Source organism: Enterobacter asburiae (assembly GCF_007035645.1).
GTDB classification, from domain to species: Bacteria; Pseudomonadota; Gammaproteobacteria; order Enterobacterales; family Enterobacteriaceae; genus Enterobacter; species Enterobacter asburiae_B.
In genome coordinates this window covers 1,206,629-1,264,299 of sequence record NZ_AP019632.1, presented here as the reverse complement: position 1 = coordinate 1,264,299, position 57,671 = coordinate 1,206,629, and the positions used below count along the sequence as shown (strand labels likewise).

The following is a 57,671-nucleotide window of genomic DNA, read 5'->3' as shown; positions in this document are numbered from 1 at the left end:
CGGACGAACCACATACGGGTCCAGTACGTTGTAGTTGAAGCTATACATTGAGCGGTTAAATCCTTCGAGAGGATCGGAGCGTCCCGTTTGCTCACCGGAGCTGGCGCAGCCCACAAGCATCGTCGCGCCAAGCGCAAGCGCCGACAGCCGAAGTTTCATAAATATCTCCCTGTTCAGTATGGCTATCGTTGATTGCCATCCGTAACGGAGCCGTTGACGCTCCGTCTGTAAACGTGCAAGCGATTGTAACAGCACGTTTACCGATGTCTATGAGCACAATTACGGGCAGTAACCACCGTGACTCTGATCTCAGCATAGCCTGGCTTTTGGAATTCGTTTCGCTGGCAATTTTATAATGACTTTGAAAGAGATGTATCACCTTTGTTGTCATTGCCGCCAATTTAAGAGCATCCCCACAGGCATCCCGATAAAAGCCGCTACGCTTAACAGAAAGATCAACCTCCGGGAGCAGATATGAAAGATGTAGGCGAAGAAAAAATTGGCGAGAGCACTGAGGAGCTTGAAATTGAAAGCGAGGAGAAAGCGCGCGGCGAGAAGATAGAAATTGATGAAGATCGCCTCCCCTCCCGCGCAATGGCCATCCACGAGCATATACGCCAGGATGGTGAAAAAGAGATGGAGCGCGACGCGATGGCCCTCTTCTGGTCAGCCATTGCTGCCGGACTCTCAATGGGCGCATCTCTGCTTGCGAAAGGGATATTTCATGTGCAGCTGGAAGGCGTACCCGGTGGATTTTTACTGGAAAACCTCGGCTATACCTTCGGCTTTATTATTGTCATCATGGCCCGCCAGCAGCTGTTTACCGAGAACACGGTGACCGCCGTTCTGCCGGTGATGCAAAACCCCACACTCGGTAATTTCGGTTTATTGATGCGGCTCTGGAGCGTGGTTCTGCTGGGTAATATCATCGGCACGGGCATCGCGGCATGGGCGTTTGAATATATGCCGATCTTTGATGAACCCACCCGGGATGCGTTTGTGAAAATCGGCATGGACGTAATGAAAAACACGCCGGTCGAGATGTTCTCAAACGCCATCATCTCTGGCTGGATTATCGCCACAATGGTCTGGATGTTTCCTTCAGCGGGAAGCGCCAAAATTGTGGTGATCATATTGATGACCTGGCTGATTGCGCTGGCGGACACCACGCATATTGTGGTCGGTACCGTTGAAATCCTCTATCTGGTCTTTAACGGTACGCTTCACTGGAGCGATTTCTTCTGGCCGTTTGCCCTTCCGACGCTGGCAGGAAACATTTGCGGCGGAACGTTTATCTTCGCGCTTTTAAGCCATGCCCAAATTCGTAACGACATGTCGAACAAACGCAAAGCTGAGCTTAAGGCACGGGAAAATGATGATAAATCGACAAAAAAATCGACCTGAATGGTGACTCTTTGAGCAGTCAGGCGGCGATGCGCTTAACGCAAAGTGTAAATAAGGCTATACTCGTGCCGCCTCGTCCCCTTAGTTAAATGGATATAACGAGCCCCTCCTAAGGGCTAGTTGCAGGTTCGATTCCTGCAGGGGACACTTTACCCTCCCGCTTTTTCCAGCACATTCGTCTGTCTACCGCCAGAATTCACTGAGCAGAAGAATCCTGTTTTATTTGAGCGTAACGCGTTGCCAGCTGTTTAAGACGCAACTCCAGTTGAGTCTTTTCTGCTTCAGGAAGCGCATCTCCTGCTGGATGCTGTGACAGGCGCCTGAGTTGTTCTTCAGCCGGTATCGTCTGGTTAAATGACTGTATAGTCGAAAAAACTACCGATTTAAGCTCGCTTACCGTGATGTATTTTCCTTTTTGCTCGTCCAGACTACTCAGCCGATGACTCAGTTGCTGAAGCGTCATCATTCCCTGATACCAGCTGTTCATTGCGTCGACAGGTAACGCTGCCGCGTTAAATTTTTGCTGCCACTGCATTGTGAGCGGTTTCGCCTCCTCCGGCCATAATGTCTGGAGCTGCTTTAACAGCTGAAGGCTGTAGGAAAGATTCCAGTCAGGAGGCAGTTTATCCAGGCGGGCAAGCTGCTGCTGCGTGTCTGTGATAAACGTGGACGGTAAAGTACCTCGCAGTGTTAACGCGTCTTGCTGCACAGGCGTGAGCACTTCAGGTAACGGAGCCAGAGAGGCAAAAGCCTGAGTCGCCAGGGGGTCGGGTCTGGACAAAGAAGCCCATCCCCACGCCACAGCGAAGCACACCACCAGTGTGGAACACATCCCGGTAATAAAGGGCTTCCACTGTCTGACAGGCACGGGGGCTGTCGTACGATCCTCCCCATTCGGCTGATTTTCCTGATGCACAACATATACCCATTTCACTTCTTCGATCGGTTCGGCTTTCTCCAGAGTCGATTCGCTATCGGGCTTCATGTTCACATTCAAATCGGACGTGTCATTACTGCTTTCCAGCCGTTCAGCACTTGAACGTATCAACGTTCGTAACGTATCGAACTGGCTAAGGTGTTTAAGCTCAAGGCGCTGGAGCACCGCGCTCAGGCTGGTAAGTAACGCTTCAGCACGATAAAGCTCACTAAGATGGCTGCTGTTGAATGGCAGCATACGCATGCGCTGCTGCAGGCGCTGGCTAAGGCCGCTAAGGATTTCCATACGAGCGTGTTGCGTCTTCGGCCATAAGATGTCCCACTGGTGGCTAATCAGGGCCTCCAGAATCGCCAGCCCTTCATTCAGGCCAGCTAATCCAGACAGGTGAGTACGAGCAAGGGTGTACCAGGCTGCTGTCTGCAACTCCACACCGTTCTGTTCAAACATTGAGAGACAGAGTCTTTGGACATATTGCCAGTTCACATCAGGGCGAGCAGGATGTGTTAGCTTACTGAGTTCGTCGCGGAGGGCGGCATAATCTGGCAGCGTACGCGGGTCGCCGCCGGTTTTTAACGTTATATGTGTGGTCATTCTGCAGGGCCTGCATATCCGTGTCGGTTAATTTCGTCAGTTGATGTGTAAGGCAGTTTTGCGTGTAGAAACGCAATGACGAATAAAGGAATGAATGTTATTGCTAGGACAGCAGCGCTAAAATCAGATCGAAAAAAACACCTTCATCAAATAGTTTTCCTGACTGAGGTAATGTATCAGGGGGAGTAAACATCCAGTCATTTACGCTCCCCACCCGCATGAACAGGCGTCCTTGAGAAATCGCGCTGTACCCGGAAAAAAAAGTCACCTCGACACAGCCTGCAACTCCCTGTCCATACAGAAATATCGGCATAAACTTAACCGCCCGATTACCATAACGCAGGACGATACCGGAAATATCAAAAGCCCCGCCCTCCACCAGCAGGTCAGGAACGTATACCGTCAGTGGCTCTGCATTCAGTCCGGTATCTGACAGCCAGGCGTCCATTTGCTCCTGAAGCTGAGCCATTCGCATGCGAAACTCTGCAATATCGGCCTGACTCTTGCTAACTGCGGGAACGGGTGAAGGTTGTCGCGCCTGCAACTTCTTCAGGAACTGTGATTTTACTGACATGGTGTTAACTGACCTTATATACGAGGTGTTGTATCGAGATACTGCTGTTGCCTGAGATGCCGCAACAGGACCCGTCCTTCGGGCATAAACTCAGTCCCGTAGCGCACCAGGCCAATCCCTTTAAGTTCAGCGTCAATGGCATAGCGCAGCTCGCCGGGAATGTTCTGCTCCAGCAGAACAACGTCTATCTTTTTCAGACGCGGTTCATACTTGAGCAGGACGGCAGACAATGTGCCCATGAGCTCATGGGCCGTTCCGGGCATCCCCTGCAGGATTTTCGTCATATCGGGCAGCCCGTAATCAGGCAGGTGCGCCAGCGTGCCGGCGCGACAGTTTAGAACGCGCTGCATGTTATCCAGAACCGAAAGGATGACCTGGTTTTCTTCGCTGACCTGATGCAGATCGAACCCACCGGTAAAATTGCCAAATAGCGTCTCGTAAAGCGAGGAACGGGGCGTCTCATTCATCTTTCAGCGCCTTCAGGGTCAGGCGGTTGTTCCCCGCCTCAATGACGCGTGCCTTATCCGGATCGAGGTCATCGCGGCTCATTACCACACGCCAGGTATTGTTCTCCTGGTCCGGTGACATAAACATTCCTGCCACCGCCACGTACTGCGCATTTTCCTCCATTGGTATATCTACCGTGACCGCCCCGCCCGGCTGCAGGAGGATATCTTTCTCCACCAGCAGGTCTGCTTTGATGACCTGACTGTCCTCTTTAAACAGTGACGGATAGTCAGTACTGTCGAACGTTTTGCGATCCTTAAGCTGGTAGATGCGCACCACCGTCGACAGTGCCACGCCGCCAGCATTGCTGTTAACGGCCTCACGGGCACGAATATCCAGATGCAGGGTCTTTATTTGCTTATAAAAAATCGATTTGGTCACAGCAACGGTGCCATCTGTGACTTTTTGAGTCAGCCCACAGCCAGCAAGTATCAGTGTGATACCTACGGCCAGAGCTGCCAGAGGAAATTTACCAGCGATAATCGCCATCTTCATCGGTCTCCCTGCGGTGAATATTTTCCTGTACCCGCTCATAGCGGCCAAGATTGATGGTTATGGTTTTGGAGTGCGTGACGGTGTTCGCTGCATTCAGCGGCCGCATCACGGCGGTGCGGCCCAGCTGCCCGGCTCCGGCATCGGGCTTAATGTTCATCGTCACGTCCGGCAGCAGGCTACGGTCGACGGATAGCTGCAGGCGGACATCCAGGCGAGTTCCAAGATACACATACAGCAGCGTCATCAGGTCCGAGTGGAGCTCCCCGCCCGGTAACCAGCCCAGCACTTCAGTTGAGTCAGTGGTTGTCAGGCGCATCAGCACCTGGCTGTTTACGTCGGTGGCATAGTTACCCATCACCGGACGGTTTGTCAGGGTGACTGGCTGGCTGACGCTCATAACCAAAGGTTTCTTCACAGGCACGCGGCGTTTGTCATGGTGCCAGATTTTCGCCCGTGTATTGGGTGCCAGCAGGCGCACCAGTGAGGTCATACCCTCTGCGGTACGTCCGGGCAGCAACATGACCGGCAGCAGCGCCAGAAAGCGTGAGGCCGGGGTGGCAATGTTTTGTGCACAGCCGTCAATGCCGAGTCCCGCCAGCCCCAACAGGTACTGCGAGATTTTATCCTTCCCACCCTCTTCAAAGGTCGCCGGGTACGAGTATTTACGCCATATGCGATAGTACTGAGCAATCAACCGGTGGTTGAAAATATCGAGGAAATCCGCGGTGGCCTCATACCCTTCCCGCCGCTGGGTAATGTCATCGATATAGTGCGTCGGCAGAGGGGACTCCACGCCGTAGAGCCCCATAAAAGTGATGCGCACATTCGGCGGCAGATGGGAATGTTCAGACTGCTCAATTCCTTTGATTTCAGATGCCGGAAATCCCATGCCAGGATGGGGCCGGAAGCGTACCGGTTCATGTCGTACCTGCCAGGTGCTGCCAGTGACCGGTTTATCCGGCTGGCTTTGCTCCAGCAGCTGGCAGAAGCGGTAAAAGTTGATATATGGTAGCCGGTCCCCCAGTTGCGCTATCAGCCGGGCAGACGCGGACTGTGATTCTCTTTCCACCGGATGCATTTTCCTTCTGGCTGAACAATGAGGGTGAGCTGGTTAAACAGGTTCATATCGGCATACAGCGCAAAGAACCGGTTGAGCATTTCACCGAACAGGTGAATATCGCCCTCACCGGTGAAGCCGTTGCTGTCGATGGTCACTTCGATATCCAGCCCCCGCAACAGGTAGCCCTGCTCAAAACGCTGCAGGCGGTGGTGCTCCACATGCTGAATCGCCTCCAGACGGCGGGTGTTCAGTTCATCCTCCTGCCAGTTATAGAGTGCCAGCGTGCCGCGCAGCACTTCGGCGGTGCTCATCATGTTCAGGAACCCAGAGCCGAGGTGGCTCAGTACCCGCCAGTGAAAACGGTCTTCTGCTGGCGGGTAAACCGGCAGCGTGGGTTTGCAGAGGTTTTTCACCGTCAGTGGCGTCTGCACCACCTGCTCACAGCGGTCAAGCAGCGTGCTCTGCAGCGCCCGGCGCGGTAACTGACCGTTGGTGCCGGTAATTTGCAGCGAAACGGCTTCACGCTCAAACAGCCTGTCATCCTCCCACTGGTGACCACCGAGAATCAGCCAGGTGTCATACAGCCCGGTAACGCCCCGCTTAACGCGGGTGTGGTAATAGCGTGGCGGGGCGTGACGACGCATCATACCGCCCTTGTGACGGAAGCTGCTGAACGGTACATACTCCGCGTCACCAGTCCGGTTTGAGCCTATGACTGAATCCACAGCATAAATCTCGGTATGTCCGTCCTGCAGCCGTTTAGGGCGCAGCAGGTACTCACTTTCAAGCCCCGTAATGGTGAGCGGATCAGCTTCCAGCGTGAACAGGTTTATCACCGGCACGCAGTGCAAACGAACCGCATCATTAGTAACCGGCAGGTCTGATGGCCACAGCGTACTGAACACGACTTCGATGTCGAAGTACTCTGCTCCCACAGGCGGCGTAATCCCGTCCAGACCGTTGAGGTGGACGAACATAAACTTGTCGCGAAAGGTGAAGTACTCCAGCAGCAGCTGGTAGCCGCTGAAGGCAGTATCCCCCTTCGGCCACAGCCCATCTTCCTCCGCAAATCCTCCCGGCGAAAAGTACCCGTCCAGGCGAATACGGTCAGTCTGCCCGGGCAGACGCATATACAAGGCGGCTTGCCGCCTTGTCAGCATCAGGTGTAGCTGGCTGCTGACTGGCGCATCTGCGCCGAGATAGAGGCTCAGGTGGCTGAGGTCCGCATGGGACCAGTCCGCCTGTGTGCTACAGGCAAAACGCATCCGCAGCAGCGAACGCCCGTCAGGCTCAGTGGTCATGGTTACCCCTGAGATGTTCAGCGGATTGAGCATCACATCGCGGGTGGTGCGGTAGCGGCAGACCGTGTTCTTCGGCCCTACCGGGCGGGAGTACACTTCCAGACCCGCGGGCATGACTTCCGCCATCTTCACGGCCTGAAGCACAGGCGTGAACGCCACCACCGAGAGTGACGGAATGGTACGCAGGTAGTGAGGCCAGAGCATACTGACCAGACCTTCGGTAAGTTCCGGCAGATCGTCGTCAATCTTTTCACGCAGCCGCCCCATCGAGAAAGCAAAGCCTTCAAACAGGCGTTCAACATACGGATCGGGTGTGCCGGCCTTATCCAGGTCAAGCATCGCGGCCCGGTCCGGGTGGGTTCGGGCAAATTCTTTGGCCGCTTCACGGAGGTAGCGCATTTCCGCATCGAAATAGCGCAGGGTCAAATCTTCCATTTATTTCTGTTCCTGTGGATTTAACCGCAAAGCACGGCGGCACGAGCAGGATCGACGGCGATCAGTCCGGCAAGTAACTGGTCCATTACCGGCGTAAGGCGGGCCTTATCAGCCTCACTGCGACCGGCTTTCAGGCGCAGGAGTTTCAGATGGCGGGCCTGTACCTCGAACAACAGCTCAGGTTCCCAGTTGCTGAGGGTCACTTCTCTGGCACGATCACCCAGCTCTGCAAACAGGTGCACCGCCAGGTCATTTTTGCCGTACTGTTCAGCAATGCGCCCCATCAGCAGACGCAACAGCCACTTCTGACGATCGGTGGTCATACCCGGCCGGGTCTGTAACCAGCCCAGCGCGACATCCGGGCCTTCGCTGTCGGCCAGTGCCACGGCTTCCGGCTCCAGCGCCAGAATGTCATCGTTACCGGCGGTGCTCGGAGCGGCTGGGGTCTCATTGCCCCACCCGCCGACGGTGTCCAGCACGCTCTGCTGGATCCAGTTCAGAGTCACTTCGTCCGCAAACGGCGTGCCGTCACTGAAAGCCAGCGTCTCCAGCCCGGACAGGCGTGACAACAGCCCTTTCAGATCGGCAGCAATAATGTCAGCCAGGGTGTCCTGCCCTGATTTCGTCAGCGCCTGGTGGATATACCACTGCAAATCAAGCCACAGGTGATTGGCACCGCGGGAAAATGTGCTATCGGCCGTTTCCAGCATTTCAGCCCAGTTCTGTTGCAAGTAGAGGCGTTTGAGTAACGCGCGCTGATCCGCCCTTGGCGGCTCGATGCGTGTACGCCCCTGCGCATCCGGAGCCGGGATGGCCCGCAGGGTGTCATGGCGCAGGCTTTTCATCAGATGATGCGCTGACAACCAGCCGTCAGGCTGCTCGCGCAAGTATTCGGTGAGTATGCGGGCTTGGGACAGCAAATCCTGGCCTGAAGTGATTCGCCCGATGGCCGGGGCATCGCTATGGCTGACAGATGAAGGGGTTTCGCTGGTTCTGGCGTTCTGCGGTACCACCGCATCCATCCCCCCGGCTTTCTGCAAACGACTTTCCAGGGCACCGTACAGCGCATTGAGTTCCGGACGGATTACATCTGGTTCGTTTTCAGTAAGCCCGGCTATCAGCAGCAGCGCTCCGGTGGTACGCATCGCTTCTTCCCTAACAACTTCCGGGTACAGGGAAAGAGAGTCAGTCATGCGCGATCCTGCCAGCCATTCCAGCGCCGCCTTACGGCTGCGATCACGTTGCGGGTGCAGTTGTGTACCAAAGCGCTCCAGCAGACCGGCCAGCAGTTCAAGTCCTTCACCCAGCCCCTGCTCACCTTCGCGGTGCAGCTTCGCCCAGCAGTACCAGGTTGCGACACGGATATCTTTCGCAACGGTGGTTAAAATCTTTTCTGCATGCAGGCAAATAAGCTCGATGTTGGCGCCAGAGAGCTTATTAATTTCCTCGCGAATCTGCTGGAAATCGTCGTCATAACCTGGGTCTTCGCCAGCGGGTGACGCCCCAGACAGCGGCTGCAGCCAGCTGTCCCACTGCGCCACACGCTCACGGGTGGCGGCAAGCAGTGGCCCCTGATCAGCCTGGCAGGCATTAAGTAAGGCATAGAGCGTGCTCATCAATATACGTCCTCTGTAGCATTTCCTGCACTGATAACCTGGTCTGATAGTGTTGCACCGGTGGTGCTGAAGATGGTTTCCGGTAGACGGAAATTGCGCAGCTTCAGCAGTGCCAGCGGCCCCTCTCCAGCTTCGGTACGAAGGGTATAATTGAGGGTGCGACCATCCTGTGCTTTCCAGCTCAGGCTGTAGCTGCTGCCGACGCCCGGGTAAGCACTGACGACGGCTTTATCGAGCAGGCGGATCCAGCCCCATGCACCTGGGATATCAGCGTACTGGCGGGTGCCCGCCTGCGTGCTTATCCAGCTCAGGTTCGCCCCCGGAGCTTCAGTATCAGCAGGCCAGGTGAAGCGCTTCCATGCCGGGAGCTGGTTAACATAAGTCAGCTTCTGGCTGTCGATGATCATGTTGGTCTGCATCACGCCATCGGCAGTACCCGGACGAAGTTCGAAGTTCATCCCTGCATTGCCTTCAGTGAAGGCGATATCGGAGATATAACTCAGGGTGTTAATGGCATTCATGAATGCAGGGTTAAAGGCCAGCCCCTGCGAGTTGATGCTGTCCGGCACCCAGTGATTGCCTTCTTTGTGCAGCACGCCTTTGAGGCGGTTCTGCAGGAACTGTGCAATACGCCCGGAATCTGCATTGAGGTATTTAGCCAGCAGCGGCAGGGATATATCACTGCTGGAATTGTTAAACGGATAGCGTCCGCCGAAGGCACTGTTCCACTCAGCAACCACCGCCTGCTGCCACTGGGCGTTGAGGCTATTGGCCGCTGGGATAAGCACCTGCTGCCAGGCCTGCTCCATCGGACTCACAAAGACTGTCCGCCCAAATCCGCTCCACTCCTGACCCAGACCGGCGGCAATCAGGCTGCCGTAGTCACGAGTTTCAGTCAGGTCTACCGCTTTGCCCTGGAATACTGTCTGGGCGATGGTCTGGGTCATAGCCTGTGGGTCCGCAGCATTCGTTACCTGCTGCAAACGCAGACGCACCTGTGTGATACGGGTCAGGAACGACTGCAAACTTAGCTCCTGTGCCCCCGTGCGGTTCTTGTCCATCAGCGCCAGCACAGGACCAAAGGTCGCATCCAGCGGGCCGTGAACACCGACGCTCTGGTCAATGGCATCTTTGTTGTCACCACCGAGCAGGTTTTTCGCTGATTTAACCAGCGAATCCGAAATAGCTTCGCCTGTCTGCCCGGTACGACCCTGTACATTCAAGGTATTCATCAGCGCCACCAGCGGTGACTGACGCACGTCGGCCATTAGGGTCAACTGTTCAATAGAATCCGACAGCGTGGGCGCCTGGTTCCAGCGCAGGCTGTTCAGAAACTCCAGCCAGGCCCCGCCAAAGTCCGCGAAATAACGCTCCGTCAGGCGTTTTTTCAGCGCTTCCGGTGAGGTCTCATTCTGTTTATTCACCTGCTTGCTGTCAGTGAGCACCCAGTCGAGCTCATCCCGGCGCGCTTTCACCACCTTGTCAATGGCGGGCTGGACGGCCTGCTCCCAGGCCTGGCGTGTGAACATGCCAGGTACAATTTCCGTGGTGCTGAACAGACGGGATGCATCAGTATCGCCAGTCATATCTTCAAGGCGCATATCGACATACAGATGAGCCACCTTGGAGAGCATCTTCTGGTACAGGGTCGATTCACTGTTACGCACGCCCATCAGGCGTACCAGCAAGGAACGCGCCTGGCTGACCATGCTTTCATCAGCACGGAGCTTCCACTCAGGATGCGCAACCAGCTGTGCGCCATAGAACGACAGCAGTGACGGCGCCACGCCCTGCCAGACACCGTCTTTCACACCATCACGTTTTGGCCAGTCGTGCAGCAGCACCGAGCTGAACCAGGCCGCATCCATATGTTCCGGACGGGTAAGCATCAGGTAGAGTTTGAGCTGGTCATAGGTAGCTTTTGCCATCAGCTCACGCAGCGGACTGCCCGGCGGCAGCGCGTTAAACGCACTGATCTGCTTCTGCAGGTGGTCTGCGGCCGCATCCCGCAACAATGGCAGTGCGCTGTCGCGGTAACGTGGCCAAAGTGCGGTCAGCAGGGCATTATTCTGACTCAGCCCGGCCTGCTCATACCATGGCACGCCGTGCTCAGCCCGGTACTGCAGACGGGCCAGCGTTTTCTGGAGTTCAGACAGCGCGTGCAGGCGCTGCTCCAGCGGCTGGTTCTGTCGGGCGGCAAGTGCTGCCTGGGCATTCGCGCCGTCAATCTGGCTGCGGTTGGTGACATACGCGATGCTCATCCACGCAGCCCAGCCCACCATCGCCAGGGCGACAACTGACGCAAACACTTTGCGCCAGGGAACGCCCGGCTTGCGCGGACGCAGTCCAGCAGGAAGCATCCGGACAGATTCAGGCAGAATATCCCAGCGCTTATCCATGCCCCAGTGGTGCGTCACGGCACGTTCGGCACCGGCAGAGGGCTGACTAAACACCACACCAGCCAGCGGCAGCGGGCGGTACGGATTGAGCATCACCGACAGCGGTGCGGTCACGCTTTCCGGCTCACGAATCAGCTGGTCGGCAAGCGTCAGCAGGAAGTTATGTTTCACTTCACCGCAGGTCTGCTGCAAACCCTGTGATATCAAATCCGGTGTCAGGGCGGAGAGCTGCTCTGCCAGCCCTTCGGTATGACACCCGGCAGGCAACAGACAACCGGTCGCCTGCGAAATGCGCCCTTCCGGCTTACCGGCGCGCGGGTGCAGGGACCAGACGTAGAGAGGAAGTTTCCAGCCAATCGTTTCCATACGCGCGCTGATGGCGTGAGACAGGGCATCCATGGTGCTTTCAGACGGCACCGGCAATGGCGGCTCCAGCCCTGGTGCTGAGAGCTGGTCAAAGGCCGAAGTGACCCACACCAGGCCATCCACCTGACGGCGACGCAGCTTACGTAACGCGGTCAGCCAGGCACTGTCGGCTGGGGTATTGAGATCACCGCCCCACAGCAACAGTGTGCCGCGGTCTTCCTGCCAGAGCTGGCCCGTAAGACCCGGAGTCAACTGCTCCACCTCAGATATTGTCCCAGTGACCAGCAGAATGCGTGTTTTACGTCCCCAGCGCCGACCATAGAGGTTACGCATGGCGTCACGGATAGTATCAACGGTGACATTGCGTGGCGGAGTCCGGGCAACTCTTGATTCATCAGAAGGCAGCGCATTGTTCTTCTGCTCTCGCCAGCGATGATACTTTTCCTTCATAAACCGGAACATAAACGGTGTATAGAAAACAATCAGCAAGACTATCCATACGGCAACAAATGCAAGCACTTGCTTCAGTCGGGTATCAAGGCCATGCGAGGGGCCGAAATGAAGGATCAAGGCTACTATAATCGCTGAGATGCAGGCTATTATGCCGGCAAGCCCTCCCCTGCTCCATGTACTACCCGGCATCATTATTTTCACTCCCTGAGGTAACAGTACTGACAAAACGATCAGCACCTGAGGTAAACAGTCCTAAAACAGGTTTGTTGCTGACGAACACGATGTCGGCCAGTAATGTGGCTAGAAGCCACGCACTCCCGCCCCCTGGAATTCCGTTATATTTTTCCAGTACATCAATTTCCTGGGGCACCCACGGTGTCAGAAGTGATTGAGACGCGGTCATTAGATCAGCAAACCCGTCATTCCAGTGCCCGTAATCACAGAACACGTTTGACGTCTGACAGGCGATCGTTTGTGTTTCGAGGAACAACCCCATATCAGCCCTGAAATTTGTCATGTCCAGCGGCATCGGTCGCAATATGCGGGCGGAGTGTGAAAGCTGGTATTTTTCAGCAACATCATCGCTGGTAAGTACCATCGCTGCGAGTGCATCGGAATACTGTTCAGCACCCTGACTCTGCAATATCAGGATCAAATCAATATCGAAAACGGGATTTTTAAGGCGCTCCTCGAGCCAGTCAAAAGAAAGGGCTTCATAACATGAGATCGAACCTGTTAGCTCACGCCCAGGATAAATTTTCCCCCATGATTTGCGAAACCGGGTCTCGAAGTCTGACGAAATCATGTCGCTCATTATGGTGACGTTGAATGGTACTGTCGCAGGCAACATTGATATCGCCTCTTGTACACCGGCCAGACCCAGTTCTAGCAAGGAGGTGGGCGTCGTCGATTTCTCATCAAAATGGCTGGTCAGTGAAAGCAATTGCGGCGCATCTGCAGCATCTGATTTAGCAATGGCGTCAGAGGTCACTCCGGAAGGTAGCAGTATGCAGCTTCCCAGTACGGCCAGATAGCGTCCAGCCCAGGCTTCCCACTGTTGCTGCCCGTATTCAGCCTCCTTCTGCAAAAACTGATGTTCATTGACTGTTCTGCCCCACAGCCACCCCCGCAAGCAAAACAGGAAAAACCAGCCAAGAACCGGGCTGGATGCCAGCCACCAGATATTGAATACAGCCAGTGCCTTAACCATGTCTGACGCATGCAGGATAAACAGCAAAATCCCCACAACCGCGGCCCCCCCCCCTGCCAACAGCCATCCCGTAAAAGATGGCTCAGGAGGCAACGTCATTGTTGTTGCTTTCGTCCTTTCCCAGCCCATTGATTATCCTACTGTGCTGTTCTGAGCACTTGAAATTACAGTACAACCGCACTGACATTTGCAGCCATCGACGACAACAGCGCGATCGTTAAATGTCCGGTGCGGTGATCCTTCCACGATAGGATTAGTTCCATGCCCTTCTACCGGGCAACTAACCATATCACCAACTAATGCGGCTTTTTTTCCGTCGACAGTAATATTGGAAGAGGCGGAGATCACTTTTCCGCCGTGAGAGGTTTTGTCACCAAGCAAAACTAAGCCTTTTGTCATGTTTAATCCTTCAGTCTGCTTACGTCAGGGTGAGTTGATCCATCAGATACAACTGAGCCATCAGGGTAGACAATTTTGTAAAACTCTCCGACTTTATGCTCTTTTGGTGCAATCATTTTAACCAACTTAGATTCATCAAGAGTTGGCATGAATTTTATCTGAATGCTTTTGGCAGAGGAAATCATCTTTATTTGCATAAAGTCTTTCTCACCAAATAAATTCAACATATCATTTGTGCTGATGCGCTTATTACTTTGTATCAAGGGGTAATACGCAGGTGATAAAACGAGCTCAGAATCTTGAATCACCTTAAATAGGCCATTTTTTGTTGCATTGTCATCAAACGCGATTGTTGCATCAACAGCAGTTCCCGGTACTAAACCATTCCCGAGATGAGTAGCATCAGTATATTCAATACCGAAATTGAACTCACTCAGTTTCCAGTTACACTTACCGCCGCCATCTTTAGCTATTTTTGCAATCCATACATCGGATGAGTTCTTTTCCTGAAGAGGTATTTTTATTGGATTAAGCCCTACCTTCTCATAATGCTTTCCATCTCGCATACTCATCAACTCACGCTTGCACGTCGTTGATACGTATAACACTTCAAGAGGAAAAGGCTTTGTATACGAAGACGGGTTTTTTATTTCAATATTAACCCAATCAGTATTCGATGGTGGTGACAATGTTCTGTCAGTTGCCTGAGCGCATCCATTTAGCAATAAAACAAACTGGAGCAAGACGAATGAATTTAATCTCTTATACATTTTCCATGTCCTCTTCACCATAATGACCAAATCTTTTAATAGCATCAGAACCGGATGCTGCTGAGATTAATCCTTCAACCTGTTTACATCAGGGTGAGTTGATCCATCAGACACAACCGTGCCATCAGGGTAGATAATTTTATAGTTTACCCCAACTTTTTGTTCTGTTGGAGCAATCATCCTGACGACTTTAGACTCATCAATTGTCGGTTCGAATTTAATTTGAACATTTTTTTCTGAAGATACTATCTTTTTCAGTAAAAAATCATCCTGACCAAATAAATTCAACGTATCATTCACACTTATATCTTTATTACTATCTATCAAAGGGTAGTACATGGGAGATAAAACAAGCTCGGAACCTGTAAACACCTTAAATCGACCATTTTTTGTTGCATTGTCATCAAACGCAATTGTTGCACCAACTGCAGTTCCCGGAACTAACCCCTTCCCGAGGTGAGTAGCATCAATATATTCAATACCCAAATTGAATTCACTCAGTTTCCAGTTACACTTACCGCCGCCATCTTTTGCTATTTTTGCAATCCATACACCGGATGAGTCCTTTTCCTGAAGCGGTATTTTTATTGGATTGAGTCCCACTTTCTCATAATGTTGACCATCTCGCATACTCATCAACTCACGCTTGCACGTTGTTGATACATACAACACTTCAAGAGGAAAAGGCTTTGTATACGCAGAAGGATTTTTAATCTCAATACTAACCCAGCCAGTATTTAGTGGTGGTGATAATGTTCTGTCAGTTGCTTGAGCGCATCCATTTAGCAATAAAGCAAACTGGAACAAGACGAATGAATTTAATCTCTTATACATTTTCTATGTCCTCTTCACCATAATGGCCAAATCTTTTAAGAGCATCGGAACCGGATGCGGCAGAGATGGTTGAGCTAAGCGAATTTTTTAGCAAATCCTCGAGCGAAAGAAACTTTTTATTCCTGTCAAACTCATTCTTAGGGATTTCACCTGAATAGTGGTCCATTTGTAAATTAAAAGATGCTACTTTATCGGCATGCTCAGTGAAGATCTTTCCATCGCTTAGCCCTTTTTCATAAGCTAACCCTAACAATTTATTATTTATATAGGGTATATATGATGTCAGAAGATGATTTCCAACATTCGCAGGCATCCCTCTATTTGGATTCATGCCTTCGGGGAAAAATTCTTGAAGTTCTTCCTTAGTAAGTGAAGCTTTAAATGCCTTTTGATCTTGCCCTGATTGCCTGGCTTCCTGAAGCGCCAGCGAAGGAACAAGATAAAGTTTAACCTTTTCAGGAAGCCTCGCCTGAATGGTCATGCAATTTCTTGGGTAAGGAAGTTCAATACTACATTGTTGCCACTTTCTACTTTGAGTTGTGGTTAAAAATGCGACCGTATTCCCATGGTGCCAAAAGCAGCCCCCCCACTCTACGACTTGCCAGGCGGTAAGCTCAACGACCGACCATAAAAAACCAAGCGTTGTTCCCAATGGCCCCCATAGTTTATATAACTGATTATCCAGATCAGCTTCAGGTGGAACTGATGGTACTGGGTCTTGATCATTTACATGCCGATAGTGGATAATACTTGATAATGCATCTACAGCATTTTTAGTGAACGTCCTTGGCATACCGTATGTGTAAAGAAGTGGGTTCCTATTTTTTAACCTAGCAGAATGAATTAATGCCAGCGCTCCTCCTAAGCTATGCCCACAAATGAATAACTCTTTACCCGGTATTATTCTCGTTAGTTCAGTAAGTTCCTTTTCAAATTTTCGTTCTATTAAGGTATAGCCTGCCCAAAAACCAGTATGCACCTTCCCAACAGGAACTAATGAAGTACATTCCGATTTGATATTGCAACTATCGGGCGCTACTGGTCTGAAAGAAGCATCCGTTATCCCATCAGTCAGACTGGCAGTCCCACGCCATGCTATGACTATTTTATTGTTGTTGTAGACATAATAAAGCTGCGTATCTCCTTCAGGATCATCAGCTTTGGTCGAATCAATATCTATTGGAAGAAAATACCTATCAGAATACGGCACATCAACAACTAAAGCATTAATAGTCGATTGACCAATCTTTCTGGATGGTATCGTCGACAGGTCCTGACATTTATTAATAAAATACTTCGTAATGATATCTATATCATCATATGCTAAATCAGAGGCCAACCCTAAATTGATGGCATTGGCCATAGAGTAATCATTCTGGTGATGGAGCACTAGCTCCCAGGCTCTGAACGGACAAATTTCTATCACATGGCGCTTTTCAAGTTCATTTGTTCTGACCTTAACGCCCTTAAATGAACTACTGATTGGAAAATGAAATAAGGGTAACTCTTCCCCGTCTCTTAATTGTAAATCAGGTTGCTCATGGCATAATTCGCCCACAACGGCGTAGTGCCACACATAGCCATTTTTCTCTGCTTTTGGACGAACAATTGAGTCTTTTAGAGGATCTCTACCCACGCGAAGAGAGCGCTTTTCCATTTCCTCTGTCAGTTGGTTACTGTCAAGTGTCAGTTTCAGCTCAAGACCATGTGGCATATCAATGCTGATTAGCCCGTCAGCATCGCTCTGACCAGAATAAGTGAATCCCTCCACCGGCCCGGAAACAGGGTGTGAACTTTCAGCAGTCCATGGCATATTCGCCACAGGTTCGCCCTGCTCATCAACCAACTGAAATTCTACCCAGTAGGGCATTTGCTCGTCACATGGAGCATGGGGGTTTTTACGGCAGAGTGAGGATACAGCGGTAGTCATGTTATTCGCCCTCCTGGCTATCAGCAATATTGCGCGGATATTCGATTTTTAACTGCGATGGCATAGACGTAAATATTGGAGAAGTCTCTCCTTCTGCACCGGAAATGCCCTCATAAACCTCCCCTTCAGCCGTTGTAATTTTATATGTGGTGAAAGGCTTGACTGCTCCGCTGGCCGATGATGTTGTGATAAACCCTTCGCTGTACCCTTTCGGGAAAGTCACCGGTGGTGTATCTAAGCTGGCAGGACCTGTCTGATTAACATTGGCCGCTTTCAGCAAAATATTTCCCGGACATCCCAGTTCAATATTCCCGCCGCTAAGATTTATATAAGCGCCACCGCAACTTAAAATCAGTTCCTTGCTGGCATTCATCTTCACGCTTCCCTGACTACTGGCGACAGTGATGTCCTGTAATGCTGAGACATTCATGGCATCTGCCTGCGCCTGAATGTCAACCTTCCCAGCTCCTGCATACATTTTCATTCCTGCAGCCTGTGCAAACAAACTTACAGCCTCGCTTGCCGCTACAGTGAACGATTGCCCGGTACTGATATCCGTGTTTTTACCTGACATAAGGCCAATACTTGCCCCTCCTGAAGCAAGCCGGACAGCCTCAGGACTGATAATGCCTATTCCAGCGGGAGCGCTGGCCAGCAATCCTGGCATTTTTAGATATTTCAGTGAGCTGTTTAGCGTCTTTTGGCTGTCGATGTCAGATACTGTTGCCTGTGCCCCTTTAGCAGCAGCCTGGAGGCTTCTTGCCAGCGTGAGTGCCTGTTCCAGTTGTTCTACAGCCCTGTCCATTTCAAGCATTTTACTGCCGACGTCAGGCTGAGCATCTGCAGTAAGCAGAATGCCCTTACCACCACGAACGCTGACCCAGTCGTTAGTGCGCAACTCTGCCCCTTCACCACGAAGAACCCTGGAAGCATTGACGTTGTGCCCTAAATTCAGTTGGGTCTTACCCCCGTATTCGGTACTGAGCTTAATGTGCTCTTCGCCGCGTTTGTCCTCCATCCTCATCTTGTTCAGGCCAGCCGTGCGGATAACATTGCGCGTGCTGTTGGCTTCAGTGACATGGTCGACGTGGCGGGAGTCGTGGAGGGCATGGGCGATATACGGGCGATCCGGATCGCCCTCATGGAACGCAATGGCGACTTCAGTACCCTGTATCAGGGGAAAGTGAAAGCCGTAATTATCACCACCGTAAGGTTTGGCAAAACGCACCGGCATGCTTTCCATGCCCTGTTTTTTGTCATCACGGTCGGCATCAAACTTCACCCGGTACATGCCGGATGCATCCTGCCAGGCGTAGATGTCGTTATCTTTGGCGCTGGTGACACGGGCCGTCATAGTACCGCTGACCACTGGGCGCTTTTTAGCAGCAGGACGCCAGCAGCGGTTCTCGTAGTACGGCATCGCTACCCATGTCACTTTCAAGGCATTCTTACGGCTGCCGTAGTAGCCAGTGCGGATAATAACAACACCATTCTCCGTTTCACGGGGTAGTGTCTGCGAGATAGCGGTTTCGGTAATGGTAAGAACCTGCGCCGGACCCAGGGTATGGTCCGTACTGCTGCCGGTCACTGTAGTCTGGGCGGACAAAAAACGTTCATGCTCCAGACGAGCCCAGAAGTTACCGGTTTCGGTTGCAGGGGTAATTTTGTCACCCCGCTCGAGGTGACGTGGACGATAGTGATACACATCACCATAAGTGATACCGTCACCGTCGCCCCGGGTCATGTCTGCAGGAACGGACGTCAGAATATTCTGCGCTTCGCGATGGTTATAGTCGCTGGCGGTGACCGAACGTTCCACCACGTTGTGCCAGACGTGGATATCCCACACCGAGTCAACGGCATTGTCATTGGTGCCCGAAGGGCTGTTAAGTGGCAGTTTTTTACCGAATGTCCAGGCGCTCTGCTTATCAGCAAAGTGCACCACTTCAGTCTGGGTATCCGGTTGCAGCGTGAAGAAGTAAAAAATCCCCACCTCAGCCAGCAGACGTTCGATAAACGCGAGGTCACTTTCCTGGTACTGATTTATCTGTTCCCGTTTTGGGTAGGTTTGTTTAAGCTTGAATTCATATTCCCACCCCTTCAAACCATGCTCGCCAAGAATTTGCTCTACCACTTCCGGCACTGATTTGTTGACGAAGAAACGGTGAGTACGAAACTGCTTATCCAGTAAGGATATAAAAGGTTCCAGAATAATTTCATACGTAACCTGATCGCGTGAACCAGCCAAGCGTCGGAAATTTGTCACTACACCATGAACAATTTTACCGACAACAGAATCTAATAGTTTCCCCACCCCCATGCTCAGCGTAGCGGTTTTACTTAACATCATTTCAGCCGTAAGATCCGGATGTGAACTGGTAAAACGAATGGTGTAATGATAGAGAGCACTCATTTGTTCTAAACCATCAAAACGTTCCACATCCAATGGATAAGGGCAGGAATGAATATCCAGTTTATAGCGATTAAGGATACCCTCTGTCATTTTAAATATATTTTCCATTTCTATAATTCCTGTCCTGGGTTAGAATGATATTAAATAGAACCAAACTCAACAAATATGATGAATACTATCTATAATGTTCCCATTCATCATAAATGTATTTCAAGGCGAATTTATAAAGTCCATAACCTATGAGAAAGGCTACTATACTTGCCCCACCTAGAATAAAGCGGTAAGGATTGGCTGAAAAAAAGAAACAGTAGAAAGAGTAAATCATACTGATAGTTCCTAGTGTCATCCCGATACTGGCTACGATCCGTGAAACAATGATAAGTATAAAATCTTTTATATTCATAAACCTCCAAAGAAGTATTCGCAGACATTATTAAACTCTTCAGAATTTATCTTTGCAATTTCGCAAGCCGTCTCATAAGGCCTAACAATGTCCTCAACAAGATAATAAAAAAGATCAAAATCACCCATACTGTTTAATTTCTCATACATTATGGGGTTTCTTTCACGCAAGTACCGTGATGTATAAATAGATCTTGATGCTTCAGCGCCAACTCCCAATACACCACCAGCAACAGAACCAGAAAAAAAGGCACCAACTCCTTGAGATATAATCGCCCTTCCGAGGTTAACCCCCGTAAACTGCGAGAACATCATTTTACCTATAACACTTCCAGATATATTTCTTGAAAAATGTGAAATTTTATGCATGTCTACATGAGAAACAAAATCATCTATAAATGGTTTAATAACCTTATAAATAACCTCATCGTTAAAAGTTACTTTTTTAACCAGTGCTGTTAACCGAAATTTATCATCCTGATTCTCTCTGCGGTGTTCCGTATCTATAAAATCATAGCCAAGATAGGCAAGGCTAATGGGTAAGGAAATAACACCTTTCGCCACAGCACCGATAAACCCAGACCCATCGATATGAATGGCCTCAAGCATATCTTTGGCAATCTCTTTTGCGCTGTCCATAATTGCTACCCTTTAGATAAACCAGTTAATCAAACGCCAGCACAATCCCTTCTTCGTCATCCCAGCCCAGCGTCAGGCTGTGTGGCTTCTGCTTCGCGGCCATGTGCGTGAGCAGTTGCTGGCTCAGCGCCGGCAGGATTTGCTGGTTCAGCAGGCTGTCGACGTTGCGTGCGCCGGTGTCCGGCAGCAGGCAGGCGGCAGTCAGGGCGTCATACAGGCTCTCATCAATGTGCGTGGTCAGGCCGTAGTGTCGATGCAGGCGCTTGCTAACCTGTAACAGCTTCATTTCCACGATGGTACGCATGGCCGCTTCCGCCAGCGGACGGTAAATGACGGTCTGGAAGCGGGCCAGCAACGCGGGCTGGAAGTGGTCACGCAGGATCGGACGCAGCAGCTCGTGGAGATCGCCTTCGCTGGCCTCCGGCTGTTCGTCGAGCAACTGCATCAGGTGGTCGCTGCCGAGGTTGGAGGTCATCAGAATAACGGTGTTGCGGAAGTCGATTTCACGCCCTTCGCCATCACGCATAAAGCCGCGATCAAACACCTGATAAAACAGGTTCATCACGTCGCGGTGGGCTTTTTCGACTTCATCGAGCAAAACCACACTATACGGGCGCTTGCGCACGGCTTCGGTCAGGATCCCTCCCTGGCCATAACCGACGTAACCCGGAGGTGAGCCCTTCAGCTGGGAAACCGTATGCGGCTCCTGGTATTCTGAGAGGTTAATCGTAATGAGTGACTTCTCACCGCCGTACATGACATCGGCCAGCGCAAGCGCGGTTTCGGTTTTCCCCACCCCGCTCGGTCCCACCAGCAGGAATACGCCCTGTGGGCCATTCTCGGAGGTGAGACCCGTTTTTGCCGCACGCAGACGTCGGGCGATAGCCTCAAGCGCCACATCCTGCCCAACCACACGTTTACCGATTTCATTTTCCAGAGTCAGCAGTTCGGTCTGCTCGTCCTTCATCAGCGATGACAACGGCACGCCTGTCCAGTCGGCAATCACGTTGGCAACGGTGCGGACATCCACATCCATGGAGAGCAACGGGTTGCTGCGCTGCATCTCGTTAAGCTCCTGTTGCAGCCTGTGAGTCTCACGCTGGCGTGATATATCCTGACGGCTTTCGCGTATCTGCTCGGTGAGTTTCATCTCCTGACCGTACTGGGTTTCCAGTTCGTCGAGTGTCACTATCTGGCGCACCTCTTCCTGCTCAATCTCGCTCAAACGCTCGGCATGACACTGATTGCCAATGGCGATATCTTCCAGTAACGCCTGCTTCTCCATGTCGAGCGCAGCGATACTCGCGCGAAGGCGGATTAGCTGTTCAGGTACGGTGTCGAGGCTCATACGCACGCGAGCGGCAGCGGTGTCCAGCAGATCGACCGCTTTATCAGGAAGCTGACGCCCGGTCAGATAACGACGTGAAAGAGTAACTGCCGCACGAACCGCATCGTCGGTGATATGCACATTGTGGTGTTCGGCATAGCGGGATTTCAGGCCACGGAGCATCAGGCAGGCAGTGTCATCGTCAGGCTCATCCACTTTTACCATCTGGAAACGACGTTCCAGGGCGGCGTCACGCTCGAAGTATTGTTTGTATTCAGACCAGGTGGTGGCCGCAATAGTACGCAGTTCGCCACGCGCCAGCGCCGGTTTCAGCAGGTTGGCCGCATCTGCACCACCCGCCTGATTACCTGCGCCAATGATGGTATGCGCTTCATCAATAAAAAGCAGAACAGGTACATGCGATTGCTGCACCGCGTCGATGACGTTTTTCAGACGCTGTTCGAACTCACCTTTCACGCCCGCGCCAGCCTGCAGCAGACCCAGGTCAAGGGTGCGCAGGGTAACCGTTTTGAGGGATTCCGGCACATTACCCTCGGCTATACGCAACGCCAGACCTTCAACCAGTGCAGTTTTCCCCACGCCCGGCTCGCCGACCAGGATCGGGTTGTTTTTACGGCGGCGGGAAAGGATGTCCACCATCTGGCGGATTTCTGTATCGCGGCCAAACACAGGATCGATCTTCCCTTCCTTCGCTTTGGCAGTGACATCGAGGGTGAATTTATCCAGCGAGTTCTGCAGTGCAGGGCTCAGTTCCCCCTCTTTCATTTCCACACCAGCCGGACGCCCGACAAATTCCATCTCACCACCGTGGTTCTGCGCCAGTTCAGCTTCGCGCTGCATTTCCAGACGTTCATCCGATTGCGCATCCAACAAAGGCCGCAGGCGCTCCAGCTGGCTTTGAGCAAGCGTTAACAACGGCCAAAGGCCGTCACAACGTGCCAGTTTTGGTTTTTCCACCAGGGCCATCAGCAGATGGACGCTGCGAATGTGCTCTTCGCTATTAAGGGAGGCAATCATCCAGGCTTCCTGCATCAGCGTCTGAATGGCATCAGACAGCTGGGGGCGATGGCGCACGGAGCGAGGTTGTCTGTCGAGCCAGCCAAGCAAATCCTGCCAGATGCCATCCATATCCCATTCATAGCGACGCGCCAACACCGTCAGGTCACCTTCCCCCTGCTCCAGCAGTTTTAGCAGCCAGTGCTCCGGCAAAATTTCCGCATGGGCGCGGGTCTGGCAGAGCGACGCCGCGCCTTCCATCGCACGGGCACAGTAAGGGTTCAGACGACGTAACAGGATGGCTGGATTTTCCATGAGATTCTCTCTTTGTCGGTTCCTGGACACGCTACCGCCCCTCGCTGTTTCCCGTGAAGGGGACCAAAGCGCATATGGTCAGGCTGGCAGTTTGTGGTTTTCTTTGCTGAAAGCCCGTTACGTACAGGCACTCAGCAAAAAACTGCGGACAGGGCCCTGTCCGCATGCGACTTACGCGGTGGCGCGTTCGTTCCAGGAGTCGGAATGAATGATGTTGCCGTCTTTGTAGGTCCAGGTGATTTTTTCGTAACGCAGTTCAACGCGTTCAAGGTGGTTGTGCTTCTCTTTAGAAGGATCCTTGATGTCATACATTTCAGGATTCACTTTCACTACCTTCACGTTTTCCAGTTTGGTGTTGAAGTACTCCACTTCCTGGCCCGCGTCGTTGATTTTGTACCACTTGAACTCAGCGGATTTTAGGGTCTGACCCGTGGTCACCGCCTTGTACAGGTACGGGCTGGAGGAATCGATTTCCTTCGTGAACAGGAACGGCGTGTGGATGCGGGTGCCGGTCAGCTTGCCGGTATTGTTGTCGGTCGGGATGTACAGGTTATGCTCCTGTGCAACCACTTCGATGCTGCCTTCACGATCCTGAACGTCAACAGACCCTTTGATGTCCGCGCCGCCGTCGTCCTTCAGCCAAAGATAAACAGGAATTGCCATGTTAATTACTCCGTTTTATTTTCTGAGACGCCATCATCCTGCGATGGCGCCATGTGTTTGCCGGGTATCTGACAGGCATTTGCCTGCGGTACCAGACTGATTTCGACACGGCGGTTAAGCGCACGCCCTTCCGGGGTGTCGTTGGTTGCGACAGGGCGGCTTTTGCCATAGCCCTGCACCGCAAAACAACTTTCCGGCACGTCGCCGGTGTCACGCATCCAGCTGCGCACCGCTTCGGCACGTTTCAGAGACAACGCCTGGTTTAGTTGCGGATTGCCGGTGTTATCGGTATGCCCTGACACGACAATCAGCCAGCCGGGCTTCGCCTTCACGCCGACCAGAGAATTCACAAGCATTTTGGTCGAACCGGCTTTCAGCGCCGACTTGCCAGAATCGAACAGCGACATGCTGTCAAGACGAAGGGTTTTCGGACCCTGAATGATTTTCTTGATGACCGGTGGCGGCGGTGGGGGCGGGGCCCAGTCGCTGACGGCGGCCTCAACAGGCGGCACCAGGCGCAGCCCCTGATACAAACCCAGGCGATAACGCAGTGGCTCCCCGCGACGCGCCCAGTCGTTCAGCAATGCGCCATCGGCTCTGAGGCGCTGCTGTGCGCGCAGTTTCGGTGCCACAGGCTTTCCCGTCAGTTGGTGATACAACGCAAGGTGATCGCCCACATTACGGATGAGACGCTGGTTGTTCATCCAAGATGCCAGCATGGCAAGTGCCAGGAAAATCCCGCCCAGAAACCCGGCGTAACGCCAGAACACCATTCTGCGGCTGACGCCCCGTCGGCGCGGCAGCGCCGGCAGCAGCAGTTCAGGCAACGGTAGTGGTTCGGTGGTCACAACGGTATCTGGTGGCAGCGCCGTCACGGTAGTGATATGCTGCTGCCAGAGATTGCCCTCGATACCGCTCACCGGCACTATGCACATGCCCTGTACACAAGGCTTCATCACCGGCAGTTCGCCCTGGCGCACCGACAGCAGGTCATTGACTGCGCTGTTCTGCCACGCAAGTAGGCTGTCCAGCCACAGCCCCTGACTCAGACGCGAAAGACGCCCGTCAGATCCACTCTCCCGGATCCACTCTGTCAGTGACACATTGCCCTGACCGGGCTGATACACCTGAATGCCGCTTCGCGGGCTGACTGTGCTAAACCAGACGGGTTCAGCTTCCGCGCAGGCCACAGGAGGCGATACCCAGGTCACGGTCCACAGCGGTGGGATCGTGCCAAATGCCGCACGGCACTGCACGACAGCCCGCTGCCAGCCCCGCAGGGACTGGGTAAAATCATCGCCGGAAGTGTGCTGTTCAGGTACCGCCGCCAGCATGACGGAGATTTGCGACGCCAGGGCTGGACGCATCAAACTCAGGTGCTGCGCAAAGAGGGGAAGCTGTTCCGCATCCTTCACCCGCAGATACCAACCTTGCCGGGTTTCCCGGCGATGGAAGCCGGACGCAAACAACGGAGTGTTGTCGCCACATGCGAGGATCACCGCCCCCTGAAAATCTTCCGGCGGCAGGTTTTCATCCACAATATCCCGGACAGCGGCCGCCCGTGCCTGAGTAGCCCGACGCTGACGCCATAACATCACCCCGGACATCAGAACAACCAGCAGGCTGATTGCCACACGACTACCTGAGGACAAGGGCCAGAATCCCAGAATGAGCCACAGCGCCAGTACGGTACCCAGGGCAGTTAACAGACTTCGGTACGTATCCCGCATCGCTTACTCCGGCCTGACGATCTGGCTTACCAGCTCGGTAAGCGAAGACGAAAGGAAGAACCAGAGCGCAACCAGGGCGGCGACAGCCACAACCCAGCTCAGCCAGTACCAGCGACGGCCGCTGCGCAGGCGCGATGCGCGGGCAACGATGGGGGCGTCTTGTGCCAGCGTGAAGGTGGGCACCCGTTCTGCGAGAGCGCGAACAATATCTTCCCGACGCTCATCATCCTGAGCGCGATACTGACCGACGAACCCCAGTTGCAAAGTCCGATACATACAGGTCAGGACAGCGGTATCAGGCGCAGTTTCTTTCAGCAGGCTTCGGATCCTTTCCCACAGTTCCTCACCGGCATTGAGGGTGCCAAAGAAGTGTGCCTGCAGCGGGTCCCGGCGCCAGATCAGGTAGCCATCATCGGTGGTTCCCCGATTCATCACGCTCTCATCGAGCAGTGCACACAGGGTATACACCATATGGTCACGGCTGATGTCGCTGTAACCTGCCTCCGTGAGCGCCGCTTTTGCCTCCTGCACCAGACGGCAGGCCCGACGATAGAGACCTTCCCCGTCACGAACCTCCTGTCCACCCCGCAGCTGGCTGGCCATCAGCCAGCTGGGGTAGAAAATACGCTCAATTTGACTTATTTCTGATGTATTCATGTGCGCAGCACCGCAAAGAGTTCAAGTTTCACATCCCCCAGTGAGCGCGGGGTATAGAAGGTGCAGCTTCCCGCTTCCAGCATCGCCCGCGCTGCCTCACTACTCAGATCCAGCGAGAAATACTGGTTCTCAAGACGTAACGGGATAGCGGTCGGCACATGGGTCAGCGGCTTGATAACCATCCCGCTCAGAGCCACATTCACCACATCCGAAACATCTTCAAAGCTGCCCGCCTTACACAGCTGCGGGAATTTCGTCTGAAGCTCATGGTTCGGCATAGAGGAGCGTACGGATAGGTAGAAGTCAGCACCTTCGCGCAGACGCGCATCGTGCAGGGCACCTCTCCAGATCTGGTCCTGATGCTCCAGGTGGATACTCACCACCCTCGACGGCAGGCTCGCTTCCAGTAGTTTATCGAGCAGTGCCAGCAGCGGCGGGAATACCCGTTCCGGTGCATCGTGTTGATAAGCAGGAATGTCCCCGGCATCGTGCTCCAGTGAGAAGGTCAGCAGGCTGCCAGCGAGACGAGTCAGTTCGCGGTACAGCAATTCCGGGTGACGAGCCGGTGTCTCCAGCAGTTCCGTCAGCACCGGCTCGGCGCTGTTCAGGGCATTCAGCAGCCAGAACAGAGACACATCCGCGACCGCAAAGTCGGCCATCCGCTCATTGCTTTCACGACGCATGGTCATCAGGCGACGGCGGCGGGCCTGCAGACGAACCAGCAGGTCACCCAGTTCGATGGTCAGCGGCGGGCTTGCAGAAATGGAAAGCATTGGCGGAATGAAAGCCGGATCCCGGCTCCACTGCCCCTGCGTATTGCGCACCAAACGGACCACCGGACAGGTCAGGTATGCCGTGTTTTCCTGACTGGATAGACGCAAGGTTAGCGCATTACGCAGAATGGCCAACTCCCCGCTTTCATACCCGGCCAGTTCCTGCACTACCACACGCTCCGCTTTCCAGCGACGCGGACGCTCACTGTCCTGGCCGTTATCCAGGTTGCCACCACTGGCACTCAGCAGCGGTAGTGCGACAACCACCTCAACAGATTCACTGCCGGCTGCAACAGACAAGTCACAGACCGGAGGAAGCGTATCTGCCAGGTCGGTATCCACAAGAGTACCGTCCTGAAAGCGTACCACCAGACGGATGGCATTCAGGCGAGAGAGCGCCAGTGCAGCATCATCAAATTCTGCCGCAACCACGCCCCAGGGATGAGAAATACCCATCCGGGCGACCATGTCGGCAACGTGCTCATTCCAGCGAACCTGCTGCTGGAACTGTTGCGGGGCCAGAGCGGCCCCATCCTCCCAAAGCGGGCGGTAAATTTTCATCCCTGATTTCCTCTCGCCTTACGATTTCGCTTTCGGCATCTGGGAAACCAGCGACAGATTGACGTCCATGCCCTCCACCTGGAAGTGCGGCACGGCGTACAGCTTCACGCGGAAGAAGCCCGGGTTGTCTTCGATGTCTTCCACTACCACCTTCGCGTCGCGCAGCGGGTGAGAAGCCTGCAACTCGTCGCCCGGATCGGTCATTTCGGTCACCAGGCTGCGGACCCACGTGTTCAGCTCCAGCTCCAGCAGTCGGCGGTCCTTCGTGGTACCAATGTTCTCGCGCTGAATCAGCTTCAGGTAATGGGCGATACGCGACAGCAGGAAGATGTACGGAAGACGGGCGTTGATGCGGCTGTTAGCCGTCGCATCAGCGGTGTCGTACAGCGCCGGTTTCTGAGTTGAGTTGGCTGAGAAGAAGCACGCGTAGTCGCGGTTTTTGTAGTAGGACAAAGGAATGAAGCCCAGATTCGCGAATTCGAATTCACGGGTTTCAGGAATCATCACTTCACTCGGGATTTTTACCTGATTGCCGGTACCGAGATCGTACAGATGGATAGGCAGGTCCTGAACCGCACCACCAGCCTGCGGGCCACGGATTTGTACACACCAGCCATTATTGATAAAGCTGCGCACCATGTTGGACGCGAAGGCAAACGATGCATTGGTCCACAGGTATTTGTCGTGATCGGGACCTTTGACTTCTTCGACATAGTTGAAGCTGCGAACCGGAACGGTGTCCGGGCCATACGGCAAACGTCCCAATACGCGCGGCATGACCAGGCCGATGTAGCGAGCGTCATCAGTATCGCGGAACGATTTCCACTTGATGTACTCTGCGCGGTCAAAATAATTACCAATATCTTTAATCGCCGCGACGTCTTCCATGGACTCTTTAAGGAAGAATTTCGGGCCTGCTGAGCCGATAAACGGCATATGTGCAGCAGCGGATACCTTAGAGATGTTGCGAAGCAGAGCGACATCCTGCGCTGAAGCATCAAACTCGTAAGCGGAAATCAGTGCCGCAATCGGCTCGCCGCCTGGAGTATCATATTCATCAATGTAGGTGTGTTTATACAGACCACTCTGGATGATTTCCGGGGTATCTTCAAAGTCCTGCCGCAGGTCTTCTTTGGACATACTCAGAAGCTCAATTTTCACGTTCTGGCGAAAATCTGTTTTATCAATCAGTGATTTCACCCCACGCCACAGGCTTTCGACCGCCTGAAACTCGTCATGGTGCATAACCGCGTCCAGCTGGCGGCTGATCTGGTAATCGAGCTCAGCGATGTGATGATCGATAAGGCTTTTATCCAGTTTTTCGACCTTCGCGCCTGCTTTGGTCAGACATTCCAGAAAGACTTGCATACCTGCAGTCAGACGCTCATCAGCGGTTGCATCTGACATCGCCTGCGCATCTTGCCAGAGGTCTAATGCGCTCAACTCAGAGACAGGATTCAGATTGATTTTCTCAAACAGGGAGGCGTAAACCCCACCCGCAGCAGGACGTTCCAGCACCACGCTTTCACTACCGGCAATATTATTTTGTACAGACATGAGCATTCCTTGTTTAATCCGTTAAAACAGCGTGATGGTTACGATTTTCTTGATGCCAGTGCGGATAGTTCATTTCTCAGTTCAGCACTAAGCGACTGGTCCAGAAGGATTTTTTCCAGCTCTTTTCGGAAAGTCTGGTTATCCAGCAAATTGGCCTTCAGATCGCGAAGCAAGTTGCGCATCGCCAGCATCGCCTTCAGCTGCGGTATCTGAGCAGCCACCTGCTCTGGCGTGAAATCTTTCATGCTCTGGAAAGTCAGCTGAACATTTTCCTCACCACCATCATCAGAGAGCGTATTTTTAACGGTTAGATTAAGTTTTGGGGAGTATTCAGAAAGAACACTGTCGAAATTATTTTTCGTGATGTTAACTTTCTCACGCTCAGATATTTGAGCAGACTCTTGCCCATTACTGAAATCACCCGCAACCAGTAATTTCAGCGGTAATTCCATTTTCTTGCTTGCCCCGCCTGTATGCAGGTCAAGCTTAAGGTTAATACGTGCCTTAGGCACCTCATTCTGAAAACTGTCAGCCATCTCATCATCCCTCTTTGTTTTTGCTACGCCAACTTCACGGTATCGTTCTTGATGCGCAATATTAGAATAATGATCGATGTAAAATCAAATACACAGATCATTTATCCGCAATGAGAAATTTCTTAAGAATTTTCCACTAAGATATTATTACGGATTATCCGTTCAGCTCAGGGAAAGACACTGCTTTTTTCACACAAAGCGAATATTTGCACCGTAAAAAGGATCGCAGCCAGAGAGATGCTAATAAAACCATCTTGTTTTGATTTGCATCACAACATGATATTAAAAAAAGATGAAGGAACGGCAACAGGTTATTGCAAGCAGATAAATGACAGAGGTTAATGAATGAAGAAGAGTGACGAATTGATTGATAACATGAATAATAAATAAGAATTTTCACAAAGAAAATTCTTATTTATTATTCGAAGGAAAATAAAATGTAGATGCGGGTCCGAAAATAAACACTGCTGCTCTTTTGTCTGCCCACTCCTCTTTGCGCAAAGACTTCAGTTCTCCTCTCAGGCATGAGAACTGCTCTCCCTTCTGGAGTTTATACAGTGTAAAATCAAACACCTCCCGGATCGCCGCTTTTTTAATCAAAAACGAGTAATAGCACATATCGTATAACGGTGCTACATTACGCCGCCCGCCCAAATCAGCAGTGGCCAGGCAACGCCGCAGTAAAGTTCGGTAAAGCCTGCAACCATCACCTTGAAGAACGGTCTTATCGGCACGTCGTATCGCAAACTCTGCGCTACCTTTACAGGCTTCACATAGGTTCTACTATTTTGTCTCAATCCAAATTTCAACGTGCGTTTTTACACCCGCGTTACTGGTTTACATGGTTTGGCCTTGGCGTACTCTGGTTGCTGGTTCAACTTCCGTACCCTGTCCTGCGCTTGCTGGGGTCAAAACTGGGCAGCGCTTCCCGCGTTTTCCTGAAACGTCGCGAATCCATCGCGCGTAAAAATATTGAGCTTTGTTTTCCGCAGTACAATGCAGAGGAGCGTGAGAAACTCATCGCTGAAAACTTCAAGTCTATCGGCATGGCGCTGCTTGAAACCGGCATGGCATGGTTCTGGCCAGATGAACGTGTCCGCAAATGGTTTGACGTGGAAGGCCTGGATAACCTTAAACGCGCGCAGATGCAAAAACGCGGCGTGATGGTCGTCGGCGTTCACTTTATGTCGCTGGAGCTGGGCGGCCGCGTGATGGGGCTTTGCCAGCCAATGATGGCAACCTACAGACCGCACAACAGTGCGCTTATGGAATGGGTGCAGACGCGAGGCCGTATGCGTTCCAATAAGGCGATGATCAGCCGTAATAACCTGCGCGGTATGGTCGGTGCTCTCAAGAAAGGAGAAGCCGTCTGGTTTGCACCCGATCAGGATTATGGACGTAAAGGCAGCAGCTTTGCGCCTTTCTTTGCGGTGAAAGACGTTGCGACGACTAACGGTACGTTTGTCATTTCGCGTCTGTCTGGTGCTTCCATGCTGACCGTGACGATGGTGAGAAAAGCAGATAAGTCAGGCTACCGCCTGCACATCTCCCCTGAAATGGCTAACTATCCGGAAAACGAGTGCGAAGCGGCCGCGTTTATCAATAAAGTCATCGAAACTGAAATCATGCGCGCGCCAGAGCAATATCTGTGGATGCATCGTCGTTTCAAAACCCGCCCTCTTGGCGAAGCCTCGCTCTATATTTAGCCCTTCATGAAGGTTAGTTTCGCTAAGAAACTAACCTTTTCAATCACCTGTCTTCCCGCTGAGTAACTGTCTTTTAATGCGTCGCCCAAAGTGAATTTATTGCGAAGTGAAATCAAACTGTCGCCGTTCCACGACACTCGTAAGTGACGGAAATTATTTAAAAAAATCCCTCTTGTCACCCCTCATTTTTAAGCGTACATTAGCGCCGTCTGGCAACAGGAAAGCACAGAATTCTGAGCTGGAGTTAACGGCATAACGGGAAAATTCTCATTTCCGTTTTGACCGGATTTCAGTTCTCTATAATCAGGTGGACTCTGTTTTTAAATGCGTACCACAAGATACGCGGAGCGATGAAACGTGAAATATTTCTTTATGGGCATTTCGGTGATTGTTTTAGTCTGGGCCGGAACCTTTGCCCTGATGATCTAGTGAAGAACATGCAGTCAAAAAAACAGGAGCCAACGGCTCCTGTTTTTTTATGTCATGACGACGCGGGATGTTCAGCGACGCTCTTTGAGGTCAGAAGACCGTCGGCCCGGAACATACTCTTGATGCCCCTCACCGCCTGACGAATACGGTCGCTGTTTTCAATCAGGGCAAATCGCACATGGGTGTCGCCATAATCACCGAATCCAATGCCAGGCGAGACACACACCTTTGCATCCTGAAGCAGCTTTTTAGCAAACTCCAGCGATCCCATCGCCGCATAGGGCTCCGGAATTTTCGCCCAGACGTACATAGACGCCTTCGGCATTTCCACCATCCAGCCCGCTTCATGCAACCCCTTTACCAGCACGTCGCGGCGGCGCTTATACTGGGCGGCAATCTCGTGGACGCACTGCTGGTCGCCTTCCAGGGCAGCGATAGCGGCGACCTGCAGCGGCGTGAAGGTACCGTAGTCGTGGTAACTCTTAATGCGCGCCAGGGCACTCACCAGCGTTTTGTTACCCACCATAAAGCCAATGCGCCAGCCCGCCATGTTGTAGCTTTTCGACAGGGTGAAGAACTCTACCGCCACATCACGCGCGCCCGGGACCTGCATAATCGACGGGGCTTTCCAGCCGTCATAGACGATATCTGCATAGGCTAAATCGTGAACCACCAGCACGTCATAACGCTTGGCCAGGGCGACAACTTTCTCGAAGAAATCAAGCTCCACGCACTGCGCCGTTGGGTTCGACGGGAAACCGAGGATCATCATCTTGGGTTTCGGATAGCTTTCGCGAATCGCACGTTCCAGTTCGTTAAAGAAATCGACACCTTCCACCAGCGGCACAGAACGGACCTGCGCCCCGGCAATTACCGCACCGTAGATATGGATCGGATAGCTTGGATTAGGCACCAGCACCGTGTCGCCATGATCCAGCGTGGCCAGCATCAGGTGTGCCAGCCCCTCTTTCGAGCCGATGGTGACAATCGCTTCACTTTCCGGATCGATATCAACCTGATAGCGATCCTGATACCAGCGCGAGATCGCGCGACGTAACCTGGGAATACCGCGAGAGGTCGAGTAGCCGTGCGTATCCGGGCGCTGGGCAACCGTGCAGAGCTTTTCAACGATATGCGGTGGCGTTGGGCCGTCAGGGTTACCCATGCTGAAATCGATAATATCTTCGCCACGCCGACGCGCAGCCATTTTCAGTTCAGCAGTGATATTGAAAACATAAGGGGGGAGACGATCGATACGCGTAAAACGGCGTTCAGGACTGAATTCAGCCATAGATTCCTCAGATTAACGTTAGCGCCCGGACCGTCCGAGCGACGCTGCCACTGATGTGGCATGTTTAGAAAATAACCTGAAAAAAATCATGCTGTCGAGAGGGAAATGAAAAAAAAGCGCTCGACTAAAAACCGGAACTCGGCTGCGCCTAAAAGCGGAAGCCCCTGTTTCGGGATAGGCTGTCTGATAGCTGTTATTTAACAGGATGATATCAAACCAGTTACCTGATGATTCGCCGTTCAGAAAAAAACAGGACGCCTCGGTCATCGCCAGATAATCCCCTTTCAAAATTATGGTTTTTCCTCATTTGATAAACCTGACGGATAGCTGGTCAATACGCGCCAGGTTTTTTATCATGGTTCTTTCCCGTTTTCCCAGGTCTACTCGTGCACGAAATATTCACTATGCTGCTGGCGGTTTTTGACCGTGCGGCATTAATGCTGATTTGCCTGTTCTTCCTCATTCGCATTCGCCTGTTTCGCGAGCTGCTGCACAAATCAGCCCACTCGCCAAAAGAGCTACTGGCCGTTACCGCCATCTTTTCGCTGTTCGCCCTGTTCAGCACCTGGTCCGGCGTGCCGGTAGAGGGTTCGCTGGTTAACGTGCGCATTATCGCCGTCATGTCCGGCGGGATTTTGTTTGGTCCGTGGGTGGGCGTTATCACCGGCCTGATTGCCGGGACGCACCGCTATCTGATTGATATCGGTGGCGTAACGGCGGTGCCGTGCTTTATCACCAGCATTATCGCCGGGGTGCTTTCCGGCTGGATCAGCCGCAAAATACCGAAAAAACAGCGCTGGCGCGCCGGGATCGTCGCAGGCATGGTGTGCGAAACGCTGACCATGATCCTGGTCGTCGTCTGGGCTCCCACCACCGAGCTGGGGCTGGATATCGTCTCGAAAATCGGTATTCCGATGATCCTGGGCAGCGTGTGCATCGGTTTTATCGTGCTGCTGGTGCAAAGCGTTGAAGGGGAAAAAGAGGCCAGCGCCGCCCGTCAGGCCAAGCTGGCGCTGGATATCGCCAACAAAACGCTGCCTCTCTTCCGCCACGTTAACGCGGAATCGTTGCGTCAGGTCTGCGAGATCATTCGCCATGACATCCACGCTGACGCCGTCGCCATCACCAATATTGACCACGTGCTGGCCTACGTTGGCGTCGGGGAGCACAACTATCGCGACAACGATGACACCATAAGCCCGACCACCAGACAGGCGATTAACTACGGTAAAATCATTATTAAAAACAATGATGAAGCCCACCGAACGCCGGAAATCCACTCGATGCTGGTCATCCCGCTGTGGGAGAAAGGCGTCGTGACGGGCACGCTGAAAATTTATTATTGCCACGCGCATCAGATCACCTCGACGCTGCAGGAGATGGCCATCGGCCTGTCGCAGATAATCTCCACCCAGCTTGAGGTTTCGCGGGCGGAACAGCTGCGCGAGATGGCAAATAAGGCAGAGCTGCGCGCGCTGCAGAGTAAAATCAATCCCCATTTCCTGTTTAACGCGCTGAACGCTATCTCCTCGTCCATTCGCCTTAATCCGGACACCGCGCGCCAGCTGATTTTTAACCTGTCGCGCTATCTGCGCTACAACATCGAGCTGAAAGATGACGAGCAGATCGACATCAAAAAAGAGCTGTATCAGATCAAGGACTACATCGCGATTGAGCAGGCCCGCTTTGGCGACAAGCTCACGGTCATTTACGATATTGATGAAGAGGTCAACTGCGTGATCCCGAGCCTGCTTATTCAGCCGCTGGTCGAAAACGCGATTGTTCACGGTATTCAGCCCTGTAAAGGCAAAGGCGTCGTCACCATTAGCGTCACCGAAAGCGGCAACCGGGTGCGGATTGCCGTGCGCGATACCGGCCACGGGATTGATCCAAAAGTCATTGAGCGCGTGGAGTCTAACGAGATGCCGGGGAATAAAATCGGTCTGCTGAACGTGCACCACCGGGTCAAGCTGCTTTACGGCGACGGTCTGCATATTCAACGTCTTGAGCCGGGCACCGAAATTGCTTTTTACGTCCCGAATGCGCGCTCGCGCGCGCATACGACGACATCACTGTTGCCCCAGGTGGAGTAACCCATGAAAGTTATCATCGTAGAAGATGAATTCCTGGCTCAGCAGGAGCTCACCTGGATTATCAAAACCCACAGCCAGATGGAGATTGTAGGCACGTTTGATGATGGTCTGGACGTACTGAAATTTTTGCAGCATAACCGGGTCGATGCGATTTTCCTGGATATCAATATCCCGTCGCTGGATGGCGTATTGCTGGCGCAAAACATCAATCAGTTTGCCCATAAGCCGTTTATCGTTTTCGTTACCGCCTGGAAAGAGCACGCCGTAGAGGCCTTCGAGCTGGAGGCGTTTGACTATATTCTTAAGCCTTATCAGGAGTCGCGGATTGTCAGCATGCTGCAAAAGCTGGAAGCCGCATGGCAGCAGCAGACCGCTCCCGCTAGCGCCACCCCAATGGTACGCGAAAACGACACCATTAATCTGGTCAAAGACGAGCGCATCATCGTGACGCCGGTCAACGATATCTATTACGCCGAAGCGCACGAAAAGATGACGTTTGTCTATACGCGGCGGGAATCGTACGTGATGGCGATGAACATTACCGAATTCTGCAGCAAGCTGCCGACAGCACACTTTTTCCGCTGCCACCGGTCGTTTTGCGTAAATTTAAACAAAATCCGCGAGATCGAACCGTGGTTTAACAACACCTACATTTTGCGTCTGAAGGATCTGGATTTTCAGGTGCCGGTAAGCCGCAGCAAGGTGAAAGAGTTTCGTCAGCTGATGCACCTGTAAAGAAAACGCCCTCTCCCGCGGGAGAGGGCTCTGCATCAGAGGATTTGACCGAGAACCTGACGCAGATGGGCCCCGGAACCCAGCAGTCCCGGGTTATCATGCACGATCAGATAAACCGGAATGTCCTGCACGTAACTTCTGAAACGCCCTTTATCTTCAAACCCGCCGCGGAAGCCCGAGGCTTTAAAGAAGTCGAGGAAGCGCGGTACGATCCCGCCCGCGATATAGACCCCACCGAAGGTGCCCAGCGTCAGCGCCAGGTTGCCGCCGAAACGACCCATGATCACGCAGAACAGCGACAGGGCACGACGACAGTCAATGCAGCTGTCCGCCAGCGCGCGTTCGGTGACGTCTTTCGGCTGCAGGTTTTCCGGCAGACGACCGTCTGATTTCACAATCGCGCGGTACAGATTCACCAGCCCCGGACCTGAAAGGACGCGCTCGGCGGAGACATGGCCGATCTCAGCGCGTAACTCTTCGAGGATAATGCCCTCTTCTTCGCTGTTTGGCGCAAAGTCTACGTGGCCGCCTTCACCCGGCAGGCTCACCCAGCGCTGAGCAACATGCACCAGATGCGACACGCCGAGGCCGGTACCGGCCCCGTAAACCGCAATCGGCTTGCCTTCGACCGGTTCAGCGCCGCCAAACTGGATCAGATGCTCTGGCTTCAGCATTGGGATCGCCATGGACACCGCGGTAAAGTCATTGATGATTTCAAGATGCGAAAAACCGAGGTTTTTTTTCATCTCGGCGATGGAGAATGCCCAGGTATGGTTGGTCATTGCGACCCAGTCGCCGGTTATCGGGCAGGCAATAGCGATGCAGCCGTCTTCAACGCTCACCTGATGCTCTTCCAGATAGACGCGGACAACGGCCTCAAGGCTTGGATAATCCAGCCCGGAATAGGTTTTCGCCCGGGAAATCTCACCGCTACTAACATCGCACAATGCGAGGCGCGCGTTCGTGCCGCCCACATCACCTACCAAAGCATACTTTGTCATTCTTCTACTGCTCCGCTAAAGTCAGAATAAATCTTTGGGACACTGTAAATTCAAGGCGTGATAACAACAACGGCCATAAGGTGAATGCCCATGGATTATCGATCTTCGTCACAGAATAACTTTACCGTTTCAGCACCTTTTGCACTATTGCCATAAAGCTTAATGTGCAAAGTAACGTAATGCCGTTTTGTACAAGGAAATCATCATGCTCCACCCGCGAGCCAGAACCATGCTGTTGCTGGCAATTCCGGCGCTAATTATTGGCGTGGCCTCAAGTCTGGTGCTCATTGTCGTGATGAAAGTCGCGTCGGTGCTGCAAGCCATGTTATGGACAGCGCTTCCGACAAAACTGGGGGTTAATGCTGATTCCCCTGCCTGGATCGTTGTGATGCTGACGTTAACCGGTATTGCGGTAGGCCTGGTGATCCGTTTCAGTCCCGGCCATGCCGGCCCCGATCCGGCGCAGGAACCGCTGATTGGCGCCCCGGTTCCCCCTTCTGCACTGCCCGGACTGCTCATTGCGTTGATTATCGGTCTGGCCGGCGGCGTCAGCCTGGGGCCGGAGCATCCGATTATGGCGGTGAATATTGGCCTGGCGGTTTTCCTCGGTTCACGCATTTTGCCCCGCGTCGGCGCGCTGGACTGGACCATCCTCGCCTCCGCAGGCACCATCGGGGCACTTTTCGGCACGCCCGTCGCTGCCGCACTGATCTTTTCTCAGACGCTCAGCAGCAATAACGACGTCCCGCTGTGGGATAAGCTGTTTGCTCCGCTGATGGCAGCAGCCGCTGGCGCGCTGACGACCAGCCTGTTTTTCCATCCCCACTTCTCACTCTCTCTCCCCCACTACGGCCAGATGCAGATAGCCGATATTTTCAGCGGCGCCATCGTCGTCGCGATCGCCATCGCGCTGGGAATGGTAGCGGTATGGTGTCTTCCTCGCCTGCACCGGCTGATGCATAAACTCAAACACCCGGTGTTAGTTCTGGGGGCTGGTGGTTTGATCCTCGGTATTTTAGGGGCAATCGGCGGGACGGTGACGTTGTTCAAAGGTCTGGATGAGATGCAGCAGCTGGCCTTCAGCCAGGTGTTTAGCGTCTCCGACTATCTGCTGTTTGCCGTGATTAAGCTGGCCGCGCTGGTGGTGGCTGCAGCCTGCGGTTTTCGCGGTGGACGCATCTTCCCGGTGGTCTTTGTCGGTGTAGCGCTGGGGCTGATGTTGCACGAACACGTCGATGCGGTGCCTGCGGCCATTACCGTCTCCTGCTCTATTCTGGGGCTGGTTCTGGTGGTTACGCGTGACGCCTGGCTCAGCCTGTTTATGGCGGCGGTAGTGGTACCCGATTCGACGCTTTTCCCCCTGCTCTGTATCGTGATGTTGCCCGCCTGGCTCCTGCTGGCGGGCAAACCGATGATGATGGCCTGGCGAAACGACAAGTAATCAGGCGCTATTGCGCGCTTCCAGCGCTTTAGTAATCGCCCCCAGCAGCGGCGGGATATCGGCTTTCGGCAGCATCACCTCAATTAGCGAGAGCCGCTCGTGGTGCGCCACTTTCTCAAGGACATCCGCCAGCTGCTCCACTTCACTGACCCGCCAGCACTGGGCCTGAGGATCAAGGCTCAGGGCCTGCGGGATTTGCGTCCAGTTCCATAGCGCAATGTCGTTATATCGCTGTTCCGGCCCGTGGATCGCTCTTTCCACCGTGTACCCTTCGTTGTTAAGGACCAGAATAATCGGGTGTTGTTTATCGCGCAGCATCGAGCCAAGCTCCTGTATGGTGAGCTGCGCCGCGCCATCCCCCGTCAGCACAATCACGCGCCGGTTTGGGCAGGCGGTTTGCGCGCCAAACGCTGCGGCCAGGGTGTAGCCGATCGATCCCCACAGCGGCTGGACGATAAAATTCACATCAGCCGGAAGACGAAGGTCGATCGCGCCGAAGGCCGAGGTGCCCTGATCCGCAAGGATGATGTCTCCCGGGCGGATAAACGTCTGCAACGTTTTCCAGAAATTCTCCTGCGTCAGCGAGACATCAGGCTGCGGATAGGCCATCGCGCTTTGAGACGACGGTACCGGCGTTTCGTGCACGTGCTGTTTACACAGCTCCACCAGCGTTTCGATTGCCTGAAGCATGGGGATGCCGGTAAACCAGACGTCACCGACGCGTGAGGCATGAGGCTGAACTTCAATTGTTTGTGACGGGGTTAGCTGATGCGTGAAGCCGGCGGTCAGGGTATCGGTAAATCGCGTCCCGATGCACAGCACCGTGTCTGCCCCTTCAATCGCCTCTTTTACCGCACCGGCGCTCGCCGAACCGCTGTAGGTGCCGTAAAAACCGGCGTGACGCTCGTCAAATATCCCTTTACCCATCAGCATAGTGGCGTGTGCCATCGGTACGTCCTTGACCCACTTCTGTAGGGCATGCTTCAGGCCGTGGCGCAGGACAAGGAAATCGGCCAGCAGCGCAGTACGTTTGCTTATGGCCAGCCTGTTCTCAGCGGCATCCCGGAACGCTTTCAGGCAGGCGCTATCGGCATGCGCGTGTTTGAGAGTGAGAGCGTTTACAGGAGGCGTGGCGGCTTTTTTTGCCACATCCGCAGGCAGCATCAGATAGCCGGGGCGACGCTCCCGGAGCATGGTAGTTAATACCCGGTCAATCTCGTAACAGGCGTTTTGTTCGGTCAGGATCGCCTGTGCAACGGTGATCGGTTCGCTCATATGGTAAAAATGACGAAACTCACCGTCGCCCAGCGTATGGTGCAGCAGCTCCCCTCTTTGCTGTGACGCCGTACCCGGCGCGCCCACAATATGCAGTACCGGAACGTGCTCAGCGTAGCTGCCCGCAATGCCGTTCATCGCACTTAACTCTCCTACGCCAAATGTCGTAAGCAGCGCGGCAAAGCCCTTACATCGGGCGTATCCGTCCGCGGCATAGGAGGCGTTTAACTCGTTGGCACAGCCCACCCAACAGATATCCGGGCTGTCTATCACATGGTCGAGAAACTGCAGGTTATAGTCGCCCGGCACGCCAAACAGATGATCGGCTCCACAATCCGTAAGACGGTCCAGCAGGTAATCGGCGACGCAGTATGGGGTACGCATGAACAGGTATCCTTCTAATGTTGACCTCACCTTGAGTATTAAATAAGCGTGATGACTGTCCAGAATTGGCGATAAGAAGAGCATGGAAAGAATGCTTTACAAAAAAGGCTGCGCTATGCTGCTTTTTTTCGCGTTAATGTAAACGCATACACTGATTTTTTCTTCAGCGCCAGAGGTGATGAGAATGGGTTATCAGCCGGACAAAAATCGTTATCGGACAATGGAGTATCGTCGCTGCGGGCAAAGCGGACTCAGGTTGCCCGCCATCTCGCTTGGGCTGTGGCATAACTTTGGCGACACCACGCTTATCGAAAACAGCCGTCAACTTTTACAGCGCGCGTTCGATCTGGGCATTACGCATTTCGACCTTGCCAACAACTATGGCCCGCCGCCGGGATCGGCCGAACGTAATTTCGGCCGTATTTTGCAGGAGGATTTCCTGCCCTGGCGCGACGAGCTGATCGTCTCTACCAAAGCAGGTTATACCATGTGGGATGGCCCTTACGGCGACTGGGGGTCACGCAAATATCTGCTGGCAAGCCTGGATCAGAGCCTGAAGCGCATGGGGCTGGAGTATGTGGATATCTTCTATCATCACCGTCCTGACCCACAAACGCCGCTGCTGGAAACCATGAAAGCGCTTGACCATGCGGTGCGCCAGGGAAAAGCCCTGTATGTCGGGTTATCCAACTACCCTGCGGAACTGGCTCGCAAGGCGATTGATATCCTTAACGATCTCGGTACGCCCTGCCTGATCCACCAGCCAAAATACTCTCTTTTTGAACGTGCGCCGGAAGAGGGGCTGCTGAACGTGCTGCAGGAAAAAGGGGTCGGCTGCATTCCCTTCTCGCCGCTGGCCGGTGGACAACTGACCAACCGCTATCTGAACGGCATTCCGGCAGACTCACGCGCGGCAAGCGGCAGTCAGTTCCTGAACCCTGACCAGATCACCGAAGAGAAGCTGGAGAAGGTAAGAAAGCTGAACGCCATGGCGGAAGAGCGCGGTCAGAAGCTGTCCCAGATGGCGCTGGCCTGGGTATTACGCCATGAGAACGTGACGTCAGTGCTGATTGGGGCAAGTAAAACGGCCCAGATTGATGATGCCGTGGGGATGCTGGAAAACCGCCATTTCTCTGCGGAAGAACTTGTCCGTATTGACACGATTCTGAACAGCTCAAAATAGAATCACTTTTAGCAAAAAGTGCTCTCGCTCAGGAATTCGGAGTTGAGGCGATGAAACGAGGCTTTACCAACTCGTAATATTGCGTTAACAGGCCCCACAAGGGCCCCGATCGTGAAGGAGAAAGAGTATGTTCAGGTCACTGATTCTTGCAGCGGTATTACTGGCTTCAGCCCCGCTGATCGCCAATGCGGGCGAAATCACCCTGTTGCCATCAGTAAAATTACAAATTGGCGATCGTGACGACTACGGCAGATACTGGGACGGTGGCTACTGGCGCGACCGTGACTACTGGAACCGTCACTATGAGTGGCGCGGAGACCGCTGGTGGAAACATGATAACGGCAGACACCGCGGCTGGTATAAAGACAACGCGTATGAGCGCGGCTACCGTGAAGGCTGGAACGATCGTGACGACCGTCGCGGCGGCTGGGATCGCGGCGGGAAAGGACGCGGCCACGGTCATGGCCACGGTCACCATTAATGCAAAAAGGAGCCTCCCGGCTCCTTTTTCTTTTAGAGCCCCAATGCGGTGCCAATAAGCAGCCACAGGTTCAGTGCCACTACCACCACCACGATTGCCCACCCGGTCCGTTTCACCAGCGTTGAGTTAACCAGTTCGCCCATCAGGGTTTTGTTGCTGGTAAAGATCAGCAGCGGCACCAGCGCCAGCGCGATACCAAAGCTCAGCAGCACCTGGCTCATGACCAGAATTCTCGTAGGATCAAGCCCCATCAGAATCACGATAAATGACGGGAGCATGGTGACGGAGCGACGAACCCACAGCGGAATATGGAAGCGGACAAATCCCTGCATCACCACCTGACCTGCCAGCGTGCCCACCACCGTAGAAGAGAGACCGGCAGCCACCAGGCTGAGACCAAATATCGTGGCGGCAGCATGGCTCAGTAAGGGCTCCAGCGTGAGATAGGCCTGGTCGAGATCGGCAATACCGGTGTGGCCGTTAAAGTGGAAAGCGGCGGCTGCGGTAGCCATCATCGCCAGATTGACAAACCCCGCGATGGTCATGGCAATCGCCACGTCCCATTTGGTGGCGGAGTAACGCTCTTTGCGCGTCCCACCGTGGAGATGCTGGGTCAGCGAGGAGTGCAGGTAAATCACATGCGGCATGATGGTCGCCCCCAATACCCCGGCGGCCAGGAACACCGCTTCCGAGGTTGGCAGGCTTGGTATTGCCATACCTTTACCGAGCTGCACCAGATTCGGCTGTGAGAAAATCAGCTCGACGATATAGGCCGCCGCGACAAACAGCAGCAGACCGCCGATAACCTTCTCCAGCGGCTTTTGACCCCGACGCTGCAGCATCAGGATCAGGAAAGTGGCAATCCCGGTCAGTACCGCCCCCTGCAACAGCGACACGCCCAGAATCAGCTTAAAGCCGATCGCTGCACCGATAAATTCAGCGAGGTCAGTGGCCATGGCGATAATTTCCGCCTGGACCCAATAGAGCCAGACGGCCGGACGCGGATAATGGTCGCGAATTTGCTCCGCCAGGTTTTTACCCGTGGCAATCCCCAGCTTTGCGGAGAGCATCTGAATCAGCATCGCCATCAGGTTAGCCCAGACGACCACCCACAGCAGCTTATAGCCGAAGCTGGCCCCGGCCTGAATATTGGTCGCAAAGTTACCTGGATCGATATAGCCAATGGCAGCGATGAACGCAGGTCCCATTAATGCGAACCGCAACTTGCGCGCGGCTCTGCCACTGCTACCCTCTACGCGACTGTTTGTCATTTCTGCCTCTGAAATATAGCCTTTGCTATGTTTAATCCTATCAAAATGAGAATGATTATCAAGATCATTTATGCTGTTTACAGTGATTTCTCTGATAGCTTTGAACGATAGACGGGCGGGTAAGTGGGGCGATCTAACAGAAACTAAAATCGCGCGCGCTTTTGTGAAGACTAGCACACAAACTTAACTTTTCACTCATTTACCTAACATAACAAAAATGTATTGTGGATCACTATTTTTGAGACTCGTCACAGGATGTAACTATAGTGTGTCCTCGATCTCGTTTTCTTTTCGCTTGTTACATAGAATGTGCACGAAAATTAAACCTGCCTCATATTTGGAGCAAATATGGACCGCGTCCTTCATTTTGTCCTGGCACTTGTTGTCGTTACTGCACTTGCATTGCTGGTCAGCACAGACCGCAAAAAAATTCGTATCCGTTATGTTGTCCAGCTGCTGGTCATTGAAGTTTTACTTGCGTGGTTCTTCCTGAACTCCAACGTAGGCCTCGGCTTCGTGAAAGGCTTCTCCGAAATGTTCGAAAAACTGCTCGGATTCGCCAATGAAGGGACCAACTTTGTCTTCGGTAAAATGAACGATGAAGGTCTGGCGTTCTTCTTCCTGAAGGTTCTCTGCCCTATCGTCTTCATCTCCGCGCTGATCGGTATTCTGCAGCACATCCGCGTTCTGCCGTTCGTTATTCGTGGAATTGGCTTCCTGTTATCCAAAGTGAACGGCATGGGCAAGCTGGAATCCTTCAACGCCGTCAGTTCCCTGATCCTCGGTCAGTCTGAGAACTTCATCGCGTATAAAGATATTCTCGGCAAAATGTCCCGCAACCGCATGTACACCATGGCGGCAACCGCAATGTCTACCGTTTCCATGTCTATTGTGGGCGCGTATATGACCATGCTGGAGCCAAAGTATGTTGTTGCGGCGCTGGTTCTGAACATGTTCAGCACCTTTATCGTTCTGTCGCTGATCAACCCGTACCGCGTTGACGCAAGCGAAGAGAACATTCAGATGTCAAACCTGCACGAAGGCCAGAGCTTCTTCGAAATGCTGGGTGAGTACATTCTGGCGGGCTTCAAAGTAGCGATTATCGTTGCCGCCATGCTGATCGGCTTCATTGCGCTGATTTCTGCGCTGAACGCCCTGTTCGCCGCGGTGCTGGGTATATCCTTCCAGGGTATTCTGGGCTACATCTTCTACCCGGTTGCCTGGGTGATGGGTGTGCCGGCTCACGAAGCGCTGCAGGTGGGCAGTATCATGGCAACCAAACTGGTTTCTAACGAATTCGTTGCGATGATGGATCTGCAGAAAATTGCCAGCACGCTTTCTCCGCGCGCGGAAGGCATTCTGTCCGTGTTCCTGGTCTCCTTCGCGAACTTCTCGTCCATCGGGATTATCGCGGGCGCGATTAAAGGTCTGAACGAAGAACAGGGCAACGTGGTTTCTCGCTTTGGCCTGAAGCTGGTTTACGGCTCTACGCTGGTGAGCGTCCTGTCTGCTTCTATCGCGGCACTGGTACTCTAACGTTTAGCGTTAAACAAAAACCGGGAGCCTGGCTCCCGGTTTTTTTATGCCCGCAATTCTTCCAGCGGTTTGGGTTTGCCTATCAGGTAGCCCTGCAGGTAATCCACGCCGAAGCGAAGCAGCATCTCGCGCTGCGCCGGTGTTTCGACGTATTCCGCTACGACGCACAGCGATTTCGTCTTCGCCAGATTACACATCGACTGCACGATCATCGCATCCATATCATCGGTACAAATGTCTTTAATAAAGCAGCCGTCAATTTTAATGATGTCTGCCTGCAGGCGTCTGAGGCGCTCGTAGTTGGCGTAGCCGGTACCAAAATCATCTATAGCAATCCGGAAACCGTAATCCCGCAGTTGCTGAATATTGTGGATGCTGCTGCCTGAATTTGAGAAGGCCTGCTCTTCGGTAATCTCAATCACGACGGACTGAGGCGCAACGCCGTAGCGTTCAAAGAGCGCACAAATCTCGGACGCCACCTCTTTTTGCATCAGCGTAAGCGGCATCAGATTAACGGAGAAACGAGCGCCAGCCTGCGTTGAAGGGTGATCGCGCAGCCACAGCAGTAATTTCTCCATGACGCACATATCAAACCGGTGGCTGAGGTTGAACTGGGCAATCAACGGAATAAAGCGGTCAGGAGTGAAGATCTCGCCCTCGCTCTCCATACGCGCCAGAATTTCGTAGTAGCCGCTCCCGTCCGCCTTCTGGATCGGTTGCGCGTATAAATGGAACTGGCCCGCCTCCAGGGCATGCTTAATCCGCGCCAGCATCAGGACTCGCTCTGTCGTTTGCCCTGATGCCGCCTCGAGGCTATTCGTGAGCGCAAGCACGTTGTTTGTTGTTCCGCAGGATTGCTCGGCCAGCCAGCTCAGCTGCCCCAGCGTGTGGTGCAATTTTTCGCCGTTTTCGACCATTCCCCAGGACGCACCGAATTCAATATCCAGCCCGGTGTTGTTCCAAAAAATCTTACGGCTGTTCAGTCGATCAACCATATGCTGGAGGCGCTCAGCGGTTCCCGGGCCCAGTAGTACCAGCACAAGCTCGCTTCCGGGGAGCTGGAAGAGCGTCTCATCTTTTTGCAGGAGAGGCTGCAGCGACGTGGCGATCGTACGTTTGCAATGGACCCGCATGAGGATCCCATAGTGGCGGCTCAAAAATTCCAGGTTATCCATACGCAGAATGCTCACTTTTGCATCCGGGTGAATCTCAAGATAATCCTCCAGCGCACGAATATTGGGCAATCCGGTCAGCGGATCGGTGAGCGCCCTCCCCTGCCAGCCCCGCTTAAGCCACTCGCTGCGCTGGTAAATGCGCGACATGTAAAGCAGACAGATCGCGAATGAGATAAGCACGGACAGAATAAAAGAGAGCGAATGGCCCGATTCCACCCCGTTAAGGAAATTGTAGTTGTAGGTCAACAGCAGGAGCGCAGATACAGCCCACAGCAGAGAAATCAACGCATAGGTCAGTCGGCTTATCGCTAAGGTAAAAAGAATAAAAATCAGCGGCATCAAATAGCCCGCAATGACGGGAGATTCAAAAGGACCACATAAAATGACGAGAATGAAACTTAATAGCACCAGCCAGGCAAAAATATATAATGAATTCTTGTGAAAAAACACGGGCTTCACGCTTCGTCGCCAGAAACTTATTGCATAACGGGGATTAATTATCATTCTTAACGGGTAATAGAACATCATGGTAAAAATCAATGCCGCGCATATCAGGCTTTGTATATCCACAACGTTATAAATTACCGTCCCTTCGCCGAAAAAGGTCGAAATTGTCACAGGAAAATCAAACAAATAGCCCGCCAAATACATCGACAGCTTAATCCCTATTGGCACCATAAAACCGAGCCAGAATATCCGCAATCCGATGTGCTTGTTAGGGATGGAGTAGCGCCAACGCTTACCCAGCATGATGCGAAGAAGACCGCACGCCGCGAACAACGCAAAGGTCTGACAGAACAGTAATACTGAATATTGTAGCGGTGCTAAATTTACATAGAATAAATTAGTGACAGTAAAACCTAACAAAATGGGAAGAATAGCCCTGCGCCCAAATAGCAGAATTACCGCCAGCATTACGCTTAAAGGTAACCATGCTAAATAAACGTCGTGACCATTAACAATTGCGCGGGGAGAGAGATAACGGGAGACAGGTACCGCAATCAGGCATAAAGCCAGAGCAATCATAAATATCTTTACATTATTGTAAGTTTTTCTATTCATTAACCTGGGCGTTATTTTCCGAGATAATTATTGACCGGATGGATAATAGGTTTATTAATTGCGCGAATCAAGTTCAAGTCTATTTTTAGACTGGTTTATTGATGTCGATTGAGGTGAGGTACGGGAATACCTTCTTTTTGATAACAAAATACGGTGGCGAGTGTTACAAACACATAAAAAAAACCCTCGTCTTTCGACGAGGGTTTACAATTTTGGTGGAGCTAAGCGGGATCGAACCGCTGACCTCTTGCATGCCATGCAAGCGCTCTCCCAGCTGAGCTATAGCCCCATCGTAAAGCTGTCATGTTGACGGGCGGCATAATATGAATTCCACCGCGGAGTGTCAACGGCAAAATCAATCCCAGCCATTCAATCGCCGAAAATTCATGCAAATGAATCACTTTGCGAGCCTGCTCGCAGTCAGGAGTTAAGCCTGTCACGTTTTCACGTAAAACGGTGCTATAAAATGAGCCGTTAATTAACCCCACTGATATTCAGGAAATTGCATGATCAAGGAACGAATGACGCCAGAAGAGTTAGCCCTCCTCACTGGCTATAGCCGCCAGACCATCAATAAATGGGTACGCAAAGAGGGTTGGATTACATCACCAAAACCAGGCGTCCAGGGCGGGAAAGCTCGCCTGGTACATGTGAACGAAAAAGTCCGTGACTTTATCCGCAGCGCACGTCGGGCAACTGAAACGTCCGAACTGCCAGAAGGCGTCAGTCATGATAGTTCGCTTCACACGCTGCTCCTGACGCTGGCCAATGAAATGACGCCGGAAGAGCAGAAGCAGATGACATCGCTGTTAATGCGGGAAGGGATTACCGGATTGTTGCAACGTTTAGGAATTCGCGATCAGAACTGATATGAAAAAATTACGCAGCAAAATGACCACGGAAGAGCTGGCGGAGAGTTTGGGCGTTGCCAGACAAACGGTTAATCGCTGGATACGCCAGCAGGGATGGAAAACCGAAGGCCTCAACGGTGTAAAGGGTGGTCGCGCGCGGCTCATTCATATTGATGCGCGCGTGAAGGAACATATTATGAGCCTTCCGGCGATCCGTAACCGTCAGGCGGTTTACCATCTCGCTGAGGTCACCGCTTCATACAATGAACTCTCTTCAAACCTGTCTCCGGGCATTATTGAGACGCTGGAGAGTATGACTCAGCCAGAGCAGAGGCGTCTGGACGCCTTATTGAAACGCGAAGGCATACACGGCTTTCTGACGCGGCTCGGTCTCACGGAATAAAAGGCATAAAAAAAACGGCAGGGTAACCTGCCGTTTTTTATCTGAGGCCTAATTACTGCTGATTTTCACGTTCAGCGATAAAGTCCAGCGCCTTGTTAATACGCGCTACGCTGCGTGACTTGCCGATGGCGTGAACCGTCACATCCAGTGCCGGAGACTGACCCGCCCCGGTCACCGCAACGCGCAATGGCATGCCGACTTTACCCATACCGACTTCCAGCTCGTCTGCCGTCGCCTGAATGGCGTGATGCACATTCTCAGCGGTCCACTCGGTAAGGGCCGCCAGCTTGTCGCGCACCACTTCCAGCGGCTGACGCGCAACCGGACGGAGGTGTTTCTTCGCGGCGTCCGCGTCGAACTCTTCAAACTCTTCATAGAAGTAGCGGCAGCTTTCGGCAATCTCTTTCAGCGTTTTGCAGCGCTCGCCGAGGAGTTTCACCAGGTCCGCCAGCTCAGGGCCAGTGCGGGTATCAATATTTGCCTGCTCAATATGCCACTGCAGATACGTCGCCACATATTCTGGCTGCATGGTGTTGATGTAGTGATGGTTCAGCCACAGGAGCTTGTCGGTATTAAAGGCGCTCGCTGATTTGCTTACAGAGCTCAGAGAGAACAGTTCGATCATCTCTTCGCGACTGAAGATCTCCTGGTCACCGTGGGCCCAGCCCAGACGCACCAGATAGTTCAGCAGCGCTTCCGGCAGATAGCCGTCGTCGCGATACTGCATAACGCTTACCGCACCGTGACGTTTAGACAGTTTTTTCCCGTCATCACCGTTGATCATGGAGACGTGCGCATAAACTGGCACAGGAGCGTTCAGCGCCTTCAGGATGTTGATCTGACGTGGCGTATTGTTGATATGGTCTTCACCACGGACAACGTGGGTAATTTCCATATCCCAGTCGTCAACCACAACGCAGAAGTTGTAGGTTGGAGAACCGTCGGTACGACGGATGATCAGATCGTCCAGTTCCTGGTTGCTGAATTCAATTGGGCCACGGATCTGGTCGTCAAAGATTACCGATCCCTCTTGCGGGTTAGCAAAACGCACCACGCAAGGCTCATCTGCAGCATGCTCGCTATGGTCGTGGCGGCAGCGGCCGTCATAACGCGGCTTTTCACCGTTCGCCATCTGCGCTTCACGCAGTTCATCCAGACGCTCTTTAGAGCAGTAGCACTTATACGCCGTGCCCGCGACCAGCATCTCATCAATGACGGCGTTATAGCGGTCAAAGCGTTTGGTCTGGAAGTAAGGACCTTCATCCCATTCCAGATTCAGCCAGTTCATCCCATCCATAATGGCTTCAATTGCTTCTGGCGTGGAGCGCTCAAGATCGGTGTCTTCAATACGCAGCACGAACTCACCTTTGTTGTGGCGTGCGAAAAGCCAGGAATAGAGAGCGGTACGTGCACCACCGACGTGCAGATAGCCTGTCGGGCTCGGCGCGAAGCGAGTTTTGATTTTCATGAAATGGCCTTACGTTATAAAGATGCCGGCAATCGGCAAATCCTGGGGAAAAAACGATGGGCAATATTCTATCACTGTGGGGGGATTCCTCAATGTTGATCCCTTTATCGTGACCGAGTTTGCGATTTTTGTTTAGAAATCATGCGCCATTGCCCGTTTCGCGATCGTTTTGTTTAATTTTACGACGAACGAATAAAAACTTTAGAAAATGCGTTGACTCATTTTCAACTCTCCCTATAATGCGACTCCACACAGCGGGGGTGATTAGCTCAGTTGGTAGAGCATCTCCTTTACACGGAGGGGGTCGGCGGTTCGAGCCCGTCATCGCCCACCATTTCGGGTCGTTAGCTCAGTTGGTAGAGCAGTTGACTTTTAATCAATTGGTCGCAGGTTCGAATCCTGCACGACCCACCAATGTAAAAAGGCGCCCTAAAGGCGCCTTTTTGCTATCTGCAGTTTGTCTACTTCCGACTTCCAGTAACTTTACCGCATCATCAATACTGATTGTTTATCGATGTAACTCCCTGCCAGATATGGCAGTTTTGCTCAAGCTAATCCCGTTAGTGCCGATACCTCTGTTTTATAACGCGAGGAAAAAGTATGACGACCATTCAGGCTTCAACCCAACAGATTCAAACCAGCGGCGCGAGTGGAACTTCGAGCAGCAACGATATCGCTACGCAAATCACCCGCATTCTCGACAAGATCAAAAAGCTGACTCAGCAGTTAAAAGAGCTGGCGAACAGCCCCATCAGCACCGATGAGAAGAAAAAGCAGCAGGAACTTATTCAGACCCAGCTCAAAGTGCTGCAGGCACAGCTCGCCGCGCTGCAGCGCCAGCAGGCCGAAGAAGCCCAGAAGAAGCAGGATCAAAAGCTGGGCAAAGTGGAAGGTGTGAATAACCCTTCAGACAATAATCAGATTGATATCTACATCTAATCTTCTGATGCGTTAAACAGTGGGTCGCGTATGCGGGCTTCGGTTAATCGTTGTGCCTGGATACGCACCACTTCCCAGATAGCCTGCGCCGCCCCCGAGAGTGAGCGATTTTTTCGCCGCACCAGCATCAGCTTTCGCTCAACAACGGGCGTTAATCGCTTGACGGCCAGCCGGCTTCCCTGCGGCAGGGGAAGCGCCAGGGCGGGCAACACGCTGATGCCAATGCCGGCTTCTACCATGGGAAAAAGCGTCGCCGGGTGACCAATCTCCTGCACGATCGTTGCCTTTACGCCCTGATTCACCAGCGCGGAATCAATCAGCGGACGGCTGCCCGAGGCATAATCCTGTAAAACCAGGTTCGCGCCCGTCAGGGACTGCCAGCTGACCTCCGGCAACGTGGCCAGCGGGTCGTCGTCACGGCAGAGCAGCAAAAAGGGCTCGGAAAGTACGCTTTCGCACGCCAGATCGCTCGCCTGGCCGGGATCGATAACGATACCAAAATCCACATCTCCCTGGCGGATGCTCTCCAGCACCCACTGCTGCGGCCTGTCATGCAGGACAAAATCAATGTCCGGGTAGCGATGACTTCCCTCGGCAATACATTGCGGGATAAGGTGTGCAGAGATTGTCTGACTGGCCGCGACGCGCACGGTCCCCGAAAGCTGCTGCCCCAGCCTCCCCACGTCTCTGAGCGTGCTGTTCAGCTCATCCAGCAATCGTTCAAGACGCAGGGCGAGCTGCTGCCCTGCTTCGGTCAGCACCACTTCACGGGTTGTGCGGTCAAGCAACTTCACCCCGGTCTGATTCTCAAGCTCTTTCACGCTGTGGCTGACCGCCGACTGGCTCAGGCCAATCATCTCCCCTGCCCGGCTAAAGCTGCGGGCGTGAGCGACGGTGACGAAAATACGAAGCTGGCGTAAGGAGTAATTCATCTGTTTCATTCATGAATGGATGCAATAAATCAATTTTATTTCTCAAATGGAAAAAAGCACAATAGCGACATCTGTTTTCAGGAGTCATTATGAAAATATTTCGTATTGTTGATCCGTTTACTCTCACCCTGGTGGTTACCGTTTTACTGGCCTCGTTCTTCCCCGCCCGCGGGGGCTTCGTCCCGTTTTTTGAAGGGCTGACGACGGCCGCCATCGCACTGCTGTTCTTTATGCACGGCGCAAAGCTCTCGCGCGAAGCGATTATTGCCGGCGGTAGCCACTGGCGGCTGCATCTCTGGGTGATGTGCAGCACGTTCATTCTGTTCCCAATCCTCGGAGTGCTGTTTGCCTGGTGGGCGCCGGTAAACGTCGACCCGGCGCTCTACACCGGTTTCCTGTATCTCTGTATTCTGCCGGCTACCGTACAGTCCGCCATTGCCTTTACCTCTCTCGCCGGAGGGAACGTTGCGGCCGCGGTCTGCTCGGCATCGGCATCCAGCCTGTTAGGGATTTTCGTTTCCCCGCTGCTGGTGGGCCTGCTGATGAACATGCACGGCGCGGAAGGCAATCTCGAGCAGGTTGGAAAAATTTGCCTGCAGCTGCTGCTGCCGTTTGTCCTGGGGCATCTATCCCGTCCATGGACCGGGGCGTTCGTGGCTAAGCACAAGAAATGGATCTCAAAAACCGACCAGTCGTCGATTCTGCTGGTGGTCTATTCCGCCTTCAGTGAAGCGGTTGTGAACGGGATCTGGCATAAGGTGGGCGCAGGTTCGCTGCTGTTTATCGTGGTGGTCAGCATCGTCCTGCTGGCGATTGTGATTGCGGTAAACGTCTTTGTGGCACGCAGGTGCGGCTTCAGCAAAGCGGATGAAATCACCATTGTGTTCTGCGGTTCGAAAAAGAGCCTGGCTAACGGTATCCCGATGGCCAATATTCTATTCCCGACCTCGGTGATTGGGATGATGGTGCTGCCGCTGATGATTTTCCACCAGATCCAGCTGATGGTCTGCGCGGTGCTGGCGCGTCGCTACAAGCGCCAGACCGAAAAGCTGGCGCAGGAAGAGACCCGCGCCGCGAAGGCTTAAGGACGTTTCAGGGGCTGAACCAGCTGGGTCAGCCCCTCGGTTTTGATCAGTAACGTGATAGCCATCAGCTCGCCCAGTCGCCCTGCCGGGAATTCATCCTTACGGGCAAACCACAGCAGATACTCCTCCGGCAAATCAATCAGCCTGCGGCCCTTGTATTTACCGAACGGCATCTCCGTATTGGCTATTTCAACGAGCTGTTCTTTCTCCACGTTACTCTCCTAACAGACGCATCATTTCCGCTTCGTCGATAACCTCAATGCCGAGCTCCTGGGCTTTCGCCAGCTTAGAGCCCGCCGCTTCCCCGGCGATCACCAGGTCGGTTTTCTTCGACACGCTGCCCGCCACTTTGGCCCCCAGCGCCACCAGGCGCGCTTTCGCATCGTCGCGTGAAAGCTGGCTCAGGCTGCCGGTCAGGACTACCGTTTTACCGGCGAACGGGCTGTCGATCTCTTCGGCGTTAACCACTACCGGCGCGGGCCACCTGATGCCCTCTTCCAGCAGCTTGCCGATGACTTCACGGTTGCTCTCTTCGGCGAAGAAGTTAAAGACGTGCGTGGCGACCACAATGCCAACGTCAGGGACTTTCTGCAGCTCGTCGATGCTTGCCTTTTCCAGCGCCTCCAGCGTTCCAAAGTACGCCGCCAGGCCCGCTGCCGTCGCCTCACCCACTTCACGAATGCCCAGCGCGTACAGGAAGCGGGCAAAGGTCGTCTCTTTGGCGGCTTCCAGCGCGTTAACCACATTCTGGGCTGACTTTGGCCCCATGCGATCCAGACCGGTCAGTTTACCTGCCGTCAGCCTGAAGAGATCCGCTGGCGTATGGACATACTCTTTCTCAACCAGCTGATCGATAATCTTGTCGCCCATGCCGTCGACGTCCATCGCCCGACGGGAGACGAAGTGCTTCAGCGATTCTTTACGCTGCGCACCACAGATTAAGCCCCCAGTACAGCGCGCCACCGCTTCACCTTCCACACGCTCAACGTCGGAGCCGCACACCGGGCAGTGGGTCGGGAAGACGATCTCGCGCGTATCGGCAGGACGTTCCGACTCCACGACGTTAACCACCTGCGGAATAACGTCGCCCGCGCGGCGAATCACCACTTTGTCACCAATGCGCAGGCCGAGGCGTTCGATTTCATCGGCGTTATGCAACGTGGCATTACTCACCAGCACGCCCGCAACCTGCACGGGCTCCAGACGGGCGACCGGGGTAATCGCCCCCGTACGGCCAACCTGGAACTCCACATCGCGAACGACGGTCATCTGCTCCTGAGCAGGGAACTTAAACGCCACCGCCCAGCGCGGCGCGCGCGCCACAAAGCCTAGCTGCTCCTGCAGCGCCAGAGAATTCACCTTGATGACGACGCCATCAATATCAAAACCGAGCGTCGGACGGTCCTCTTCCACCTTGTGGTAGAACGCCAGCACCGCTTCCGGCGAGTCGCAGAGCTGAACGCGGTTGCTCACCGGCAGGCCCCACGCTTTAAACTGCAGCAGGCGTCCGAGGTGCGTATCCGGCAGCTCGCCGCCCTCCAGAATACCGACGCCGTAGCAGAAGAAAGTAAGCGGTCGCTTCGCGGTAATACGCGGGTCAAGCTGGCGCAGAGAGCCTGCCGCCGCATTACGCGGGTTAGCAAACACCTTCCCGCCGGTGCGACGCGCCTCGTCGTTAATTTTCTCGAAGCCCGCCTGGGGCAGGAACACCTCGCCGCGCACTTCCAGACGCGCGGGAATGTTGTCACCCTGCAGCTTCAGCGGGATCGCGCGGATGGTACGCACGTTGGTGGTGATGTCTTCGCCCGTCGTACCGTCGCCACGCGTTGCGGCACGCACCAGCACACCGTTTTCATAGAGAAGACTGACCGCCAGGCCATCCAGCTTGAGCTCGCAGCACCAGGTGAGGGAGTCGCTGCTTTTCAGGCGATCCTGCACGCGCTTGTTAAACGCGAGGAAGCTCTCTTCATCGAAGACGTTATCCAGCGACAGCATCGGCACCTCATGGCGCACCTGGCCGAAAGCGCCCAGCGGCTCAGCGCCGACGCGCTGGGTAGGGGAATCCGGCGTGATAAGCTCCGGATGCTGCGCCTCTAATTCGCGCAGCTCGCGCATCAGGCGGTCATATTCCGCATCCGGGACTTCCGGCGCGTCCATAACATGATAGAGGTATTCATGATGGCGAAGCGTGGTTCGCAGTTCAGTGAGTTGTTGTTCGATTGAGTCCATATCGCACCATCAATGAGAAAAAACCCCCGACAGGCGGGGGTTGAGGAGGAGTTGAAGTAAACGCGACGATTACGCGTTAGCTTCCTTAACTTCGCGGATGCGGTCCTGATACTCGCGCAGCTTCTGCGGGGTCATCATTCGACGCTGATCGTCGAGCACCACGCCACCGACTTCGTCAGCGATGTGCTGAGCGGACTGCAGCATCAGCTTAAAGTTTTGCAGTTCATCGCCGTAAGAAGGCACCTGCATAAAGATAGTGACGCCCGGGGTCACGAAATCACCGGTCATTTCCGGATCAAAGGTGCCAGGGTTAACCATGTTGGCCAGGCTGAACAGCGCCGGACCGCTACCGTCAGGGCTCAGATGGCGATGGAAAATGTTCATATCGCCAAACTTGAATCCTGCCTGTTGAATACTGTTGAGCAGCACGTCACCGTTAAGATGGCTGCCGTGATGCGCGGCCACGTTCATGATGATCACCGCTTCTTTACGCTGCGGTTTTTCAACAACCGGCTCTGGTTCTACAACGGGCTCAGGCTCAACGTGTAGAGCCGGAGCAGGCTGAGGCGCAGGCTGTACGTGAACAGGCTGCTGCGGTTGTTGTACCGGCTGAGCAGGCTGTTGCTGCACGGGCTGCTGCACCGGTTGCTGTTGAACCGGCTGTGGCGCAGCAGGCTGCTGATAGACAGGCTGTTGCGGCGGCTGGCGCACCGGTTCTTCCACAGGCTGCGGCGCTGGCTGGCGCGGCTGTGCAGAAGCATAAGGCGGTTGATACTGGTGCTGCGAAGGACGAGGCGCTTCATGCTCCCCATGGCCTGCGCTGGGCGCAGTATTGACCCGATGAACACGAACTTCACCCACGCCGTCGTCATCGCTGCCGTCGATGTCATCTTCACTGTCATCGTCGTCACGACTGGACTTCATGCGCTTCAGTGGGCGATCGCGAAACATCGAGGAACGCTCTTTACGGCTGGTCCAGAAACCATGTACCAGTAAAGCGATTATGGCGATCGCGCCAACAATGATTAATATCAGACGCAAATCCTGCATCATTATATTCTCTGTTGTTCTAACACCTTGCCACCACGGCAAACATTTACTCACTAAGAGTATTTGCCGTTTACGTCAAGTGCAAGTGTGTGCAGAGCATTCACAGCATAAAGATGAAGGAAATCGTGCTTTTTGCTGGTTTTTCGAACATTTCCGAACTGGTCATTGCTCCGTAAGTGGATAATATAGGCGGGCAATTCCACTGGTTGTGTAAAAAGGAGTACAGCCTGTCTATGGTTTCAACATCTTCTTCTCCCCCGCGCAGCGGCGTCTGGTATTTTTCTCAGGGCTGGAAACTGGTCTCCCTGCCGGGGATTCGACGCTTCGTGATTCTGCCGCTGTTGATCAACATTATTCTGATGGGCGGCGCGTTCTGGTGGCTATTCACAAAGCTGGAGAGCTGGATCCCGTCGCTGATGAGTTACGTTCCGGACTGGCTGCAGTGGCTTAACTACCTGCTCTGGCCGGTGGCGGTGATCTCCGTGCTGCTGGTGTTTGGGTACTTCTTTTCGACAATTGCCAACTGGATAGCCGCACCGTTTAACGGTCTGCTGGCGGAACAGCTGGAAGCGCGGCTTACCGGTGCGACGCCGCCGGACACGGGCGTGCTGGGGATCATGAAAGACCTGCCACGCATCATGAAGCGCGAGTGGCAGAAGTTTGCCTGGTACCTGCCCCGCGCGGTCGTGCTGCTTATCCTCTATTTTGTGCCAGGCATTGGCCAGACGGTGGCGCCGGTGCTGTGGTTCCTGTTCAGCGCCTGGATGCTGGCCATCCAGTACTGCGACTATCCGTTCGATAACCACAAGGTGCCGTTTAAAGAGATGCGCACTGCCCTGCGCAGCCAGAAGGTCGCCAATATGCAGTTTGGCGCGCTGACCAGCCTGTTCACCATGATTCCCTTCCTGAATCTGTTCATCATGCCCGTCGCCGTCTGCGGCGCGACGGCGATGTGGGTCGACTGCTACCGTGCTAAGCACGCGTTATGGAAATAATGCAAAAATGTGTAAAGCAGGGGTGGCTTATGCCGCCCCTTATTCCATACTGATCCCCATTATTTCCTTGCAGTATATAGATATGCGAATTCCTTACTTCCCCCTACCTGCTCAACAGGTATGCTGGGTCGGTATCCCAATTTCATACAGTTAAGGACAGGCCATGAGTAAGATTTATGAAGACAACTCGCTGACTATCGGTCATACGCCCCTGGTTCGACTGAACCGTATCGGTAATGGACGCATTCTGGCGAAGGTCGAATCACGTAACCCGAGCTTCAGCGTAAAATGCCGTATCGGTGCAAACATGATTTGGGATGCTGAAAAACGTGGCGTACTGAAGCCTGGCGTTGAGCTGGTGGAACCGACCAGCGGCAATACCGGTATCGCTCTGGCCTATGTTGCCGCCGCGCGTGGCTACAAGCTGACGCTGACCATGCCAGAAACCATGAGCATCGAGCGTCGTAAGCTGCTCAAAGCGCTGGGCGCGAACCTGGTGCTGACCGAAGGCGCGAAGGGCATGAAGGGCGCCATTCAGAAAGCTGAAGAGATTGTGGCCAGCGATCCGGCGAAATATCTGCTGCTGCAGCAGTTCAGCAACCCGGCTAACCCGGAAATTCACGAGAAGACCACCGGTCCGGAAATCTGGGAAGATACCGACGGCCAGGTTGACGTCTTTATCTCCGGGGTCGGTACCGGCGGTACGCTGACCGGCGTGTCACGCTATATTAAAGGCACAAAGGGTAAAAAAGACCTGATCACCGTTGCCGTTGAGCCAACTGACT

At 53.4% G+C, this 57,671-nt stretch carries 49 protein-coding genes and 4 tRNA genes (2 of these 53 running past the window's edge); 18 read left to right on the top strand and 35 right to left on the bottom strand.

The genetic code is table 11. From position 1 onward, the window contains the following. Positions 1-159 carry the 5' portion of a phospholipid-binding lipoprotein MlaA gene (gene mlaA / locus FOY96_RS05970; RefSeq protein ID WP_023312585.1) on the bottom strand. It extends 594 nt beyond the left edge of the window, so only the first 159 of its 753 coding nucleotides appear in the window; the start codon lies at positions 157-159; the stop codon falls past the left edge of the window. A 315-nt stretch (positions 160-474) separates the two neighbouring features. Here mlaA and FOY96_RS05965 point away from each other — a divergent pair, with 315 nt between their 5' ends. Both FOY96_RS05965 and FOY96_RS05960 read left to right on the top strand, forming a co-directional pair. Further along, on the top strand, positions 475-1,404 hold the full coding sequence (locus FOY96_RS05965; RefSeq protein ID WP_029740160.1) for a formate/nitrite transporter family protein: 930 nt from the start codon (positions 475-477) through the stop codon (positions 1,402-1,404). A gap of 75 nt (positions 1,405-1,479) precedes the next feature. Next, positions 1,480-1,551, top strand: a tRNA-Arg gene (locus FOY96_RS05960). 49 nt (positions 1,552-1,600) lie between these two features. On the opposite strand, the gene FOY96_RS05955 is transcribed toward FOY96_RS05960, so the two are convergent. The 23 genes from FOY96_RS05955 to FOY96_RS22950 all read right to left on the bottom strand — a co-directional run bounded on the left by FOY96_RS05955 (position 1,601) and on the right by FOY96_RS22950 (position 30,644). Then, complete coding sequence (locus FOY96_RS05955) at positions 1,601-2,932, bottom strand: VasL domain-containing protein (protein ID WP_126327511.1); 1,332 nt, start codon at positions 2,930-2,932, stop codon at positions 1,601-1,603. 103 nt (positions 2,933-3,035) lie between these two features. Continuing rightward, the gene (locus tag FOY96_RS05950; RefSeq protein WP_143346653.1) at positions 3,036-3,506 is read right to left on the bottom strand and encodes a hypothetical protein; all 471 of its coding nucleotides are present in this window, start codon (positions 3,504-3,506) and stop codon (positions 3,036-3,038) included. A gap of 14 nt (positions 3,507-3,520) precedes the next feature. Continuing rightward, positions 3,521-3,973: a type VI secretion system baseplate subunit TssE gene (gene tssE, locus FOY96_RS05945; RefSeq protein ID WP_133549722.1), complete on the bottom strand. Its 453-nt coding sequence runs from the start codon at positions 3,971-3,973 to the stop codon at positions 3,521-3,523. Then, positions 3,966-4,502 (bottom strand): type VI secretion system lipoprotein TssJ, encoded by a 537-nt coding sequence (gene tssJ / locus FOY96_RS05940; RefSeq protein ID WP_172620293.1) that lies wholly within the window; start codon positions 4,500-4,502, stop codon positions 3,966-3,968. The genes tssE and tssJ overlap by 8 nt, the downstream gene beginning before the upstream one ends. Beyond that, a complete protein-coding gene (tssG, locus tag FOY96_RS05935; protein WP_143346652.1) occupies positions 4,483-5,586 on the bottom strand; it encodes a type VI secretion system baseplate subunit TssG in 1,104 nt (367 codons plus the stop codon). The genes tssJ and tssG overlap by 20 nt, the downstream gene beginning before the upstream one ends. Next, entirely contained in the window at positions 5,541-7,304 is a 1,764-nt protein-coding gene (tssF, locus tag FOY96_RS05930; RefSeq protein ID WP_143346651.1) for a type VI secretion system baseplate subunit TssF, read from the bottom strand. The genes tssG and tssF overlap by 46 nt, the downstream gene beginning before the upstream one ends. 20 nt (positions 7,305-7,324) lie before the next feature. Then, complete coding sequence (tssA, locus tag FOY96_RS05925) at positions 7,325-8,920, bottom strand: type VI secretion system protein TssA (RefSeq protein WP_033146124.1); 1,596 nt, start codon at positions 8,918-8,920, stop codon at positions 7,325-7,327. Beyond that, positions 8,920-12,135, bottom strand: a complete 3,216-nt coding sequence (locus FOY96_RS05920; RefSeq protein WP_415270591.1) for an ImcF-related family protein — start codon at positions 12,133-12,135, stop codon at positions 8,920-8,922. The genes tssA and FOY96_RS05920 overlap by 1 nt, the downstream gene beginning before the upstream one ends. A 181-nt stretch (positions 12,136-12,316) precedes the next feature. Further along, a complete protein-coding gene (locus FOY96_RS05915) occupies positions 12,317-13,477 on the bottom strand; it encodes a hypothetical protein (RefSeq protein ID WP_143346649.1) in 1,161 nt (386 codons plus the stop codon). A gap of 3 nt (positions 13,478-13,480) precedes the next feature. Then, on the bottom strand, positions 13,481-13,747 hold the full coding sequence (locus tag FOY96_RS05910) for a PAAR domain-containing protein (protein WP_143346648.1): 267 nt from the start codon (positions 13,745-13,747) through the stop codon (positions 13,481-13,483). A 2-nt stretch (positions 13,748-13,749) separates the two neighbouring features. After that, positions 13,750-14,517 carry a hypothetical protein gene (locus FOY96_RS05905; protein WP_143346647.1) on the bottom strand — a complete coding sequence of 256 codons (768 nt, stop codon included), beginning with the start codon at positions 14,515-14,517 and terminating at the stop codon, positions 13,750-13,752. A gap of 66 nt (positions 14,518-14,583) precedes the next feature. Beyond that, positions 14,584-15,351: a hypothetical protein gene (locus tag FOY96_RS05900; RefSeq protein ID WP_143346646.1), complete on the bottom strand. Its 768-nt coding sequence runs from the start codon at positions 15,349-15,351 to the stop codon at positions 14,584-14,586. Next, a complete protein-coding gene (locus FOY96_RS05895) occupies positions 15,344-17,281 on the bottom strand; it encodes a lipase family protein (RefSeq protein WP_143346645.1) in 1,938 nt (645 codons plus the stop codon). Before FOY96_RS05895 ends, FOY96_RS05900 begins: the two co-directional genes overlap by 8 nt. Before the next feature lies 1 nt (position 17,282). Next, entirely contained in the window at positions 17,283-19,802 is a 2,520-nt protein-coding gene (locus tag FOY96_RS05890) for a type VI secretion system Vgr family protein (RefSeq protein ID WP_143346644.1), read from the bottom strand. Between the two features lie 291 nt (positions 19,803-20,093). Beyond that, the gene (locus FOY96_RS05880) at positions 20,094-20,735 is read right to left on the bottom strand and encodes a hypothetical protein (protein ID WP_143346643.1); all 642 of its coding nucleotides are present in this window, start codon (positions 20,733-20,735) and stop codon (positions 20,094-20,096) included. A gap of 25 nt (positions 20,736-20,760) precedes the next feature. Next, positions 20,761-23,394 (bottom strand): type VI secretion system ATPase TssH, encoded by a 2,634-nt coding sequence (gene tssH, locus FOY96_RS05875; protein ID WP_143346642.1) that lies wholly within the window; start codon positions 23,392-23,394, stop codon positions 20,761-20,763. Positions 23,395-23,565: 171 nt separating this feature from the next. Continuing rightward, positions 23,566-24,057, bottom strand: a complete 492-nt coding sequence (hcp, locus tag FOY96_RS05870; RefSeq protein ID WP_023325816.1) for a type VI secretion system effector Hcp — start codon at positions 24,055-24,057, stop codon at positions 23,566-23,568. Between the two features lie 5 nt (positions 24,058-24,062). Next, the gene (locus tag FOY96_RS05865) at positions 24,063-25,787 is read right to left on the bottom strand and encodes an OmpA family protein (protein WP_172620505.1); all 1,725 of its coding nucleotides are present in this window, start codon (positions 25,785-25,787) and stop codon (positions 24,063-24,065) included. Between the two features lie 3 nt (positions 25,788-25,790). Continuing rightward, positions 25,791-26,444, bottom strand: a complete 654-nt coding sequence (gene tssL / locus FOY96_RS05860; RefSeq protein ID WP_143346641.1) for a type VI secretion system protein TssL, short form — start codon at positions 26,442-26,444, stop codon at positions 25,791-25,793. Beyond that, positions 26,441-27,778, bottom strand: a complete 1,338-nt coding sequence (tssK, locus tag FOY96_RS05855; protein WP_101744635.1) for a type VI secretion system baseplate subunit TssK — start codon at positions 27,776-27,778, stop codon at positions 26,441-26,443. The genes tssL and tssK overlap by 4 nt, the downstream gene beginning before the upstream one ends. A gap of 18 nt (positions 27,779-27,796) precedes the next feature. After that, the gene (gene tssC / locus FOY96_RS05850) at positions 27,797-29,341 is read right to left on the bottom strand and encodes a type VI secretion system contractile sheath large subunit (protein WP_033146134.1); all 1,545 of its coding nucleotides are present in this window, start codon (positions 29,339-29,341) and stop codon (positions 27,797-27,799) included. Positions 29,342-29,373: 32 nt separating this feature from the next. Continuing rightward, positions 29,374-29,871, bottom strand: coding sequence for a type VI secretion system contractile sheath small subunit (gene tssB / locus FOY96_RS05845; RefSeq protein ID WP_033146135.1), 498 nt, complete (start codon positions 29,869-29,871; stop codon positions 29,374-29,376). Positions 29,872-30,503: 632 nt separating this feature from the next. Then, complete coding sequence (locus tag FOY96_RS22950; protein ID WP_172620498.1) at positions 30,504-30,644, bottom strand: hypothetical protein; 141 nt, start codon at positions 30,642-30,644, stop codon at positions 30,504-30,506. A 12-nt stretch (positions 30,645-30,656) separates the two neighbouring features. Here FOY96_RS22950 and lpxP point away from each other — a divergent pair, with 12 nt between their 5' ends. Both lpxP and ypdK read left to right on the top strand, forming a co-directional pair. After that, entirely contained in the window at positions 30,657-31,577 is a 921-nt protein-coding gene (lpxP, locus tag FOY96_RS05840; protein ID WP_024907634.1) for a kdo(2)-lipid IV(A) palmitoleoyltransferase, read from the top strand. A 357-nt stretch (positions 31,578-31,934) separates the two neighbouring features. Beyond that, positions 31,935-32,006: a membrane protein YpdK gene (gene ypdK / locus FOY96_RS05835; protein ID WP_099458937.1), complete on the top strand. Its 72-nt coding sequence runs from the start codon at positions 31,935-31,937 to the stop codon at positions 32,004-32,006. Positions 32,007-32,058: 52 nt separating this feature from the next. Here the strand turns inward: ypdK and alaC are convergent, their stop codons facing one another. Beyond that, positions 32,059-33,297 carry an alanine transaminase gene (gene alaC, locus FOY96_RS05830; RefSeq protein WP_023308710.1) on the bottom strand — a complete coding sequence of 413 codons (1,239 nt, stop codon included), beginning with the start codon at positions 33,295-33,297 and terminating at the stop codon, positions 32,059-32,061. A gap of 386 nt (positions 33,298-33,683) precedes the next feature. Between alaC and FOY96_RS05825 the strand changes: the two genes are divergently transcribed. Beyond that, positions 33,684-35,390: a sensor histidine kinase gene (locus FOY96_RS05825; protein WP_143346640.1), complete on the top strand. Its 1,707-nt coding sequence runs from the start codon at positions 33,684-33,686 to the stop codon at positions 35,388-35,390. A gap of 3 nt (positions 35,391-35,393) precedes the next feature. Next, complete coding sequence (locus tag FOY96_RS05820) at positions 35,394-36,125, top strand: LytR/AlgR family response regulator transcription factor (protein ID WP_143346639.1); 732 nt, start codon at positions 35,394-35,396, stop codon at positions 36,123-36,125. Positions 36,126-36,160: 35 nt separating this feature from the next. Here the strand turns inward: FOY96_RS05820 and glk are convergent, their stop codons facing one another. Continuing rightward, entirely contained in the window at positions 36,161-37,126 is a 966-nt protein-coding gene (gene glk / locus FOY96_RS05815) for a glucokinase (RefSeq protein ID WP_023308713.1), read from the bottom strand. Positions 37,127-37,331: 205 nt separating this feature from the next. Here glk and FOY96_RS05810 point away from each other — a divergent pair, with 205 nt between their 5' ends. Next, positions 37,332-38,567 (top strand): ion channel protein, encoded by a 1,236-nt coding sequence (locus FOY96_RS05810; protein ID WP_047060687.1) that lies wholly within the window; start codon positions 37,332-37,334, stop codon positions 38,565-38,567. On the opposite strand, the gene ipdC is transcribed toward FOY96_RS05810, so the two are convergent. Continuing rightward, positions 38,568-40,226: an indolepyruvate decarboxylase gene (ipdC, locus tag FOY96_RS05805; RefSeq protein ID WP_143346638.1), complete on the bottom strand. Its 1,659-nt coding sequence runs from the start codon at positions 40,224-40,226 to the stop codon at positions 38,568-38,570. A 184-nt stretch (positions 40,227-40,410) separates the two neighbouring features. Between ipdC and mgrA the strand changes: the two genes are divergently transcribed. Both mgrA and FOY96_RS05795 read left to right on the top strand, forming a co-directional pair. Then, entirely contained in the window at positions 40,411-41,409 is a 999-nt protein-coding gene (gene mgrA, locus FOY96_RS05800; protein ID WP_143346637.1) for an L-glyceraldehyde 3-phosphate reductase, read from the top strand. A 127-nt stretch (positions 41,410-41,536) separates the two neighbouring features. After that, entirely contained in the window at positions 41,537-41,890 is a 354-nt protein-coding gene (locus FOY96_RS05795; protein ID WP_023308717.1) for a DUF2502 domain-containing protein, read from the top strand. A gap of 32 nt (positions 41,891-41,922) precedes the next feature. On the opposite strand, the gene FOY96_RS05790 is transcribed toward FOY96_RS05795, so the two are convergent. Further along, positions 41,923-43,161: an Nramp family divalent metal transporter gene (locus FOY96_RS05790; RefSeq protein WP_033146141.1), complete on the bottom strand. Its 1,239-nt coding sequence runs from the start codon at positions 43,159-43,161 to the stop codon at positions 41,923-41,925. 348 nt (positions 43,162-43,509) lie between these two features. Between FOY96_RS05790 and FOY96_RS05785 the strand changes: the two genes are divergently transcribed. Next, on the top strand, positions 43,510-44,697 hold the full coding sequence (locus FOY96_RS05785) for a NupC/NupG family nucleoside CNT transporter (RefSeq protein ID WP_008501591.1): 1,188 nt from the start codon (positions 43,510-43,512) through the stop codon (positions 44,695-44,697). A 44-nt stretch (positions 44,698-44,741) separates the two neighbouring features. Here the strand turns inward: FOY96_RS05785 and FOY96_RS05780 are convergent, their stop codons facing one another. Both FOY96_RS05780 and FOY96_RS05775 read right to left on the bottom strand, forming a co-directional pair. Further along, complete coding sequence (locus FOY96_RS05780) at positions 44,742-46,934, bottom strand: sensor domain-containing phosphodiesterase (protein WP_143346636.1); 2,193 nt, start codon at positions 46,932-46,934, stop codon at positions 44,742-44,744. Between the two features lie 213 nt (positions 46,935-47,147). Then, positions 47,148-47,223 (bottom strand) — tRNA-Ala (locus tag FOY96_RS05775). Between the two features lie 217 nt (positions 47,224-47,440). On the opposite strand from FOY96_RS05775, the gene FOY96_RS05770 reads away from it, so the two are divergent. Both FOY96_RS05770 and FOY96_RS05765 read left to right on the top strand, forming a co-directional pair. Continuing rightward, on the top strand, positions 47,441-47,803 hold the full coding sequence (locus FOY96_RS05770) for a YfeC-like transcriptional regulator (RefSeq protein WP_033146143.1): 363 nt from the start codon (positions 47,441-47,443) through the stop codon (positions 47,801-47,803). A 1-nt stretch (position 47,804) separates the two neighbouring features. After that, positions 47,805-48,188 carry a YfeC-like transcriptional regulator gene (locus tag FOY96_RS05765; RefSeq protein ID WP_143346635.1) on the top strand — a complete coding sequence of 128 codons (384 nt, stop codon included), beginning with the start codon at positions 47,805-47,807 and terminating at the stop codon, positions 48,186-48,188. A 52-nt stretch (positions 48,189-48,240) separates the two neighbouring features. Here FOY96_RS05765 and gltX read toward each other — a convergent pair whose 3' ends face one another. Continuing rightward, positions 48,241-49,656, bottom strand: a complete 1,416-nt coding sequence (gene gltX, locus FOY96_RS05760) for a glutamate--tRNA ligase (protein WP_033146145.1) — start codon at positions 49,654-49,656, stop codon at positions 48,241-48,243. Positions 49,657-49,914: 258 nt separating this feature from the next. On the opposite strand from gltX, the gene FOY96_RS05755 reads away from it, so the two are divergent. From FOY96_RS05755 to FOY96_RS05745, 3 genes are all read left to right on the top strand, one after another. After that, a tRNA-Val gene (locus FOY96_RS05755) sits at positions 49,915-49,990 on the top strand. Positions 49,991-49,994: 4 nt separating this feature from the next. After that, positions 49,995-50,070, top strand: a tRNA-Lys gene (locus tag FOY96_RS05750). 186 nt (positions 50,071-50,256) lie between these two features. Next, positions 50,257-50,595, top strand: a complete 339-nt coding sequence (locus FOY96_RS05745; protein WP_039263694.1) for a FlxA-like family protein — start codon at positions 50,257-50,259, stop codon at positions 50,593-50,595. Here FOY96_RS05745 and FOY96_RS05740 read toward each other — a convergent pair. Next, entirely contained in the window at positions 50,592-51,527 is a 936-nt protein-coding gene (locus FOY96_RS05740) for a LysR family transcriptional regulator (protein WP_033146568.1), read from the bottom strand. The two genes, FOY96_RS05745 and FOY96_RS05740, sit on opposite strands and share 4 nt — an antisense overlap. A gap of 89 nt (positions 51,528-51,616) precedes the next feature. On the opposite strand from FOY96_RS05740, the gene FOY96_RS05735 reads away from it, so the two are divergent. Further along, the gene (locus tag FOY96_RS05735) at positions 51,617-52,612 is read left to right on the top strand and encodes a bile acid:sodium symporter family protein (protein WP_143346634.1); all 996 of its coding nucleotides are present in this window, start codon (positions 51,617-51,619) and stop codon (positions 52,610-52,612) included. Here the strand turns inward: FOY96_RS05735 and FOY96_RS05730 are convergent. The 3 genes from FOY96_RS05730 to zipA form a co-directional block, all read right to left on the bottom strand. Next, on the bottom strand, positions 52,609-52,824 hold the full coding sequence (locus FOY96_RS05730; RefSeq protein ID WP_003861328.1) for a DUF3820 family protein: 216 nt from the start codon (positions 52,822-52,824) through the stop codon (positions 52,609-52,611). The genes FOY96_RS05735 and FOY96_RS05730 overlap by 4 nt on opposite strands. A 1-nt stretch (position 52,825) precedes the next feature. Further along, complete coding sequence (gene ligA, locus FOY96_RS05725) at positions 52,826-54,841, bottom strand: NAD-dependent DNA ligase LigA (RefSeq protein ID WP_143346633.1); 2,016 nt, start codon at positions 54,839-54,841, stop codon at positions 52,826-52,828. 69 nt (positions 54,842-54,910) lie between these two features. Beyond that, on the bottom strand, positions 54,911-55,894 hold the full coding sequence (gene zipA / locus FOY96_RS05720) for a cell division protein ZipA (RefSeq protein WP_143346632.1): 984 nt from the start codon (positions 55,892-55,894) through the stop codon (positions 54,911-54,913). Between the two features lie 230 nt (positions 55,895-56,124). On the opposite strand from zipA, the gene cysZ reads away from it, so the two are divergent. Both cysZ and cysK read left to right on the top strand, forming a co-directional pair. Further along, positions 56,125-56,886 carry a sulfate transporter CysZ gene (gene cysZ / locus FOY96_RS05715; protein ID WP_039263698.1) on the top strand — a complete coding sequence of 254 codons (762 nt, stop codon included), beginning with the start codon at positions 56,125-56,127 and terminating at the stop codon, positions 56,884-56,886. Positions 56,887-57,049: 163 nt separating this feature from the next. Beyond that, positions 57,050-57,671: the 5' portion of a cysteine synthase A gene (cysK, locus tag FOY96_RS05710; protein ID WP_014884739.1), read on the top strand. Its footprint extends 350 nt past the window's final position; the window shows 622 of its 972 coding nt (coding positions 1-622); its start codon is at positions 57,050-57,052; its stop codon lies off the right edge, out of view.

Excerpts from the sequence above, each read along its gene's own strand:
- tssC (WP_033146134.1), bottom strand. The coding sequence starts at position 29,341 with ATGCTCATGTCTGTACAAAATAATATTGCCGGTAGTGAAAGCGTGGTG.
- ipdC (WP_143346638.1), bottom strand. The coding sequence starts at position 40,226 with ATGCGTACCCCATACTGCGTCGCCGATTACCTGCTGGACCGTCTTACG.
- FOY96_RS05965 (WP_029740160.1), top strand. The coding sequence starts at position 475 with ATGAAAGATGTAGGCGAAGAAAAAATTGGCGAGAGCACTGAGGAGCTT.
- FOY96_RS05785 (WP_008501591.1), top strand. The coding sequence starts at position 43,510 with ATGGACCGCGTCCTTCATTTTGTCCTGGCACTTGTTGTCGTTACTGCA.
- FOY96_RS05880 (WP_143346643.1), bottom strand. The coding sequence starts at position 20,735 with ATGGACAGCGCAAAAGAGATTGCCAAAGATATGCTTGAGGCCATTCAT.
- tssA (WP_033146124.1), bottom strand. The coding sequence starts at position 8,920 with ATGAGCACGCTCTATGCCTTACTTAATGCCTGCCAGGCTGATCAGGGG.
- tssH (WP_143346642.1), bottom strand. The coding sequence starts at position 23,394 with ATGGAAAATCCAGCCATCCTGTTACGTCGTCTGAACCCTTACTGTGCC.
- cysZ (WP_039263698.1), top strand. The coding sequence starts at position 56,125 with ATGGTTTCAACATCTTCTTCTCCCCCGCGCAGCGGCGTCTGGTATTTT.
- FOY96_RS05765 (WP_143346635.1), top strand. The coding sequence starts at position 47,805 with ATGAAAAAATTACGCAGCAAAATGACCACGGAAGAGCTGGCGGAGAGT.
- FOY96_RS05820 (WP_143346639.1), top strand. The coding sequence starts at position 35,394 with ATGAAAGTTATCATCGTAGAAGATGAATTCCTGGCTCAGCAGGAGCTC.
- FOY96_RS05950 (WP_143346653.1), bottom strand. The coding sequence starts at position 3,506 with ATGTCAGTAAAATCACAGTTCCTGAAGAAGTTGCAGGCGCGACAACCT.
- FOY96_RS05900 (WP_143346646.1), bottom strand. The coding sequence starts at position 15,351 with ATGTATAAGAGATTAAATTCATTCGTCTTGTTCCAGTTTGCTTTATTG.
- FOY96_RS05795 (WP_023308717.1), top strand. The coding sequence starts at position 41,537 with ATGTTCAGGTCACTGATTCTTGCAGCGGTATTACTGGCTTCAGCCCCG.
- hcp (WP_023325816.1), bottom strand. The coding sequence starts at position 24,057 with ATGGCAATTCCTGTTTATCTTTGGCTGAAGGACGACGGCGGCGCGGAC.
- alaC (WP_023308710.1), bottom strand. The coding sequence starts at position 33,297 with ATGGCTGAATTCAGTCCTGAACGCCGTTTTACGCGTATCGATCGTCTC.
- FOY96_RS05905 (WP_143346647.1), bottom strand. The coding sequence starts at position 14,517 with ATGTATAAGAGATTAAATTCATTCGTCTTGCTCCAGTTTGTTTTATTG.
- FOY96_RS05740 (WP_033146568.1), bottom strand. The coding sequence starts at position 51,527 with ATGAATTACTCCTTACGCCAGCTTCGTATTTTCGTCACCGTCGCTCAC.
- FOY96_RS05910 (WP_143346648.1), bottom strand. The coding sequence starts at position 13,747 with ATGACAAAAGGCTTAGTTTTGCTTGGTGACAAAACCTCTCACGGCGGA.
- tssB (WP_033146135.1), bottom strand. The coding sequence starts at position 29,871 with ATGGCTGACAGTTTTCAGAATGAGGTGCCTAAGGCACGTATTAACCTT.
- gltX (WP_033146145.1), bottom strand. The coding sequence starts at position 49,656 with ATGAAAATCAAAACTCGCTTCGCGCCGAGCCCGACAGGCTATCTGCAC.
- ligA (WP_143346633.1), bottom strand. The coding sequence starts at position 54,841 with ATGGACTCAATCGAACAACAACTCACTGAACTGCGAACCACGCTTCGC.
- FOY96_RS05865 (WP_172620505.1), bottom strand. The coding sequence starts at position 25,787 with ATGCGGGATACGTACCGAAGTCTGTTAACTGCCCTGGGTACCGTACTG.
- tssE (WP_133549722.1), bottom strand. The coding sequence starts at position 3,973 with ATGAATGAGACGCCCCGTTCCTCGCTTTACGAGACGCTATTTGGCAAT.
- FOY96_RS05810 (WP_047060687.1), top strand. The coding sequence starts at position 37,332 with ATGCTCCACCCGCGAGCCAGAACCATGCTGTTGCTGGCAATTCCGGCG.
- FOY96_RS05790 (WP_033146141.1), bottom strand. The coding sequence starts at position 43,161 with ATGACAAACAGTCGCGTAGAGGGTAGCAGTGGCAGAGCCGCGCGCAAG.
- tssL (WP_143346641.1), bottom strand. The coding sequence starts at position 26,444 with ATGAATACATCAGAAATAAGTCAAATTGAGCGTATTTTCTACCCCAGC.
- glk (WP_023308713.1), bottom strand. The coding sequence starts at position 37,126 with ATGACAAAGTATGCTTTGGTAGGTGATGTGGGCGGCACGAACGCGCGC.
- FOY96_RS05780 (WP_143346636.1), bottom strand. The coding sequence starts at position 46,934 with ATGAATAGAAAAACTTACAATAATGTAAAGATATTTATGATTGCTCTG.
- tssG (WP_143346652.1), bottom strand. The coding sequence starts at position 5,586 with ATGCATCCGGTGGAAAGAGAATCACAGTCCGCGTCTGCCCGGCTGATA.
- FOY96_RS05920 (WP_415270591.1), bottom strand. The coding sequence starts at position 12,135 with ATGAAGGAAAAGTATCATCGCTGGCGAGAGCAGAAGAACAATGCGCTG.
- tssJ (WP_172620293.1), bottom strand. The coding sequence starts at position 4,502 with ATGGCGATTATCGCTGGTAAATTTCCTCTGGCAGCTCTGGCCGTAGGT.
- FOY96_RS05735 (WP_143346634.1), top strand. The coding sequence starts at position 51,617 with ATGAAAATATTTCGTATTGTTGATCCGTTTACTCTCACCCTGGTGGTT.
- FOY96_RS05890 (WP_143346644.1), bottom strand. The coding sequence starts at position 19,802 with ATGGAAAATATATTTAAAATGACAGAGGGTATCCTTAATCGCTATAAA.
- FOY96_RS05915 (WP_143346649.1), bottom strand. The coding sequence starts at position 13,477 with ATGGGCTGGGAAAGGACGAAAGCAACAACAATGACGTTGCCTCCTGAG.
- zipA (WP_143346632.1), bottom strand. The coding sequence starts at position 55,894 with ATGATGCAGGATTTGCGTCTGATATTAATCATTGTTGGCGCGATCGCC.
- FOY96_RS05955 (WP_126327511.1), bottom strand. The coding sequence starts at position 2,932 with ATGACCACACATATAACGTTAAAAACCGGCGGCGACCCGCGTACGCTG.
- tssF (WP_143346651.1), bottom strand. The coding sequence starts at position 7,304 with ATGGAAGATTTGACCCTGCGCTATTTCGATGCGGAAATGCGCTACCTC.
- FOY96_RS05770 (WP_033146143.1), top strand. The coding sequence starts at position 47,441 with ATGATCAAGGAACGAATGACGCCAGAAGAGTTAGCCCTCCTCACTGGC.
- FOY96_RS05895 (WP_143346645.1), bottom strand. The coding sequence starts at position 17,281 with ATGACTACCGCTGTATCCTCACTCTGCCGTAAAAACCCCCATGCTCCA.
- FOY96_RS05745 (WP_039263694.1), top strand. The coding sequence starts at position 50,257 with ATGACGACCATTCAGGCTTCAACCCAACAGATTCAAACCAGCGGCGCG.
- tssK (WP_101744635.1), bottom strand. The coding sequence starts at position 27,778 with ATGAAAATTTACCGCCCGCTTTGGGAGGATGGGGCCGCTCTGGCCCCG.
- mgrA (WP_143346637.1), top strand. The coding sequence starts at position 40,411 with ATGGGTTATCAGCCGGACAAAAATCGTTATCGGACAATGGAGTATCGT.